Genomic DNA, 57,671 nt, shown 5'->3' on the forward strand with positions numbered 1-57,671 from the left:
TCGGTTGTCCTCACAAACCATCGATGATCAACGCGGTGGCCGTCCTCATGCCCACGCCACGCCCAACGCCGAAGGCAAGTGACGTTGGAGTACTAGCATCCCGGGCAGCCAGTCACCGCAGTGCCGATGTGGCGTCGACTGGCGTTCGTACTGCCAGAGCGCCTCGCGCAGAGGCGGTCGCGCTGGTCGTTTCGACTGCACAACTGGACGATGCGGGGTGCCGAGACCGCCGCCCGATTCGGCTGGCACCGACGCATCCACACACTGGTTGATGTATATTGACGCACAGAAGCAATCCCTCAGCCTGGAATTCTTGAACTGTCATGGACAGCCGTTGAAACCCCCGCCCGAGAACTTCGGGGCCGAGACCCAGAGCCGCTACATGTGGCAAGCAGCCCTAGCCACGATCGACGGACTGAAGGCGTTGAGCCGCGTCCTCGCTGAACATGGCAACCTTGCGGAGCCGTCCGATGACAAAATCATCTGCGAATTCTTCGGTGACTGGGTCCTCCTTCGTCACGGGCAAGCGGAAATCGTTTCGTGCATCCATTGGGAACCCTCCCATCGGCCGATAGCAGGTGTCCGCCTTCTTGGGTCCCACGGCCTGGCGGAGCTCTTCAGGAGCTGGCGTGCAGCGAATGAGACGGCAAGCTGTCGGCTGATAACCAACGCGACGATCGCTCGCCGCCCGCAAGGTGCCATGAGTGAGCCTCGCCAGCAGCAGCTCTCAGGCCAGCAATTAAACCAGCAGGAAGCCGCGGCTGCCATTGCCGCGGGCATCGTAGATGATCTCAATGAGCGCCACGCATACAACACCTACACCGCAAGCCAGGCGAATTCGGCCGAAGAGCTAAGGGCACAAATCGCGCGATTTTTGTCGGTCCTCACCATCGAGAGCGGCGTCCCGAGCCGCGAATACATCGGCAATGTAGGTTCCAGACAGCACGTGGCACCCATACTGCAACGACTTGGCTTGGGCATGGACGCGGCAGACATGGTTTGGTCTGCGCTCAACGTCCAACTACTCGGAGCCATGTCTGGCTCCCGGTCCGTAACGCCTCGGGATCTGCTGCAGACCATTGAACGGATCGCATCAAAGACGTCTAGACATCCGCCCTCCACTCAAGCAGATCATCCGGACGAGCAAGTGATCGCGTATCTCACGGTGTTCGCCGCATCCATGTCGTCTGCGCCAGGAATCTGGGCTGCGTTGGCGGAAGAGACCATACGCACAGCGATCGTCACCGGCCTCAACGCAGCGAACCTAGGCCGGGCAACAGCAGAGACACTAAACGGTCGCGGGAAAACAGATATCCTCGTCCAGCTCGGCGATGACACAAAACTCATCATTGAACTCAAATATTGGAGCGGCCGGAAGGATTTTGCTCAAGCCCTCCAGCAACTGCTCAGCTATACAACTTGGCGAGACACGAACATCGTAATTATGCCGTTGATCACCATTCAAGGCGTCACCACGGCCATACAGGAGGCCGCTACAGAGGTGCAAAAATTATCAAACCGGGCATCTCCCGCTCCCAGGTTCAATAGCGAGCGGATGGATTTCGAGCTGCACGCCCTCGGCGATCCATTCCAGCGGATCAACCTCCGTCTTGTGCCTGTACCTCTCGTCACATCGGCCAAACCTGGCCCTGGGCGGCCGGTAAAGAGGCGGATGAAGTGATTACCTCTGAGCGGCGGCGTTGCAGGTTTGCGTCCCGACGGAATGAGACGCCGTGGGCGTGCCTGCCGGCAATGATCGAGTGAGGGCTCATCGCGGATCCTGCACTGCCAGGCGTCGTCCGGTGAGTGCACGAGCAGTCCTCCCAGCCCGGTAGACAAATCGCGTTGAAGACCCGGAGCCAGTCAGGCGTAGGGTCAGACCGGGCCGAGAAGATCCTCTCGTACATTCTCGCCGTCAGGAGTGCAGTCGCCAGGCCGCTGCGGCGGCTGCGGCGGGCAGCAGTGCGGTGATGGCCAACGCGGCCGCTGGTCCCCATGGCTGCCACAGTGCGGCGCAGAGCGCGGTGCCTCCACCACCGCCCACGAAGGTGGCCAGGGTGAGCAGTCCGATCGCTCCGCCGCGGCAAGGTGGCGGTGCGTGTTTGGTGGCTTCTGCCGTGAGCAGCATCTGCGCGATCGCCGAGGCTGCGAACGCGGCCGTGGCGGCTGCCGCGACGCCGATCGGCCCGTGGTCGACGGCGGCGTAGCTTAACGTGCCCGCGAACAGCAGGCTCGCCGCCGACAGGACGTACCGGGCAGGCATGCGGCGGGCGGCGGCTGCGGCGCCTCGGGCCAGCGCGGCACCGACTGCGGCGCCGGGCAGCAGGAGCAGCCCGATGTGCGTGGTGCCGTAGCCGAGCTTCGTCAGCAGGTGGGGTGCCGCGTAGAGGATGGCGAACAGGCCGGCGTAGACGCCCGCACCGGTGAGCGCCGCGCGCCGGAACCATGCGGCCGACAGGACGCCGTCCAGGACGAACCCGCCGGGGTGGCGTCGGCTGCGGATGGCGAGGATAAGCGCGGTAGCTGCGGTGGCGGTAGCCGTCGCCGTGATGGTGACCGCACTGGTCTGTTGGGCCGCGGTTTGGGCGGTCAGGAGGAGTCCGGCGGCGACGACCGCGAGCAGTGCCGCTCCGGGCCAGTCCAGCGGCTCCCGGTGCCGGCGTGGAGTGGTCAGGGGCCAGTAGAGCGGGATTGCGGCGATGGACAGCACGGGCAGGGCGAGTGCCACCCGCCACGACCAGGCCACCGTCACTGCTCCGACCAGTGGCGCGGTGGCATTGAATGCGGCTAGGCAGGCGCCGAACCGGGCCAATGCCGCCGGGCGGTGCGATTCCGGCAGGTGGGCGGCCGTCGCGAGCGCGGTGGCTTTGACCGCGCCGGAGCCCACCGCCAGCAGGATTCGACCGGTGACGACGGCGGCCAGGTTGGGGGCGACCGCGCATGCCAGCGCTCCGGTGGTGAGCAGTGTGACGGCGATCAGGAGGACCGGGCGGCTGCCCCACAGATCGGTGATGCGTCCGGCGGTGACCGCGCCGACGCCGATGCCCACGGCGTACGCGATGAGGATCCACGCGAGCGCTGGGCCGCTGGCATGGAGATGCTGTGCTGCGTCCGGGAGCGCAACGGCGGCGACGCTGACGCCGTAGACAGCAGGCCCGTAGAGGATGCCCAGCCGCCATCCGGGTCCGGGGGCGATGGGCACTTCGCTACGGGGAACGGCCTCTTCGGTCAGCATGGTCGTCTGCCGGCTCATCGGATCCCCACCTTCGCCGCTGTCCGACGGGCGCGGACGCCGCCGATAGGCGCGCGGCGATCAATCGCCACGGCGGGGGCCCGCGTGGCGGCCGCAGGGCTGATAGCTCGATGCAGCCGCGCCAGCACGACGACGGCGACGGCGGCAGGAGCGAACAGGAATGGCCCGCTCATCGCGACAATGACCGCGACCGCCAGAGCGGCCACCGCCGCGCGGACGCGCGAACGCGCTACCGGCAGCAGCCGCACTGCCGCAGCGAGGCCGACCACTGTGACGCAGGCGAGCAAGGCGGCGAACACGCGCACCAGCAGATCCACGGTGACTATGCCAGGAGCGACCGCCGCGATCACTGCGACGACGGCTCCGGCGGCGGCCTGCACGGCGACGCTGCGCCGAGGGACACCCTGACGAGTCACCGCGATGCGAGGAGGTAGGACCTGGTGACGGGCCAGGGACACTCCGGCCCGGGCGCCGGCGGCGACGAACGTGAAGCTGGCGCCGAAGGTGAGCAGTACCGCCAACACGGCGATTGTTCCGGTCGCCCACGGCTTTCCGGTTGCGCCGAGCAGGTGTATTAGCGGCACCGGTGTGCCACCGGCGGTGTCGCCGAGAACCCCGATGGTGCAGATCGCCAACCCGGTGTAGAGCACGATGACGACGCTCAGGCTCGCGACTGCGGCCCGTCGCACCTGCCGGGAGTGGGTGAACTCCGCTGACAGGTTGGCGGTGGCCTCCAAGCCGCAGATGGCGGCGAACAGCACGGCGACGGCACTTCCGACGCCGGCGACTCCGTGGGGCGCGAACGGCGTGAGTCGTTCGGCGTCGACGCGGGGTCCGGCCACGGCGATGACCGCGATGAGCAACGCCACCAGGGTTGCGGTCAGCGCTAGGTGCAGCCGGCCGGACAGGCGTGGCCCCATGAGATTCGCCCCGTACACCGCGGCGAGGAGCACTGCGGAGATGCCGGCGACCGTGGTGGGTGAGGCGTCGAGCGCGGCTGCGGTGTAGCGGGCACCGGCGATCGCGCCCGCTACCACCCCTACCGGCACCGCCGCGTACAGCCAGCAGCCGACGACGGCGGCGGCTGGGGCGCCAAAGGCCCGGCTAGTGAATATCGCTACTCCTCCGTCGTCCGCGTACCGGATGCCGAGGGTGGCAAACGAGGCGGCGATGAGCACCGAGACGGCCATTAGCGCTGCCCAGGTCAGCAGCGACGCCGGTCCTGCGGCGCGGACGGCCAGTGCCGGCAGGACCAGGGCTCCGGGGCCGAGGACCGCGCCGATACATAGGGCGGTTCCTCGTGCCACACCGATGTTGCCGGTCACCGGGCGTCCTCCCCAGTTGGGGTGGCGTCATCTGGGCGGGAGCGGGCGGCCACCACGCGCAGCACGTGGGCGATGTTGTCTCTTGGCGGCATCCCTGGGCCGGCGAACAGCTCCGCTTGCCGGGCGTGCACGAGGCGTTGCAGCTCCCGTGCAAGGTCCAGGCCGGCCTGCGTGGGTCTGACAACGACGCGCCGGCGGTCACGCTCGTGTAGCTGGCGGCGCACGAGGTCCCGGTCGACGAGCATGCTGAGCGTGTTGGTGAGGGTGGCTTTGGCGATGCCCACCTCCACGGTGATGGCGCGGGGCTCGACCACGCGGCGGGCGCAGATGAGCACCAGCACGTCGTAGCTGGTCCAGGTCATGCCCGCCTCGCGCAGCACCGTGCGTTCGAGATGCGCGCGGACGGTGTTCGCGGTGCGGCATAGCTGCGCCACTGCGTCCGGGCGCGGCGGCGGGGCTGGTCGAGAGTTGACGGGTGGGCGGTAGATCCCTGCGATCTGCCGCCGTGTGGAGGCGCTCATCGTGGCCTCCGCAGGTGTCGCGGTCGGCGCAGGGTGTGCCGGTTGCGATGTTGGCCCTTGCTGCCGGCGCAGTCGGCCGATGGCGGCGGTTCAGGTGTGGACAGGCATGGATGCTGGTTCTGGTCGGTGCGCATGTTTCACCCCCCGTGATGTGTGCGCTGTCGGTTGTGGTGTCGTGGTTCGAGGTCGGCCTCACCTGCTCTCGTCGAGCGGGGCGCCGCGTTCGCGCATGAACGGCACCGGGTCGGTGGAGTTGGCGTTGCTGAGGTCGCAGCGCGACCCTGTGCAGACCGCCTGGTGGGTTTCGAAGTGCAGGTGCGGGCCGGAGGAATGGCCGCTGGTGCCGACCAGTCCGATCGGCTGGCCCGCCTGAACGGTTTCGCCAACGCGTACGTCGGGGCGGCGAACCATGTGGCAATACCGCGTGCCGTAGCCGCCGGCGTGCACCAGGTCCACATACCAGCCGCATCCGCGGGTACTCCGGCTGCCGTCGATGTCGCAGTTGCCGGTGCCCGGGTCGCAGCCGGACCACACCACCTCGCCGGCGCTGGCCGCGCGGATGATGGTGTTGCGGGCGGCGATCAGGTCCACGCCAGCGTGCAGCCGCCCGGCGCGCGGCCCGTAGCCACTACCCACGGCGGCCTGCACGGGCAGGGTCCATCCCGACGCGGCCACGTTCGGGGCGCTGCCGCACACGGCGAGGCTGGCCCCGGGTAGGTCGCTGATCGTGGCGACGCCGGTCACGGCCGCGACGACCTGCTCGGCGTCCTGCTCGTATTCGCCGTACTTGTCGGGGAACGCCGAGACCTGGACCCGTTGCGCGGCGACGGTCAGCGGCAGCTGCTGCCAGTCGGGGATGCGCAGCAGCTTGTCGTAGAACTTCCCGGCGGCATAGACCGGGTCGAGGATCTGCGCCGGGGTGCCCCATCCCTGGCTGGGCCGTTGCTGGAACAGGCCAACCGAGTCGCGGTCGCCGCCGCGCAGGTTCCGCAGGCTGGACTCGACCATGGCCGTGGCCACCGCGATGACCCATCCTCGGGCCGGTATCCCCCGCTGCTGGCCCACGGTGACGATCGTGGCCGCGTTGGTGACCTGCTCGCTGTTCCACCGGCCGACCCCGCCGTGCGTGCCCGCGCTGCTCGTGGCCTCAGCGGCCTCGGGAGCGCAGGCTGCGGCCGGCGCTTCGGTGATCACCGACGCCAGCGGGAGACCACACACCAGGAGCAGCGCAGCCACCACAGCGACGCCGACACCGGCCCGCTGCCCGTTCATCGCCGGGTGTCCTTCGGCATGCTGAGGGTGGCGACCAGCCACCGCGTGCCGTTGCGTACACACACCACCCGCAGCACGCCCGCGTCCGTGCCGACGTCAACCTCCGTCCGGTCTGGGGTGGCGGTGACGACGCGGCCGGGTGCGGTGACCCGGGTGGCGGGCACGTTGGCCGGGTCGACGGTGTCGAGCAGGTCCGCGTAGGCGGGCACGGCGTAGGGGCGTACCTCGGCGCGCCACCGGGCGGCCGGCACGCGTGGGCGGGCCCACCGGGCGGCGAACTTTGTCGCCGTGGCCACGGCTGCGGGTTCCTCGGCGGTGGAGGGGGTGGGCTGGACACCGTCCGGGTCCGGGAGCAGGCCGGTCACCGCTGGTGCAGCCGGAGCGCTGGTGTCTGGTGCGGCGGGAGCCCGGGTGGTGGGGCTGCAGCCGGCGACCAGGAACACGGCGAGCGCCAAGCTTGTTCCTGCGCTTCTGGTGTGGTTCATGTCGGCTCCGCAGGCTCGTGGGCCGGCGCGTCCTGGGCCAGCGGGGTGCCGAGTGCGGCGTTGACGCGTTGCCCGAGTAGACGCAGCTGGTGGTGGACGTCGACCAGCGCCGCGCGTCGCTGGGCGGTGGGATGCCGGGTCGCCGTGTCGATGAGGGCTACGACGTCGACGCGTAGTTGGGTGAGCATGTTGCTAATGGCGGTGAGTGGTGCATCGAAGGAGTCGCTGGTGCTCACTCGTCGACGTCGCGGGTGTAGTCGCCGTCGAGGTGCCCGTCGCTGGCCCAGTCCAGCTCCGTGTCCCGTCGTGTCTGCTCGTCGATGTTTGTCCACTGCTGTCTCTCTTCGTCGTCGCGTCCGGTGTCGCGTGCCTCGTGGATGCCGGCGATGAAGTCATCGAGGGTGTCGATCCCGGTGCGCAGGCCTGCCAGCGCGGCCTCGAACCGTTGCCAGTCCCAGACGCTGGTGACCTCGGCTGGGTGTGTCATCTGCTGCCCCCTGTTTCCTCGGCCGCCACCGCAGGCGCCGACCGTGTGCGGATGTCCTCGCTGACCGCCCGCTCGGCGATGTCAGGCCAGGGCTGCTCCCAGACGGTGTCCGGGCTGCGGGGAGTGTGCTGCCCGTGCCGGCATCGGTTGGTGTCCCAGTGCTGCCACCGGGTCCGTGCGCGGTGCAGCGCCTCGTGCCACCGCAGCGGCGCGTCGGGGTCCGCCTTGGCGGAGTAGGCGTGATGCCACGACACCACCAGGGCGGTCAACTCCTCCACCAGGGCCGGGTGGGCTGGCCAGCACGTGCCGAGGTCCTGTGCCAGCCCGTACCGGTCGGACAGCCAGTGGGTCCAGGTGATCAGCCACGCCCACAGCTCGCGGGCGTCCTCGCGGTGAAGGTCCCGCCAGCAATGCCGGGCCGGCACGAACGCGGTGGAGGCGTCCAGGGCGTCGACGCGGTCGGACAGTGCCACGTGTGCCTCGGCGAGCTGTTCCACCGCGCCGCGCAGGGTGTCGATCAGCCCGGCCAGCTCGGCGGTGGCGCGCTTCTGCGGCGACGCCTGTTCCGGGATGTCGAACAGGAAGGTGCGGTCCGGCATCAGCCTGCTCCCGACAGTCGGGCGGTGAAGGCTTCCTGCGCCGTGTGGAAGCGGTCGGCGTCCGGGCGTTCCCACCAGGCCGGCTGCACCACCTCGACCGGCGGCATGTTGCCCAGCAGCACCAGGGCGTGCCCGGTCGGCAGGGTGCGCAGTTCCGCCAAGTCGACCAGGTGTTCCCGGCGGGTGTTCTCCTGCACGCTGGCGCGGCCACCGCCCCAGGACGCCGCCGAGGACAGCTCCTGCACCTGGCCGAGCAGGGCTTGGGCGTCCTTGAGCGCGGTGACGTCCTGGGTGCCGCCCATGACGAAACGGGCGTTCGCGCCGTCGCGCAGGGCCTGGCCGCCGTCGCGACCCCACCGCTCCTCAAGTTGGTGGGTGTTCTGGCAGGCGATTGACAGGGCGATGCCGGCGCCGCCGCCCTCGGATGCCAGCGCGGGCAGCGATGGCAACGGTGCGATGTTGGTGATCTCGTCGCCGATCAGGTACAGGCAGGGCTCGACCCGGCCGCCGGGTGCGAGGAACGACCGTTGCAGGGTGCGGTAGATGATGTCCTCGGCGATGGCGGCGAACAGCGGCGCGATCAGCGCCTGCCCGCTGCGGGTGCCGACCAGGTAGAGGGTGCCGGATTCGTCGAGCCACTGCTCGGGGTGGAACTGCTGGCCGCGGGGCGGTGAGCAGGCGTGCAGGATCCGGGGGTTGCTGAACGCGTCGAGCGCGCCGAACACCACCGACTGGATGGCGTCGCGGCTGCGGCCGGTGGTCTCGCGGTGGAATGCCAGCCGGTCGGCCCACACCGTTTGCCCGTGGTGGCGCAGGATCCGCTCGGCGCGCGGGTCGGCGGGGTTGGCCGCCCAGCTCGCCACGTCGGTCATCGTCGCGCGCTCGTCCAGGGCGGCGGCGTGCAGCAGTCCACGGATGATCGACGCCGCCTGGTCCTGAAAGTATTGGCCGTTGTCGACATTACCCTTGAGGCCGGCGCCCGCGGCGAAGCCCTTGGCGCGCAGCGCCGCGATGTCCGGGTCCTCCGCGCCGTCGATCGGTGACCACCGCAGCCGCGGCACCCCAGGTACCTGTCCCTGCGGTTCGAAGATCCACGTCGGGCCGATCTGCGCGCGCAGGTCGTAGGTGACGGATGCGACGTCGAGGCGGGTGGAGGTGGAGATGACCGCGCCGCGAGCGTCGGCGACCCTCGGGATGATGTAGCGGCTGGTCTTGTTGGCGAACCGCGCCGCGCCGGCCAGGAGTTCGGTGTACTCGTTGGCGAGGTACAGCGGCTCGCCTGTCAGCGCGTGCCGGCCGAGCATCCTGGCCACCTCCAGCGGGTCAGCCCGCCGCCGTTCCTTCAACGCGATGGTCTGGGGCGGGTCGGTGTCGCGGATGGTCAGGCCCGGCCGCAGCACGTCAACACGGCGCAGCACCGCCTCGGCGGTCACCACCCGGTCGAGGTCCCGGCGGCCGGCGAACCCGCGCCGCCGTGCCCATCGGCGCGCGACCCGCACCGTCGGCGCGCCGACTCCGACGAGGGATGCGCTGAACAGGACGGCCCACAGCCCATACAGCAGCGGGACGGGCGGCAAATCTTTACGGGCCGCGGCAGGCCATGCCCGCGTCGGATCGCCCGGCTCAGCGATGAACCGGACGGTGACGCCTGGAACGTCGGCGGGCGTGGTGTCCGGCCAAGTGGCATGGGTGAGCAACCCACCCACCTGCCCGGCCAGCCACAGGGAAACCGTCCCCGCCAAAACCAGCAGGACCACGATGGCCGCCAGGGTCAGCCGGGCCAGGACGTCGGCGCGGGCCAGCCCACGGCGGGGCAGCCGGTGCCCAGGGGACATCAGTGAGCCGGCCATCACCGCACCTGTCCTGCCTCGGCCAACTCCCCCTTCGGCGCGGCCGCTTCCTCAGGGGTCTGCCGCATCCGACTGTCGGTGTCGACCAACGCGCGTTCGATCGCCGAAAGCTGGTGCTTCACGACGTAGGAGCGCAGCCCCACCTTCCACAGCCCGACGCCGCGGCGCAGGTGCAGCAGCAGGTTGGTCTCCACGTCCGTGGTGCCCAGGAACTCCCGTGCCGCGTCCAGGGAGCCGGGCGCCTGCCGGTAGGACACCCGCACACCGGTGTCCTCGATGAGCCCTCGGGCGATGCGGACCTGCTCGGAGTCAGCGCCGCCGCTAGCGGCCAGGTCCGAGAACCGGTGGAACGCGAGAATGTTGGCCGTACCCAGCGCGCGGGCGAGCTTGAGTTGCTCCCGCATCCGCCGCATCAGCCCCAGGTGGCGGCTCACCAGCGCGAACTCGTCGTACAGGCAGACCCGGGTCGGCGCGTTCGGGCGGGTCAGCTCCGCCTCCAGCCAGGACTGCGCGCAGGTCATCGCCATCGCCGTCATCTGGTCCGACGCGCGGACCGCCCTCAGGTCGAGGATTGCGCCCGGCTGGTCGAAGTCGATCGACAGCGTCGACGCGTCCGGTGCGTCGAAGATCCCGCCGAGCGCGCCGGTGATCAGCCGTTCCAGGGCCAGCCGGACGCGGCGGCTGTCGGCGGTGAACTGGTCGACGTCGTAGTGCACCCCGGCCAGCCGGTGCGCCCACCGCGGCGGATCGCCCATGGTCGCGAGCACCCGGGACAGGGTCGGGGTGTCCATCCGGTCCGGGCTGGTGCCGTCGTCGGCGCGGGTGACTGCGTCGAGGGCGTATTCGATCAGGGAACGTTCCGCCTCGCTGAGCGGTCCACCGAGCTGGATTTCCAACAAGCCTTCCAGCAGCAGTAACCTGCGTGCCCGCTGGATCTGCAACCACTCCGCCTCCCCCTGATCGGGCAGGCGGCGGATGCCGGCCAGGGGGTTCATCACCACCCCGGAGCCGGGGCCGACCCGCATCGGCTGGATGCCGGCTGCGTCGGCGAGGGTGTCGTACTCGCCCTTGACGTCGACGATGTAGAACCGCACCCCGAACGGCACACCCCGGAACGCGATGGTCTTGAGCAGCGACGACTTCGCCGACCCGATCTCCCCGGTGACCACCATGTTGGGGGCGCTGAGCACGCCCGCCCGATACAGCTCGTGCACAGAGAACACGAAGCCGGCGCGGGAGTACACCTCCTGCCCGATCAGCGGCCCGTCCACACCCAGGCCCGGGTCGGCGACGAACGGGTACACGCTGCACAACTGCGCGCTGGTGGTGACCAGCGGCGGCAGCCGCAACCGCCAGAACACCCGACCCGCGGCCCGTCCAAAGGCCCCCCGCCCGTCCACGGAGGGCGGGCCCAGCAGCTGCCCGGTCAGCCGTCGCAGGGCCCGCTGCTCCCGTGCGAGGTCCGCCTGCGCCGCCGCGAGGTCGCGCCGGGCGGCGGAATCAGCAAGGCGTTGCGACCATGACCCTTCTCGGCGTACCCGGGGCGTCGCGTTCCTGCGTGTGCGGGTCATGCGAACCACCCCCGCATCGGCTTGAGACCGCGCGCCAGGGGCAGCGCCCCGGCTACGAATGCTTGGTCCTGCTCGCCGTAGAGCACCACCGCCTGGCAGCCGCACCGGCCCAGCACCCTCCTGACGGCGCGCACGTCGTGGCGTAGTTGCTCCGGGCTGTCGGCGGTGACGGTGACCAGCACCGCGTACCGGTAGCGGACGTGCCCGGCGGCCTGCTCCCGGTCGACCTGCTCGACCGCGCGGGCCTCCTCGTCCTCCCGTGCGGTGCGCACCAGCCGCATCCGCCGCTTGGTCACCTCGTCACCGGCGCGGGCGACCTTGTCCCGCCGCGTCGCCAGTTGCGCCAACTGCGCCGGCACCGGCTCGGCCACCACCGTCACCGCGCGCCGCCCGACGGTACGGGTGAACAGCGGCGTCAGCCACGTCATCGGCACCGGCTGGCGCGGCATCTCGTACACCCACAGCGTTTGCGAGAAACCGGAGTCGTGCCGGTACGACGACCAGCCCACCGTCTCTGCCGCGACCGGCCCCGCCGTGTGCGGCGCCACCTCCGCCTCGGTGTCCTCCGGGTCGAACTGACTACGTAGCACCGCCGCGTACTGCCGGGGCGTCAGCCAGCCGCCGGTGTCGATTCCGGCTTCGCGTACCGCCGCCTGCACGCCGGTGAGCTTGTCCAGCACGACCGTGGCGATGGCCGCGTCCGTGCCGCCCGCGTCCGCGATCTCCGCCGACAGTTTCCGCACGTCGAACACCACGGTCAGGAACACGTCGTGGCGCTGCGTTCCCGGCCCGGCCGCTGCGGTCAGCTCCGCCAGCGACCGGTACGCCGCCGTGCTCGTGTCGACCGCCCGCTGCGCGAGGTACCGCTGCGACCGGTTGCTGAGGTCCGGCACCGCACGCGCGGTCAACGACCAGCGCGCCAGGCCGCTGTCGGCGTACTCGGTGCCGAGCAGGTTCAGCACGTCCGCCCACGAGGTGAGCCGCTGATGCTGCACCGACGTGTCCGCCAGGACGAGGTTGCTGCCCGCGCACGCCAGCGCCGCGGTCACCGTGCCCTCCCGCCGGTGGTGCAGCAGCCCCACCTCGGTCAACCCGTCCGCAGCCACGGCCGGCAGCCACTGATAGCCCGCCGCCGGGCCCGGCAGGTGCAGATGCGCGGTTCCTGGGTTCGCCGCCCACACCGCACCGCGGTAGCGGTCCTGCCTGGCCGCCCGCTGCGCTAGCGCCCCCGCGACGATCGGCGTCCACTCGGTGACCCGCCGACCCCGGATCCGCAGCAACCCCACGGTGATCAGCAGCACCGCTGCCAGCAGCAGGCACCCGGCGGCGGCCTGCCGGCCCACCGCCAGCAGGTTCGCGGCGATGACCAGGCAGATCACCCCGGCAACCGCCGTGCCGATCTGCCCCCACGAGAAGCCCAGCATCGACCCGCGGGTGGACCGCGGTGGAAAGTGGAACTGGGTCATGTCCTCCCCCTCTCCCGTTTAGACCGGCACGATCGGGATCTCGGCGGCCCCGCCAGCTGCGGCGCTCTGCCCACCGGCCGCTCCGCCGGCCCGGCCAGCCGCCCCGCCGTTCGCCCGCCCGGCGGCGCTGTCTTCGTCGGGCGGAGGCAGCGCCGTACCGCCGGAACCCGGCGTCCCCGCTTCCGGTCCGGACGAATGGCTGCCCGCGCCGGAACCACCGTCACCGGCAGGTGACGCGCCGGTGCCCGCCGCGTCCCGGCCGGAGTCCGGGCCGGAGTCCGGGCAGGTCAGCGCGGACGCCTGCTCGCGCGCAGCCTTCGGCGTCACCGGCAACGCGCCCTGCTCACCCGTTGCGTCACCGGGCACCGTCAACTGCCCACGTGTCACGTCGCCCTGGGCGGTGCGGGAGTCCCGTTCCACACCGGCGGCCTCGTCGGCGTTCTCACCCCCGGTCTGTTCGCCGCCCTTCTCCCCTGCATGCTCGCCGAACTCGTTGCTGTCCCCTCGGCCGTGCAGGGCCTCGACCGCGTCGGGTAGCCCGGCAAGCGCAGCGGCGGGCCCGCCGGGAGAGGTCGGGCTGGTGGGGATGGCCTCGGAGTTGCCCTGCATCAACGACGCCGCGTCCGTATCCCCACCACCGCCGCGCAGCAGCCCGGCCATGCGCCGCGACGCGACGTCCAGCCCGACCGCCCCGGCTGCCGAGGAAAGGAAACTCCGGGCGTCGACGTCGGCGAGGTAGCCGTCCCACATGCTCGTCAACCGCAGCAGAATCCACGGCGCGAGGACCATCAGCACGATGATGAACAGGCCCCGCAGCACGTTGACGACGTTGTCGCTCTCGTACGTGGTGCGGGTGCCGTAGATCCACAACGCGGCGATGAAGAACTTCGAGCTGGCCAGCGCGTTGCAGGTCCAGAACCATTTACGGCCCCACGCGCGGGTCTCGGCCATCACCTGACCGGTCATCGCCATCGCCCCGAACAGCGCCGCCCCGGCGGCCAGCAGCGACCGGAACAGCAGCATCACGAACACCAGCACCAGCCCGATCACGCCGACGACCGCGACGACGAAAGCCAGCAGGATCGTGCCGCTGTCCGCGGTCAGCGAGTTGAGCGCGTCGACCCACATGCTCGGCTGCCAGTCCCGCTGCTGGTTGCGGGCGATCAGCGCGACCGTCGCCTCGTCCCACGCCGCCATCAGCAGGTAGGCGATGCCGCCGGCGAACGCGATGCCGAACATCGCGCGGACCAGCCCGCCCAGGCTGGACAGCGGCCCGGGGCCGCTCAGCCGCAGCCCGTTGACCGCCGTGGAGATCACGAAGACCACCAGCACCATGACGATCAGCACCCCGCTGATGTCGTTGTAGACGCCGTAGAACGGCTCGTCGGCAACGGTGGAGGACTGCGTGAATACGATTTCGGCCAGCTTGCCCAGCGCCCATGCGAACCCAGCGACGGCGACATCCGCGAGGCCCTCGAAACCGGTGCGTGCGACATCCTTGACCTGCGCGCTCACCTGGCACGCGACATCCAACGGCCCGCACTCCGACGACGCCTTCAGCGACGAGTACGCCACCAGAGACGTGCGCAGCGCCCGGCAGCGGTCCGCTTTCGCCGTCCACCGCTCAGCGTTGGCCTTGTCCTGCGTGGCTCTCGCGTCCAATCGCTCGCAGCGCACCGGCTGCTCACCGGCGGCCGGCAGCCGTTCATCGAGCACCGACGGCGTGCCGTCCGGGGGCGGGGACTGCACCGTCAGCGCCACCGCGTCGCAGCGTTCCTGATCGGCGGCGCTCGCCGCCGCGCTGCACACCGTCGTCCAGCCCTCGCCCGGCTGCCACCGCACCCACGGCAGGCACCAGTTCACCTGCGGCTGCATCAACGGCTCCGCACCGCTACCGGGCCGGACATCGACCGGCGGAGACAGGCAGGCCGAAGCCGACGGCGCCGGGGCAGGCGTCGGTGCCGCCACAGCCCGCCCCGGGGCCACCATCCCCACGGTCAACAGCGACAACGCCACCAGCAGCAGCCGAAGCATCACGGGCGCAGCGGCCATCGGTCACACCGTCCCCGGCGCCCACGACCGAGCGCTGAGCACGTCGACCAGGGGCTGCATGTCCCGCGGTCCACCATCACGCCGCGCACCGCGCTGATCCGGCGGTGGCACCGGCACCGGACGCTCCGCCGTCACCAGCCGCCACCGGCCCTGGGACCACCGCACCGTCGCCGACTGCACGTACCAGCCGCCCGCCAACCCGGTAATCGGGTCTGTGGTGTCGCCGGTCATGGCGGTGCCACTCAGGGTGCAAACAAGCATCCGCACCGACACCTGACGGTCCTCGGGCACCACCGTGTCGAGATCGGCATCCGGCACCCAGACCCGCGCCACAACCGTCTGAGAGATCGTCGCCCCGCCCGCCGCCGGACCCACCAGCGGCTCCACCGCCGACGTAGCCCCCTCAGCCACGATCAGGTCCGTCACCGCCTGCCGGGTCGCCGCAGGCCGCGCACCAGCGGCGGCCAGCACCTGCGTGTAGGCCGCCGCCGCATCCCCGCCGCCGCGAGGCGTGCCCGGGAACCCCACCGGCACTCCGGCCTGCACCCGCTCGGCGTACCGCACGATCACCTGCTGCCCCGGGGCGCTTGCGCGTCCGACGGCGAACAACGCCGCGCCTGCGAGCAGCACCAGCGCCAGCACGACGGCCACGACGGACGTCCGGCGGCCAGCGGCCGGCTTGAACTCCGCTCTACGCATGCCCACCACCCGCTAGATCTCGGTGAGCAGGAACGCGATGATCGACGTGGCGGACCCCACCACGATCGCCACCAGCCCGGCCTTCCACATCATCGACTTCCCGCGATCGCTGATGATGTGGGCGCCGAAGATCGGACCGATGCCGAACGCGATTGCCCCCGCCGCGAGCCCGGCCACCGCCGACACCACCCCGAGGAACAGCGCGGCGTTGGCTAGCTTGTAAAACAGGTCCGACCGCGGCACGGCCGCGGGATCCGGACTGATCCGGCTGAAGTCGAAGCCCCCACCCGACGGCTCCGGTGTCGGGGTCGGCGCCAGAAGCGCCGCCGCTGCCGGAGCCCGCACCGTTACCACCGCCGCAATCCAATGCACCAACATGATTAGTCCTCCCCGTTTGAGGCCGGCGAATCAGTCGCCGAGGCAGCCGCAGGGTCCACCGGGCACCGGTCGATCACCGCCGCGGCGATCTCCGTCAACGCCGACCGAGTGGCCTTGCTCAACGCCCGCGGGTCAAGCGGATCCGCCCGCGCGAGCATCGGGTCATACGGCACCCGCACCAGCGCAGCGGCGGTCTGCCTCGCCAGATGCTCTGCCGCCCGCACTTCCCTGGCGGTCGACGGTGAGTTCGCCATGACCACCACCACCGCGTGGTCCGCCACATGGCTCAAACCGGCCGAGCGCATGTGAGTCAGCAGCCGCAGGGTGTGCTGCACCGCGTCGACCGTCGCTCTCGACACCAGCACCGGCACCGTCGACCAGCCCAGCGCTCGCCAGGTCGGCGTGGTGTCCGCCGTCGGCAGATCGAGCAGCGCCAGGCGGTAGACCGAGCGCAGATGACCGATCACGCCGAACAGCTCAGGCCAGGTCGGTGGGCGCCGCTGCGCCAGCAACTTGCTCTCGCCGACCAGCACCCGCAGCCCCGTAGGGCCGACCTGCATGAGCCGCTCCGCCGCGTCACCGCCGGCCAGTCCCGTGTCGGCGATCACGGCGTCCCACACGGTGAAGGCGCTGCGCCGCGCCACCCGATGCTCCAGACCGCCCCACGGCCGCAGGGTCGCGTCGACCGCTACCAGCGGGTCAGGAACAGCCAGCGCGAGCAGACCGCCCAAGGCAGCCGTGAGCGCCGAGCGGCCCACACCACCGTCCGCAGACGACACACACACCAGCGGACATCCCGCCCGCAGCGACGCCGCACGCCACCACAGCGTCTCCACCCGCGTGCCAGCCCCGAACTCGCGCGGGATCTCCCGCACCCCCGGCTCTCCCCCACCTCTTGGTCGTGCAGGGGCGGAGCCCAAGGCTCGCGCGGCGATCTCCTCGGGGCGAGGAGCCGGCGGGAGGGCCCTCCTCCCGCCCGCCGGCTCCCCCCGCTCGCCACCCCGCCCGCCCGTTCCGGGCGCGCGGGCAGCGAGCGGTTCGGGCTGCTCGTCCGATGAACTCAGCACGTCCGCCTCCCCGTAAGGCATGCCGTACAGCACTGACAGCGCCGATGTCTCGACGCATGTCGGTCCCCCGTTACTGTCACGACCTGGACGCTGACCAGACGAGCAGGCCTACAGCGGCAGACCCTCCCTCTGGTGGCCGCCGCCCGGATCAGCAGCTATCTGGATGGAGACAGCCTGATCCGCTACGCTCCAACCGAACTTCAGTTCGGAAGGATCCGAACCACAGTTGCCGAAGCGACACCGCGAGCTAAGCACACGTCACAGAGAGGCGTCAACTACAGTTCGGCTTGCGACCAACTGTGGTTGCAGTTGGGGGATCCCATGACCGACAAGCCAACCGACCAGGCAGAGGCAGCAGCCTCCGCCCTCATCCAAGCCAGACTCCGCGCACTCTTCGAGGCCAAAGGGGAGGGACGGCCCCCGTACACGGAGGCCGAGGTGGCCAGAGCGCTGACCAACGGCGGCCACCGCATCACTCCGGAAGGCATACGGAACCTGCTCCGTGGGCCCCGCATCAACCCGAAGGCATCCACACTCCGCGCGCTTGCCCAGTTCTTCGACGTGCCTGCTGGCTATCTGCTCGGAGACCAGGAGGAACCAGAAGAGCAAAACCGGCGCGTCCGGGTCATGGCCCGTGCCATCACCAAGCTGTCGCCCGCCGCACAAGAGGGCATCGCCGTGATCATCGACAACCTCCTACGGGTCGAGGAAGCAGCACGCGAGGGCGACAGGAGTACACAGAGCCCACCACGGAAGTCCGAGGGAAACAGCTAGAGCAGCAGGACAATCGACTTGTTCTGTCGCTGCGACAGCCCCTGCGGGTTGTCGTTGCGATCCTCGCCCGGCGCGGTGGCCGGGCGCAGCGGCGGCCTCAGCGACCCCGGCGCGGATGCCGGCAGACTGTTGCGATCCTCGCCCGGCGCGGTGGCCGGGCGCAGCGGTCGTGGTCCCCTCGTGGTACCACTCCCTCCTGCTGGAGTTGCGATCCTCGCCCGGCGCGGTGGCCGGGCGCAGCCTTACAGTTGCCAGCATCGACGGCCTCGCCGCTGTAGATGTTGCGATCCTCGCCCGGCGCGGTGGCCGGGCGCAGCAATCGCTGCCGCGGGTGCCATCCCATTCGCTGAGGCGTTGCGATCCTCGCCCGGCGCGGTGGCCGGGCGCAGCCGGTCGCCCCGGACGGGCAGCCGCTCGCCGCCGCCGGCGTTGCGATCCTCGCCCGGCGCGGTGGCCGGGCGCAGCTCGTACGTGTCAGCCGCGGTGGCCTTCACCATCGCGTTGCGATCCTCGCCCGGCGCGGTGGCCGGCGCAGCCTCGGCAGCATCCGAGCTGGTCTCTACCGGCACGAGATGTTGCGATCCTCGCCCGGCGCGGTGGCCGGGCGCAGCGGGCCTGGTATCCGCGCGGTACGCCGGCCTCGTCGCGGTTGCGATCCTCGCCCGGCGCGGTGGCCGGGCGCAGCCCCGCGTCCCCCCCGGCCCGCGTCCCGACCCCGGACGCAGTTGCGATCCTCGCCCGGCGCGGTGGCCGGGCGCAGCACGCATTCGACTACGGCGATCCCTTCATTGAGTGGGAGGTTGCGATCCTCGCCCGGCGCGGTGGCCGGGCGCAGCGCCTGCTCGGCGGTCTCCCGGTCGTACAGCCACTCGTTGCGATCCTCGCCCGGCGCGGTGGCCGGGCGCAGCGGCGTCCGCGCTGGCCGAAAAGGTCGCGGCCCTGAAGGTTGCGATCCTCGCCCGGCGCGGTGGCCGGGCGCAGCAGGTAGGGGCTTGCGTGGCCCTGACCGGGCGTAGAGGTTGCGATCCTCGCCCGGCGCGGTGGCCGGGCGCAGCCGCCCCGCACTGCGGCGGCCGGTACGCGTCGTGGCCGTTGCGATCCTCGCCCGGCGCGGTGGCCGGGCGCAGCGCCGCCGCCGGGGTCGGGGACGACGGGCCGCCGCCCCCGGTTGCGATCCTCGCCCGGCGCGGTGGCCGGGCGCAGCCCTCGGCCCGGCCCGCCGCCAACAGTTCGGTATCACGTCGTTGCGATCCTCGCCCGGCGCGGTGGCCGGGCGCAGCTTGACGGGCTTGTCGTCGACCTCGCCGAGCTGCCGGCGGTTGCGATCCTCGCCCGGCGCGGTGGCCGGGCGCAGCTCCGCGAGCTGCTGTTCGTCGACCAGATCCCGGCCGGCGTTGCGATCCTCGCCCGGCGCGGTGGCCGGGCGCAGCTCCATTTACGCCCCGCGCACGACATCAGTCATGACGTTGCGATCCTCGCCCGGCGCGGTGGCCGGGCGCAGCACCACCGGCCGGGGTGGAGCCCGACCGGTGGTGAAAAGTTGCGATCCTCGCCCGGCGCGGTGGCCGGGCGCAGCAAGCGGGGCGAGCGGTTCACGGGCGGGTCCCTCCGGGCGTTGCGATCCTCGCCCGGCGCGGTGGCCGGGCGCAGCCGGCCGCCGGCCCGGCCCGGCCCGAGCTTCACATGCGGTTGCGATCCTCGCCCGGCGCGGTGGCCGGGCGCAGCACGCGAAGAGCCCGGTCGGTAGCCCGGCCAGCCTGGCGTTGCGATCCTCGCCCGGGGGTGGCCGGGCGCAGCCGCCGCTGCAACCCGGGCACGGTGTACGACTACCGGTCGTTGCGATCCTCGCCCGGCGCGGTGGCCGGGCGCAGCAAGCAGACGAACGGCGCCCTGGACTGCCGGATGCGGGTTGCGATCCTCGCCCGGCGCGGTGGCCGGGCGCAGCGGTCGATCGCGTCGACCAGGCGCCGAAGGTCGCGGGCGTTGCGATCCTCGCCCGGCGCGGTGGCCGGGCGCAGCGTTCCGTGGCATAGGCCCGGCCGCCCTGCATCCACCGGTTGCGATCCTCGCCCGGCGCGGTGGCCGGGCGCAGCTCCTTGTCTTACCGGAGGCTTGATCGCGAATCTCCGATGTTGCGATCCTCGCCCGGCGCGGTGGCCGGGCGCAGCCGTCGCTCTGGGTTCCCGGCGAGGAGGTCGAGCGCTGGTTGCGATCCTCGCCCGGCGCGGTGGCCGGGCGCAGCCGACTGGTCGACCCGGGCCTGCACGGTCCACGGGTTGTTGCGATCCTCGCCCGGCGCGGTGGCCGGGCGCAGCTGCGCTGCTCGTCGTCCAGCTGGCGGGCGCGGGCGGCGTTGCGATCCTCGCCCGGCGCGGTGGCCGGGCGCAGCCGGCCGGCACCCGGGCCGCACGCGGCCTGGAGGCCACCACGTTGCGATCCTCGCCCGGCGCGGTGGCCGGGCGCAGCGCCACAGCGCCAGGTCGTCCGCGCAGCCGTCCGAGCCGTTGCGATCCTCGCCCGGCGCGGTGGCCGGGCGCAGCACGCGAGCACCGCCGACCCCGACGCATTCCACGCCCGGTTGCGATCCTCGCCCGGCGCGGTGGCCGGGCGCAGCCTCGCCGAGGTCGCGGCCGCCGTCCAGGTCGCCCAGCAGTTGCGATCCTCGCCCGGCGCGGTGGCCGGGCGCAGCCCGCCGAGCTGGATGGCCAGCGCGGTCTGGTGGTCGGCGTTGCGATCCTCGCCCGGCGCGGTGGCCGGGCGCAGCCCAGGGCCGGTGGCGGTGCACCGCCACCGGCCTACCGGGTTGCGATCCTCGCCCGGCGCGGTGGCCGGGCGCAGCCGGCAGCGAGCGCCGCATCAACCCGACCTACTGGTCCGAGTTGCGATCCTCGCCCGGCGCGGTGGCCGGGCGCAGCCAGGTCCGCGCCGCCGCCGAGCTGCTCGGCGTCGAGGTGTTGCGATCCTCGCCCGGCGCGGTGGCCGGGCGCAGCACGGGGAGAAGGCCTGGAACCCCTCCCCACCCACCGAGGTTGCGATCCTCGCCCGGCGCGGTGGCCGGGCGCAGCCTCCCTGTGATCGGGCACGGTGTGCCGGGGGTCCTTCCGGGTTGCGATCCTCGCCCGGCGCGGTGGCCGGGCGCAGCTCTTGTAGCTGTTGTGGTTCGCCGCCATGATCGTGGTGTTGCGATCCTCGCCCGGCGCGGTGGCCGGGCGCAGCGTGCGTGCGACTTCGACTGGCCCGAGGACGACGGCGAGGTTGCGATCCTCGCCCGGCGCGGTGGCCGGGCGCAGCGCGATGCCTGTGGCCTGCACGATCTTCAGCTTGTCGGCGTTGCGATCCTCGCCCGGCGCGGTGGCCGGGCGCAGCCCGGGATCGCCATGGGGGACCTAGTCGAGATGATCAAGGTTGCGATCCTCGCCCGGCGCGGTGGCCGGGCGCAGCCGCGTCTCCGGTGAGCGTCTCGTCCAGGTCCGCTGCCTGTTGCGATCCTCGCCCGGCGCGGTGGCCGGGCGCAGCGCCCGCTTCACCACCAGGGCGGCGGCCGGGTTGTCGACGTTGCGATCCTCGCCCGGCGCGGTGGCCGGGCGCAGCCCGTCGGGAAAGCGGCTAAGGCTGTGGGAGGAATGGTGTTGCGATCCTCGCCCGGCGCGGTGGCCGGGCGCAGCCCGGGCGGCACGTACGTCCGTTGGCAGCTCGTGGTGTTGTTGCGATCCTCGCCCGGCGCGGTGGCCGGGCGCAGCCCGGGCGGCACGTACGTCCGTTGGCAGCTCGTGGTGTTGTTGCGATCCTCGCCCGGCGCGGTGGCCGGGCGCAGCGTGAAGGCCATCCAGGCCATGTTCGCCATCCCCACCGAGTTGCGATCCTCGCCCGGCGCGGTGGCCGGGCGCAGCCTTGCCGGCCCAGTTCACCGTGCCCGGCAGCAGGGAGTTGCGATCCTCGCCCGGCGCGGTGGCCGGGCGCAGCCACGGCGTCCCGCACGTTCGCGGTAGCGGCCGGCCAGTTGCGATCCTCGCCCGGCGCGGTGGCCGGGCGCAGCTGGGGCAGTTGGAGCTGTTCACGGCGGCGTGACCCGGGTTGCGATCCTCGCCCGGCGCGGTGGCCGGGCGCAGCGCCAGCTCCCGCGAGTTGCAGACCCTGATCAACCAGTCGTTGCGATCCTCGCCCGGCGCGGTGGCCGGGCGCAGCATCGTGTCCAAGGGGTTCGTCAACGTCGCCCTCAGCGTGTTGCGATCCTCGCCCGGCGCGGTGGCCGGGCGCAGCCCGCCCCCATCCGCACCTGGGCCGACGTACGCCAAGGCGTTGCGATCCTCGCCCGGCGCGGTGGCCGGGCGCAGCGAGCCGATGGCACCGATGACCAGCGCGGGCTCACGACCGTTGCGATCCTCGCCCGGCGCGGTGGCCGGGCGCAGCTAGGTGCCAGCATGGCCGAATGCGCGCGATACCTCGGTTGCGATCCTCGCCCGGCGCGGTGGCCGGGCGCAGCCACCACGGGCGCGGCCCTCGCCGCAAGCTACGGCTTCGTTGCGATCCTCGCCAGGCGCGGTGGCCGGGCGCAGCATCTCCGCGGCGTGCGGGTCGTCGAGGGTGTTGGTGACGAGTGTTGCGATCCTCGCCCGGCGCGGTGGCCGGGCGCAGCCTTCGAGGCCGGCCACGGTGGCCCGGCCCACTGCCGGTTGCGATCCTCGCCCGGCGCGGTGGCCGGGCGCAGCCGGGGGGCGGGGCGGTCTGTGCGGGCCGTCAGCGACGGTTGCGATCCTCGCCCGGCGCGGTGGCCGGGCGCAGCCTAGCCGAGTCGCGTCTCGTAGCCCGGCTTGTGGGTGTTGCGATCCTCGCCCGGCGCGGTGGCCGGGCGCAGCGCGACGAGCACAGCCCTGGTCAGCCGTGCCAGCATGCTGTTGCGATCCTCGCCCGGCGCGGTGGCCGGGCGCAGCCGCCGCCGGCCTGGGGCATCCCCCGAGTGCTCGGGGTTGCGATCCTCGCCCGGCGCGGTGGCCGGGCGCAGCCACGGCGTCCCGCACGTTCGCGGTAGCGGCCGGCCAGTTGCGATCCTCGCCCGGCGCGGTGGCCGGGCGCAGCGCCGCCATCACCAAAGCCCACGTCACCGCCGGCCACGGCGTTGCGATCCTCGCCCGGCGCGGTGGCCGGGCGCAGCGGGCAGTAACGCAGAGACGTTCGCGGCCATCGCGGCGTTGCGATCCTCGCCCGGCGCGGTGGCCGGGCGCAGCGTGCACGTGGCCGGTGGTCTTGTTCTTGTAGGCGACGTTGCGATCCTCGCCCGGCGCGGTGGCCGGGCGCAGCGGCGGGTGTTCCCGCCCGGCTCGCCGGCGGGCCGGCGGTTGCGATCCTCGCCCGGCGCGGTGGCCGGGCGCAGCCGGCCGTCACCGTTGCGCGCGAGGACGAGGCCGCGACGTTGCGATCCTCGCCCGGCGCGGTGGCCGGGCGCAGCGTCGACCGCGCCGACGGCCTCACCCGGTTGAACAGACAGTTGCGATCCTCGCCCGGCGCGGTGGCCGGGCGCAGCCCGAGCTGCGCCGCGAGGTCAAGGCGATCCGCGAGACGTTGCGATCCTCGCCCGGCGCGGTGGCCGGGCGCAGCCTTGGTGATCCCGTCGGACGTCCAGGGGACGGCCCGGTTGCGATCCTCGCCCGGCGCGGTGGCCGGGCGCAGCCCCGCCAGGGCGCCCTGTAAGTCCTCGGCCTTGGTGCCGTTGCGATCCTCGCCCGGCGCGGTGGCCGGGCGCAGCACCGGCGTCCGCTGGGGCGAGGTGACCGCGCTGGCGAAGTTGCGATCCTCGCCCGGCGCGGTGGCCGGGCGCAGCTACGCGTACGCCACCGCCCTCGCGGCTGCCACCGCCGTTGCGATCCTCGCCCGGCGCGGTGGCCGGGCGCAGCCGCGAAGCCAAAGCACCTAGAGACCCCCCCCCAGGGGGTTGCGATCCTCGCCCGGCGCGGTGGCCGGGCGCAGCTGGCCGAGGACGACGGCGGTGACCTGGCGCCCGCTGTGTTGCGATCCTCGCCCGGCGCGGTGGCCGGGCGCAGCCGAGAGGCTGTATCTCGCGGCCAGGACCCGCGGGTGTTGCGATCCTCGCCCGGCGCGGTGGCCGGGCGCAGCCCTCGACGGCGGCCGGATTAACGCCGCCCCCTGGGTTGCGATCCTCGCCCGGCGCGGTGGCCGGGCGCAGCCGACCCCGACATGAGCACCCGAGCCCGACGCGGCGCCGTTGCGATCCTCGCCCGGCGCGGTGGCCGGGCGCAGCCACCGTCACCAGGTACGGCGGCTCCTTCTCCTGGGCGATGTTGCGATCCTCGCCCGGCGCGGTGGCCGGGCGCAGCCCGGGTCGCACTGGCCGTCATCCTGGCACTGGCGGTCGTTGCGATCCTCGCCCGGCGCGGTGGCCGGGCGCAGCCGGTGGTACACCGGCGAGGCCGACCACAACCCCACCGCGTTGCGATCCTCGCCCGGCGCGGTGGCCGGGCGCAGCGCGCGGCCGTGGCCGAGTATGTGTCGCTGACGCTGGTGTTGCGATCCTCGCCCGGCGCGGTGGCCGGGCGCAGCCGGTACAACGCGGAGTCGAGCGGCTTCGCGCCCTGCTGTTGCGATCCTCGCCCGGCGCGGTGGCCGGGCGCAGCGAGCAGGGCGGGGATGTCCTGGCGGGCGTGGGCGATGTTGCGATCCTCGCCCGGCGCGGTGGCCGGGCGCAGCCCGATACTGACCCGACCACCCGGCGTCAGGACATAGACGTTGCGATCCTCGCCCGGCGCGGTGGCCGGGCGCAGCGGGCAAGGTCGCCAAGATCGCAGCAGGAGCGATGACGTTGCGATCCTCGCCCGGCGCGGTGGCCGGGCGCAGCAGCCGCAGAGGATCGCGGTCACGCCGACGGAGCCGACGTTGCGATCCTCGCCCGGCGCGGTGGCCGGGCGCAGCCACCGCGTCCCCGCCGCCGATCGCGTGGTGGCCCCTGGTTGCGATCCTCGCCCGGCGCGGTGGCCGGGCGCAGCCCCTTGGACTTGCCCGCGCCCGAGACCCCCATGGTCAGGTTGCGATCCTCGCCCGGCGCGGTGGCCGGGCGCAGCCTGCCCCCGTGGCGGCCGGGTCGGGTGAGGCTCACGACGTTGCGATCCTCGCCCGGCGCGGTGGCCGGGCGCAGCGCTGCCGCCGCTGCCGCTGCCGCCTCGGCGCCGGCGGTTGCGATCCTCGCCCGGCGCGGTGGCCGGGCGCAGCAACAGCCCCGCCGAGCAGCAGCGGCCGAAACGCTGGGTTGCGATCCTCGCCCGGCGCGGTGGCCGGGCGCAGCGCCTACAACGAGTACGGCAAACGCCTCACCATCTGCGGTTGCGATCCTCGCCCGGCGCGGTGGCCGGGCGCAGCTCGGCGAGGGCGTGGCGGTCGTCAGCGCCGAAGCGTGGTTGCGATCCTCGCCCGGCGCGGTGGCCGGGCGCAGCCTTCCCGAGGACCGCGAGCACGACCCGCACACCCTCAGCGTTGCGATCCTCGCCCGGCGCGGTGGCCGGGCGCAGCCCCCTTCATGTCGCCGCTGTTGGGGTCCATCCATCCGTTGCGATCCTCGCCCGGCGCGGTGGCCGGGCGCAGCCTTCCATTCCGGCCACGGTGGCCCGGCCGACCGCCGGTTGCGATCCTCGCCCGGCGCGGTGGCCGGGCGCAGCCGGCAGTCCAACCCGACCGAGTCGATGACGCTGCGACTGGTTGCGATCCTCGCCCGGCGCGGTGGCCGGGCGCAGCCGCCGACGGCTGGCACGTCCTCGACGTCCTCAACGCGTTGCGATCCTCGCCCGGCGCGGTGGCCGGGCGCAGCGTGGCCGCATGACCGACTTCGACCTGTGGGAGGGCATGTTGCGATCCTCGCCCGGCGCGGTCGCCGGGCGCAGCCAGCCCATACCTTCCCGGCGCGCGGCGCCGTACCGGCTGTTGCGATCCTCGCCCGGCGCGGTGGCCGGGCGCAGCTCGCTGTCGACTTCGTTCTCCTCCACCGCCCAGCGGTAGTTGCGATCCTCGCCCGGCGCGGTGGCCGGGCGCAGCCCATCCGCTCGCCCATGTAGCTGGTGAGGTTCAGGCAGTTGTGATCCTCGCCCGGCGCGGTGGCCGGGCGCAGCCTGGGCGGCTCCGGCGCGGGCTCCGGCGCAACTCGGGGTTGCGATCCTCGCCCGGCGCGGTGGCCGGGCGCAGCTCGACCTGTTCGGCGGGTTGGTGCCGGCCTGGGCACCGTTGCGATCCTCGCCCGGCGCGGTGGCCGGGCGCAGCTGTCCGGCCTCAGCCCGACCACGATCAAGTTCTACGAGTTGCGATCCTCGCCCGGCGCGGTGGCCGGGCGCAGCCGGCCGACCCGCTCGTGCGCCGGATAGATCACCAGCGTTGCGATCCTCGCCCGGCGCGGTGGCCGGGCGCAGCTCGCCGACCGTGGGCTGATCGAGCAGCGCCACGACGTTGCGATCCTCGCCCGGCGCGGTGGCCGGGCGCAGCGCTTGTCGTCGGCGACGGTGGCGGTGACCAGCACGGTGGTTGCGATCCTCGCCCGGCGCGGTGGCCGGGCGCAGCGCTTGGGTTCGACGTGCTTGTCCGGGCCACACCGGTTGTTGCGATCCTCGCCCGGCGCGGTGGCCGGGCGCAGCACGTCGGCGGCCGGGTCGATCGCGTCGACCAGGCGCCGTTGCGATCCTCGCCCGGCGCGGTGGCCGGGCGCAGCACCATTCGGCACATACGGAGGTAGCTTTCGGCCTCACGTTGCGATCCTCGCCCGGCGCGGTGGCCGGGCGCAGCTAGTCATCGATCCGGTCGTCATTTTCGTCGTAGGACGTGTTGCGATCCTCGCCCGGCGCGGTGGCCGGGCGCAGCCTGGGAGACTCAGGGGTCTTCAGCAACCGGAACTTGGTGTTGCGATCCTCGCCCGGCGCGGTGGCCGGGCGCAGCTGCGGAAGCCTTCATCTCGTCCGGGGTGTCACCTGAGATGTTGCGATCCTCGCCCGGCGCGGTGGCCGGGCGCAGCCGTAGTCGATCCGCACGTTCTCCCGCACCCACCGCATGTTGCGATCCTCGCCCGGCGCGGTGGCCGGGCGCAGCCCGTACGCGCGTTGCCGACGCCGCGCGTCGACCCCGGGTTGCGATCCTCGCCCGGCGCGGTGGCCGGGCGCAGCCTGAGGTCTCTCGGGTGTTGCTGTCGCAGATCTCCTCGTTGCGATCCTCGCCCGGCGCGGTGGCCGGGCGCAGCCCGGACGGTTCGGCGGCCGGGTCGACGACGTGCAAAGTTGCGATCCTCGCCCGGCGCGGTGGCCGGGCGCAGCGTTCACGCAGCGGCCCCGGGATGGGATGGTCAGTAGGAGTTGCGATCCTCGCCCGGCGCGGTGGCCGGGCGCAGCCCGAAGCGCCTGTGGCGTTCGTGGAGCGGCCGAGAATCGTTGCGATCCTCGCCCGGCGCGGTGGCCGGGCGCAGCCCCAAACACCCCGCCGGAAAAGGCGCGACGGTTCTACCTGTTGCGATCCTCGCCCGGCGCGGTGGCCGGGCGCAGCGCCACAACAAGGGCGAGCACGCCGCCGGACATGTTGAGGTTGCGATCCTCGCCCGGCGCGGTGGCCGGGCGCAGCGACCATGCGGCCCCAGGTCGCCGCAGCGGCGGCGGTGTTGCGATCCTCGCCCGGCGCGGTGGCCGGGCGCAGCGACGCCCAGCTCGCCGACCTTCCGCCAGGTGCCGGAGTTGCGATCCTCGCCCGGCGCGGTGGCCGGGCGCAGCATCCGGCTGCAACGTCAGGGGCCGATGCAGCGGCACCGTTGCGATCCTCGCCCGGCGCGGTGGCCGGGCGCAGCAGCAGCACGGCGCCGACGTGGTGTTCGTCGACTCGCTGTTGCGATCCTCGCCCGGCGCGGTGGCCGGGCGCAGCCGGCGGTAGATGCCCCGGGTGTAGACCGTCCACGGGGAGTTGCGATCCTCGCCCGGCGCGGTGGCCGGGCGCAGCCCCTCGCCGGCCGCGGGCTGCAGGACCTCGGCGAGGTTGCGATCCTCGCCCGGCGCGGTGGCCGGGCGCAGCTCGTCCGGCACGACGAGCCGCAGTGGACCGAGCAGGTTGCGATCCTCGCCCGGCGCGGTGGCCGGGCGCAGCCAGGGCCTTCTCGTTCTCCCGGCCCTTCGCCGAGTTGTTGCGATCCTCGCCCGGCGCGGTGGCCGGGCGCAGCTGCCGCCACTGGTCGACCTGCGTGGACGGCTCGCTGAAGTTGCGATCCTCGCCCGGCGCGGTGGCCGGGCGCAGCACCGGCCAGCAGCGCCGCGACCACCGTCTGCCCGGGCGTTGCGATCCTCGCCCGGCGCGGTGGCCGGGCGCAGCTGTTCGAGCGCCTGCGCCAGGTCCGAGCCGGACGAGTCGTTGCGATCCTCGCCCGGCGCGGTGGCCGGGCGCAGCCCTTACCGCCTCCGTGACAAGATGCGTCCCGTGGACGAGTTGCGATCCTCGCCCGGCGCGGTGGCCGGGCGCAGCCCGCAGCTCCCCACGGCGCCAACGGCGGCCGGTCGGCGGTTGCGATCCTCGCCCGGCGCGGTGGCCGGGCGCAGCCGGCCCCGCCGGCCCTCAACTGGACGGACAGCCTCGTGTTGCGATCCTCGCCCGGCGCGGTGGCCGGGCGCAGCGACGCGGCCGACGCCGCCGACGAGCTGCTCGGCGCGGCGTTGCGATCCTCGCCCGGCGCGGTGGCCGGGCGCAGCTTCCGAGGCAAGCACATCAACCCCGGCTACTGGGCCGAGTTGCGATCCTCGCCCGGCGCGGTGGCCGGGCGCAGCTTTTCCGGCGGCGCGTTCCTCGAGCTCTCCCTCTGGCCGGTTGCGATCCTCGCCCGGCGCGGTGGCCGGGCGCAGCTCCACATCGCACACGAGGTTCGTCTGCGCCGTCTGGGCGTTGCGATCCTCGCCCGGCGCGGTGGCCGGGCGCAGCCGGACGGTTTTGCGTTGTGACCCACGCCCGAACGGGGGTTGCGATCCTCGCCCGGCGCGGTGGCCGGGCGCAGCTACCGCGACTGACTGTGTGACGGCTCAACAAAGATCGTCGTTGCGATCCTCGCCCGGCGCGGTGGCCGGGCGCAGCGGCCGATCTTCGGCGCGTCACTTGCCCACCAGACGTGAGTTGCGATCCTCGCCCGGCGCGGTGGCCGGGCGCAGCGCGCGACCGGATCCGGCTTCAAGTAGTCGGTCAGGTCGTTGCGATCCTCGCCCGGCGCGGTGGCCGGGCGCAGCCGCCCCCGGAGGGACGCCCGCCGGGCGTCCTCTCGCGTTGCGATCCTCGCCCGGCGCGGTGGCCGGGCGCAGCCGTGGTTCCCGACCGACAGTCGGTCGGGCGTCGGTACCGGTTGCGATCCTCGCCCGGCGCGGTGGCCGGGCGCAGCGAGGGCGGACCGTACGGGCACCTGGGGTACGGCCGGTGTTGCGATCCTCGCCCGGCGCGGTGGCCGGGCGCAGCCGGGCGAGCCCGGCGACCCGGTCATCGACTTCACCCACCTGTTGCGATCCTCGCCCGGCGCGGTGGCCGGGCGCAGCCGCTGCTGCTGCCGGACGAGGACGAGCTGACCGACGAGGTTGCGATCCTCGCCCGGCGCGGTGGCCGGGCGCAGCCGGGATCCAGCCCCCGCCGGGGGCCGCTTCGTATTGTGTTGCGATCCTCGCCCGGCGCGGTGGCCGGGCGCAGCTCGAGTTTGTCGGGCCGCCATACGCCGTCGGCGAGGATGTTGCGATCCTCGCCCGGCGCGGTGGCCGGGCGCAGCACCCCCGACGTCAGCCGCACACGGGTGACACTCGGATTGTTGCGATCCTCGCCCGGCGCGGTGGCCGGGCGCAGCCGCGACCGCGACGGCGTACCGCGCGGATACCAGGCGTTGCGATCCTCGCCCGGCGCGGTGGCCGGGCGCAGCGACGCCGTCGCAGCGACGGATGATGCCCTTCATGCCGCGTTGCGATCCTCGCCCGGCGCGGTGGCCGGGCGCAGCGCATCGCTCGCCTCGAAGACATGCGCGTACTGCGTGCGGTTGCGATCCTCGCCCGGCGCGGTGGCCGGGCGCAGCCGTCCTCGCCGGCCTGGGCGGGGCGGTAGGGCTTCAGGCCGTTGCGATCCTCGCCCGGCGCGGTGGCCGGGCGCAGCGGCTCGCGAGCAGCAAAGATAGCGGTCTGACGATGCACGTTTGACCCGCCCGCGGTCCGATTTGTTCATCTTGTCCATGTCTATCGACTCGGAATCCCTGGGGTTTCCGCGTCCACTTGGGGTTCCTAGATCACCAACGGCCCCCGTGGGTCGATCGGCCGTGGCTTGCCGAGGTGTTCGACATCGTCGAGTGCGTGGGCCGGCAGCCGGTAGATCCGGATGCTGTCCTGGGTCGGGTCGATGGCCTCTTGGAGGGCGGCGACGAAGCGCACCTTGTCGGTTTCGCGGCAGACGACTTCGAACACTGATTTCTGCACGCGGTGGCCGTACGCTTCACAGATTTTGGCGACCTTGCGCAGTCGGCGTTGCCCCTGTGGGGTGACTGTCTCGACGTCGTACGTGACGAGCAGGTCCATGGCTCAGTTCACCGTCCATGGCTGGTACGTAACCACGTCTCCGCGGAGGTGGCGTGCGAGCAGCCGGGCCTGCACGAGCGGCAGCAGTGCGGCGGGCACCTCCCGGCCGAGCTGCGCGTGGGGCCAGTTACGCTGCCTGCTCTGCTGCCAGGCGGCCAGCACGGTCTTGCGTCCACCGTCTGTGAGCCGGTACGCCTTGTTTGGCAGTTCCTCAAAGTCGGTGGGGGTCAGCTCGCGCCGGTTGAGCATGGTGAGCGCGAGCCGGTCGGCCAGTAATGGCCGGAACTCTTCCATCATGTCCAGGGCGAGAGCGGGCTTGCCTGGCCGGACGGCGTGTAGGAAGCCGATGTACGGGTCGAGTCCGACCTGGTCGAGTGCGCCCTGCACGGCGACGCGGAGCATGCCGTACAGGAAAGAGAGCAGGCAGTTCAGCGGATCGGTGGGTGGTCGCTTGTTCCGCCCGGACGCCTTCCAGTCCTTACTCTCGCTGAGCAGGTACGGCATGGCGGCGAAGTAGTCGCGTGCGGCGATGCCCTCGACACCGAGTACTTCGTTGGTGTTGGCTGCGGTGGCGAGCAGTTCAAGCCGCCCGGCCAGCAGTTCGGCGCTCGCCCGCAGCGCGGTCTGCCGATGCCCGCTGCTGTCCCGCGCGGTGCGGAGCAGCACTTGGCGCGCGTTGTGTATCTTGCCGGCGACGACGGCGATCGCGATTGGCAGTTGCCGGTCCGGTGAGTCGGCGGCCCGGTGCTGGGCTTGGCGGAGCAGCGGATTGCCGTGGGTGGGGCCGACCAGGCCAGCCCGGAACCGTCCGCTGCCCGTGAGCCAGCTGACCGAGCGGCCGTCGTCGGCGCATCGCAGCAGCAGATCGTCGCTGGGTGTCACACCGCTGAACAGGACCAGGTGGTCGAGCCGGACGAGCGGCAGCAGCCGGCGTCCGGGCTGGTCGGGGTGGTACACCCGGACGGTGTCACCGTCGAGGTGCAGGCTGGTGCCGGGGGTTTGCACGTAGAGGGTGTTGAGCAGCTCAGTCACGCCACTGTCCCAACGGTCGTGGGGTCAACAGGTCGGGTGTGGCCTGCCTCCGGCCGTCGGTCAGCTCGGGCAGGCAGTTCTCGCGCAGTGAGCATCGCCGGCAGCGGGCGTCGTTGCGTGCCGCGGGCAATGCCGGGGTGTCCAACATCCGGCGTACGGCCGCGGTCGCGGCCACGACCCGGTCGAGCAGGTTGGCGTCGATGGGTATCGCGTGTCGGCGCCGTTCGGCGACCGAGTAGATGTAGCCGGTTGGCACGTCGAAGCCGGCTTCGAGGAGGCAAAGCGCCTGCCCGCCGAGTTGCAGCTCGGCGGGCCCGCCGGCTTTGTACCGTCCGACCTTGTATTCGACGGGTGTGGCCGTAACCTTCTCGAACTCGACGATGTCGCAGATGCCGCGTAGGCCGTGGGTGTGGCTCCACACCGGTAGTGACCGGATCACGGTGAGGCCCCGCCGGCGGTGGATGCCGGGCAGGTCGACGGTGGTGTGGCTGAGGTCGCCGCGTACCGTCTCGGCGCTTTCCGCCCAGATGCCTTCGACGTGGATCAGCGCGGTCTGCCGGTGGCAGTAGGCGTAGTGCTCCAGCGCGGACAGCGGCACCTCCCGCAGGTCGGTGCCGCTGTCCGTCGGGTGGTCGCTGGTCACGGCCAGAGGTCGACCAGCTTGGTCAGCTCGACACCGTTCGGCAGTCCCGACTCGTCCATGGTGCGGGTGTAGTCGGTGTGTGCCCGCGCTGCCTTGTCGTCGTTTTTGCGCTTGAGCGTGATGCGCTGGGTGAGGGCGGCCGACGGGGCGACCCCGAACGCGTCAGGGTGGCTGAACACGTAGAGCCCGCACAGCTTCATCTCGCCCCGGGTGGCGGCCCGGTCGTGGTCGAACATGACCGTGATGGCCTGCCACAGAGCGGCCAGGTCATCGCTGGTCACGCCGGTCTTCACCGCGCGCGGCGCGGAGTAGAACGCGTGCGCCCGGTACAGGCCGTACGGGACGGTCCACTTGGAGCCGATCTCCGTGCGCTCCCCCTTGTCGATGTCCTCCTGCCGGGTCTGCGTGACCCGGGTGATGGTGTGGTCGGTGGGCAGGATCGGATCGATGCTGCGGGCGAAGGTGAGCTGGAGCGGGCCGCGGACCTGCCCGGCGCCGCCGCCCTTGCCGGTGCTGAGCACGCCGCCGAACATGCGGATGTCGAAGTAGTGCTGGCACATCCAGCGTTGCGCCTCGTCGGCCTTGCCCGGGTTGGCCTTCAACGCCGCCTCGATCCGGGTGTTCAGGGCGAAGCCGGCCTCGACGAAGATGCCGTAGCGCGGGTCGTCGCCGCGCAACAGCGACACCGTGTCGCGGATCTTGCGCTTGATCGCCACGTCGGTGACCAGGCCCTGTCCGCTCTCGTCGTCGGTACGCGGCTGGTTGCCGGCGTCCGGGTCGCCGTTGGGGTTTCCGTCGCTGACGTCGAACAGCAGGACGGCGTCGTGGCGGCGGGTGGGGTCGAGGTGTGCGGCGGTCATGCGTTGTCTCCTTCGTCGTTGCTGGTCGGCGCCGCGTCGGCGGGCTCCGGAGGCAGGTCGGTCTTCTTCTTGTTCGCGGCGGCCGCGAGTCGTTCGGTGCGCATCTCGGCCCGCTGCTGGTGGTAGCCAAGGATGAACTGGGCCTTGTCGGTCAGCACCGCGCCGTTGGGAATCGCGACGCCGAGCTGGACGAACAGGTCGTCGAGTCGACGTTCGTACGCCTCGGACCAGTTCGGCCGGCGCAGGGGCCCGCGCAGCCGTTTGAGCCACGCCTGCACATTGCGGCGGCCGGAAACGATGACGACCTGTGGGTTGTCGATAGCCCGGCCGAAGTAGCGTTCGGCAAAGGTGGTGTTCAGCTTCTGGTCGGCGACCCGGAACACGGTCCGTTGCAGGTCGTCCATGACGGCGAAGATGCGGCCGGATACGTAGGCCGGCTGCTTGTGCTCCACATTCAAGGTCGGTGTCAGCCTCTCTCGTTCATGCGCGGGCAGGTTCGGATGACGGCGAAGGGCAAGCCGGATCAGTGCGGCCCGGGCCGCGTCGAGCCGGCCGTCGATACGGATCCGGTTGATGACATGGTTGAGCAGCTTCGGCGGCAACGGCCGCTTGAGCAGCGCGGCGCCGAGCAGCCGGTGGAACACGTCGGGCGGTCGGTGCTCGCCGGAAGCCCCGAACCTGGTCCAGGTCCCGGGGCCACCGTTGCGTCCGGCCTCGAACCGCCCCGCCGCCCGGGCCAACTGGGAGACCTTGACCTCCACCACCTCACCGGTCCAGGCGTCAACGATCTTGTGGTCGCCGAACCAGGCCCGGACGTTGTCCTTCACCTGGCGAATCGGCTGCTCAACCCAGTCCCGTACGACCACCCGGGCCACGTTGCCGCCCACGGTCACCGAGCAGTACCGGGACAGATCATCGACCGCCGCTTCCTTGCCGCTGGCGGGACTCGCGATCAGGCTCTGAATCTGGGCCGGGTCCAGCTGCTCCACGGTCGCCCACGGGTCAAACGTCGAGCCGCCCAGCACCCACCAGGCGAGCCGGGCGTTCTGCCCGGACAGTGCGGTGCTGTGCAGCGGATCGGAGAGCAGACCGGTCAGCGCGGTCATGAACTTGAGGCCGCAGTCGGTGCAGATCGGGGTGTTGGTGAGGAACTTCTGCAGCTCGTAGCCGTGCGTGGCCTCGTTCATGCTGACCAGCGAGGCGCTTTGGGTGGCGCCGGGCAGCCACCGCCGAGGAATCTGCTGAGGCACAGTCTTGAGCAACGGCTGCACCTGCCCGCAGACCAGACACAGGCCGGACCGGCCCGAACCCTTCCGGTCGCCGGCCACCCCGGCCCAGAACCGCCGCGCCGCACCGGTGTCCGCCGCGTAGACCCCGTCGACCCAGAAGCCGATCAGGTCACCCCTGCTCCAATCGGCCGGCGGTTGGAGCTCGCTGGCGTGCCCGTCCCGGTAGAAGGCGGCGATGGCCGGGCCCGGGCCGTCCGGTTCGGCGGCGGCCCAGTCGCTGATCAGGGCGCGGAAGGCGTCATACTGCTTCGCAACCCGCTCCGGCTTGGCACCCTCCGAGATCCAGCCGAAGACGTACTCGCCGTTGTCGACAGCGAGCGCGGGCGAGATCCCAACCGTTCGGGTCACCGCCGGCACCAGCCGCTGCGCGCCGAACCGGCGCTGCGGGTCGTCCTTGTCGGCGGTGCTGACAAGGTCTCCCCGGGGTACGCCGTTCGCGTCGATCTCCAGGCTCCACCGCACGGGCTTCCGAGCGTAGAACGCAGGGATGACGTCGGCGCTGGTGTCGGCGTACTCCACCAGACGTTGCAGCAGCACTAGGCCACCTGGCCTTCCACCGGCAGCGCCAACTCGATCCCACGCTCGGGCACGTAGAGCACACCGTCGACGACCCGAGCCGCGAACCACTCCATCCTCGGCTGGGCGGACCTTCCGTCCCGGTGGATGGAGTGCAGCATGATGCCGATCTCCTCGTTGACCTCCGCGCGCCGGGTGTCATCCGGCCAGCCGAACTCGGCGCTGAACTCGCGAGTGCCGAGATACGGCTGCTGGAAGCACGCTCCCTTGCGGACCCGACGACGAAGCTGATCCCGATACGCCGCGACCGGCTTGTCCGCGTGCGCAGCCAACTCGATGTGCGCGTGAATCCGGTACGCCACGTCGCGCAAGCAGACGGCGTTGCGCTGATCGCGGTGGGCAGCGGTATCCACCCGGCGGATGCCCTTGATCGCCTCAGACAGCGGCGCGACATCGGAGGTCTCGTTACGCCGCACCGAGAACTGCTTCACCGGCTTGAGCACCTCGATCGCGACAACCTGGTACCGCATCTCCGGCTTCCAGAAGATCGACTCGAGTACGCCCACCGCAGCCGACGGAGTCATCACCGGATAGCTGACCCGCTCCACCTTCAGCTCCGGCCGCGAGAACAGCGCCGCCTCACCACTGACCTGCACAACCACCGGGAGATCACCCTCCGGGCTACGCCTCAGCGTCAGCCCGTTAACCACATCCGTCGTCACAGAACAAATCCCTCCACCTCAAACCAGAGGCAATCGAACATACGATCGAGAATTCACCTAACCACGGGATCAACGCATCCCTCGCACAGCGAGTGCGAGCATGCCTCAGCGGTACGACACTTTTCACCTTCAGGCGACAGATAGATCATCTATTACCGGTCGGACTGCGACCTCGGCAAGAGCAGGGGCGGCCCAGCCGTCCGCCGTCGAAAGACTCGCATCGCTCGACTCAAGACGGCACGCAGGCTCGGACCGGCGCATGCCGCGCCAGCAACGTTTCGATCCTCAGTGCTCACAGGCACTGCAGCCAAAAGCGCGGACAACCTGACGGTCAAGGACCGAGAGCGATTGGAGCTAATACGAACTTCCTTCGGAGTCGCTCAGTGTGCCGCGTTCCGGAGCATTGACCCCGACAATAGCGCAGCTTCGTTGCAGGCGCCGCAGGCCGCCTCCCAAATGTTTGCCACCGCCGACCATCCATGCCACGCTTCTCGCCGTTGACCCAAGAGGACATCCCGATCAGCCAGTTGATCGAGTCAAGGAAGATGCATGGGCAATGATCAAAAAGCCGCATCGGCACCCCGTGCCCAACAAGCGGCCCCTCCCGCCAATCGACTACCACCAAGGATCGTATTGATCTTGGCCGTGGCGATCCAACTAGCGATCGCAGTAGCGCCCAGAGAAGGCGTGACCACCGGGATAACAGTCGGCCTTCTCGCGGTTCTGGCACTAGATCGCCTCATGGAATGAAGCCTCAAGTCGCCAGTCGGGCGAGAAGTGCAGACGCGCGTCCAGGCAACCATTCAGGACCACGATGGCATCTGGCTGTCAGAGAACGAACTGTTCCAGGTTCGGGTCGAGGTTGATGCCGGTGGCGTCGTCATACTCACCCACCCACTCGACCAACACGCCGCGGCGCACCTCGTTGCCGCCGAGGATCGGCCGCATCAGTGCCATCACGCCGGGTTGGCGCAGGGCACTGGGGTGGACGTTCGTCGTGTACGGCTGCAACCGTCGCAGCTTCGCCAAGTCCGGGACAGGCGCCTGGCGCAACTCCTCGACCAGTTGCTCCAGTTCATGTTGCCGTTCAGGTGTTTCGGCACCCTGTGGAGTCACCACGCTGATTCCGTCATCGTTGATCATCCGGAACGCCAGCTTCCGATCCCGCCGCTTGGTGCTCGCGTCCATCGGTCCCTCGGCGACGGTCTCGAACTCCCACCGCCGTCGGGCCTGCTGGATGCGCTGCCCGACGTGCTGGCCGTCGGCGAGATTGAGCAGGTCGTACACGTTGCGGTAGTAGCGTCCGAGCGCCGCCAGGTCGTCCGGGTCGGCTTTGTCCGGTCCGAACTGGCGCCCGGTGCAGCCGACCAGTGTCTTGTACGTGGGCGGCTGCCCGCCGTCCTCCGGCGCGAACACAACAACCCGGCCGCCCTCGGTCATCCGCCCCTCGCGGTTCGCTCGCCCCGCTGCCTGCAGCAGCGAGTCAGCCGGCGCCATAGCCCGGAAAACCAACGGGAAGTCGACGTCCACCCCAGCCTCGATCAGTTGGGTGGCCACAAGCAAGACGCGCTCGCCCCGGCCAAGGCGTACCCGTACCGTCTCCAGCACCCGCCGCCGGTGGTCCGGGCACATCCGGGTGGACAGGTGCCAGGCCACACCATCCAGCTCGGCATCCCGCCACCAATCGAACACCGCCTTGGCGTCCGCGGTCGTATTGACCACGACCAGCGCCGCAGGCTCCGACGCGGCCTGGTCGGCGATGCCGGCCAGCGTTGGCTTCGGGTCGAGCTGCCACTCGTACCGCACCCGGCGCAGATCACTAACCAGCTTCGGCGTGTCGTGGATCAGGTCGGTGCAGGGCACGCCCTTGAACTCATCCAGCGCCCAGAAACTCGGCTGTGTCGCCGAGGAGAGCAGCACGGTCGCGCCGAAGTGCCGCACGAGCAACCGAAGTCCGTCGAGGATCGGCGCGAGCATCGCGTGCGGCAACGCCTGCACCTCGTCCAGCACGATCACCGAGTTGGCCAACCGGTGCACCCGGCGCATCGCCGACGGCTTGCGAGCGTACAACGCTTCAAAGAGCCGGACGAAGGTAGTGACGACGAACGGCGCGTCCCAGTTCTCCGCCGCCAGCCGCGCCCACCGACCGGCGCTCGAGTCGTCGAAGTCAGCCTGACTGTGGTGTTCGAGAACAACCGACTCAGCGCCGTCCTCGTCGAGCAACCTACGATAGACGGCGGCGTTCTGCTCGGTGATAGTGAGGAACGGAACCGCGACGATCACCCGACGCAAGCCATGCTTCTCCGCGTGCCGCAGCGCGAAGCCACCGCCCGCAAGGGTCTTCCCGGCCCCGGTCGGCGCACCGAGCCGGAACACCCCACGATCCCGCTCAGCCGCCGCGAGGCAGTCCGTGTAGACCTGCTCCCGCAGACTGCCGATCAAAGTACCGCCGCGTCCGGCGAGTGCGTCACACCGCCGCTGCTCGAAGAGCTTGTAGAGATGACCGAAGTCGACGTCTGGACGCACCCGTGGACTGGCCAATCCCTGAAAATGCGCGCTGGTGTCCAGGCTGTCCGCGTCGACCAGAGCGCTGTAGCACAGACGCAGCGCCATCTCCCCCACCAGCGGATCTGCCCGCCAGTCCGCCGGCACCAAGTGGTCGAACTGCTCCGGCAGGTCCGGCAACAGCCCGGGCAGTTCCCGCTCAGCGGACGCCGCGTTGCTGGGCGCGTCAGCAAGTCTCCTCCGGAACGCCTCACGCAGACTAGGCGTATCGATCAGTCCACCATGGTGGCCGAAGATCGCATCGGCGAACCCGCCAAGTCCACGCTCATACGCGACCCGGGTACCGAGTGACTTATGGTCGATGCCGACGGGACCGCCCGTGGCCGCGACAGCAGCAAGTTTGTCCTGCCAGGCGCAGGCCGCCTTCCCCACGTCATGCAGCGCACCAAGCCAGTACGCCACGTCACCCCCACCGAACGGGACGGTGAACCGTCGCGCGAGCTCGGCGGTACTACGAAGATGATCAGCAAGATCATGCCACCGACTGCGGCCAGGACCAGGGCTGTGCGCCCAGAGAGTACTCACATCAGACACCGAATCGTCCTTCGAACGTCGTTGGAATGCCTCACCAATCAATGGGGATTTGACACCGGAGCCCTTGATGGTATCGATGGTTGCTGGTTGTCCAGTGGGCCGAGGTGACGCGAAGCAGTCACCGTCTGACGGCAATCGGGCCGGTTGGCGTCGGCAACCGCGCTGCCCGCCCACAGACGGCCAGAACGTACAGGCAACTGCCGATCTTCGACGGGACCGGTCATGGCCGAGGGCGGCTACTGCGGCATTCTGAGCCAGCAGCCGCGCGGCCATGCAACCTACCTCTGCGGTAGCTACGCCAGGGGATGGGGTTCGTTGGTGAGGGCTGTAAGCGCGGCAGCGACCTCCTGGAGGCTCGCCCGCACGTAGGTCGTGGTCGTGCCTACGTCGCCGCAGCTGTCGGAGTGGCCGGCGTAGGCGCGGGCGACGGCGTAGCCGAAGTTACGCTCCACCCACGTCAGCGTCGTGTGCCGCAGCCAGTGCGTGCTGATCTGCTGCACGTACACCCACGGCAGGTGCTCACCGACGCGAACCCACAGGTGGTCATAGCGTCGGTACGCGATCGGGTGCCCGTTCCGGTACCGCAGCAATTGGCCCGTTCCCGTGGCGTGCCGCTCTTCGGCATGCCGCTGCAGGTGTCTCATCAGTGTCGGTGACACCGGCTGCCACCGCACCGTGTCCCCCTTCTCCCGGAGCAGAATCAGGCACTGGTCCGGGTCGAGGTCGACCGGCCGCAACGCCAGCGCACCGCCACGGCGGCACGCCGTCTCGGTATGCAGCCGCAGCAGCAAACTGTCCAACGCCGGATCATCGCCGGTGCTGGCCGCCACGGCGTTGATCTCCGCCAACCGGGTGTCCGCCACTGCCCGCCGGGTGCTCGGCAACCGCCGCGGCTTGGCCACCTTCAGCGCGGGATTGTCCGCCGCCGCGATGAACCCGTCCGCGACCGCCCGCTTGCACAGACACCGCAACGCCGCGATCAGATGCTCCGCCGCACTGCGTCCACCACGGGCGTTACGCCGGGCCACCACGTGCGTCTTGACGTACTCCGCCAACTGCTCGATCTCCGACGGTGTCGGCTCACCCAGCCGCCGCTGTCCCCAGTGGTCCAGGACCCGATTCCAGTACGAGCCATACGCCCGCCTCGTGCCCGCGGTGACGGCCGCCGACACGACCGGCACGTACTCGGCGAACGTCGGCGCCGGTGGCCGCGCTGATGCCGCCTGAACAAGATCAGCCGGCGAGATACCCATCCGCGCCAGCAACAACCGGGCGGCATCCAACTCCGCTCGCCCCGCCGGCGTGTCGCTCATACGCGATCACCGCCAAGGGGCCGCGGCGTGGGCCTGGGCGATCATCGCGTCCAGCGCAGCCGGTGGGTGCACCACGAGCCGGGAGGCGTCCAGGTCGGCCGCCAGGAACACGCGGTCGCCGGCGGTGAGCCCACACCACTGCCGGACCACAGCCGGCAGTCGCAGGTGCCCTTCCTTGGTTACGGCGAACACGCCCTGCTGATCGGCGGCCACGATGATCAGCCCGCGATGTTCCCGAATGTCGAGTCGACGGCCAGGCATCCACCCGAGAGCCTTCATCGCGGTCCGGTCGGCAACGCGTCCACGGGAGTCGAGGGTGACCAGGCCATAGACGGTGCTCGCAGCGCGATGGGAGACGAGTCTCGCCAGCGGCAAGGGCGGTCGTTTGACTGCGCCCCCGGCGGATTTTCCGCGGCCAGCGCTCAGCTGACCTGGCAGAACCACAGCCGGGATGACGGCGGAGACAGCCTGGTTACTCACGCCGCCCACCATCCCGTAAACGGGGCCGCCATGGGCTTACAGAGAGTGAACGAGGGTGGTTGAAGTCCCTCAACCACCGGTCCGCAAAACGTCGCACGAATGCTACGCGGGAGTGTCCGAGGGGGGATTCGACCGTGGTGCGGACGGTGTTGCGATCCTCGCCCGGCGCGGTGGCCGGGCGCAGCCTTGCGAGGCCGACGGGCGGCCGAGCAGGGAGGAACCCCGTTGCGATCCTCACCCGGCGCGGTGGCCGGGCGCAGCCGCTGCCATCCGTCGACGCGCACCAGCGCCTCGTAGTTACGATCCTCGCCCGGCGCGGAGACCGGGCGCAGCGTCCGAGCTCGGCACGCCGTGCCAGCGGCAGATCGCCATGTTGCGATCCACACCCGGCGCGGTGGCCGGGCGCAGCACCCAGGACAGCCAGGCCACCCGGCTGCGCTACAGCACGTTGCGATCCTCGCCCGACGCTGTGGCCGGGCGCAGCCGACGTCGGGGTCTCTCCGGGTGATGCGGACCTCACCGTTGCGATCCTCGCCCGACGCGGTGGCCGGGCGCAGCGCGTTGTAGACCTCGGCGGCCTCCTCGTCGTCGCCGACGTTGCGATCCACGCCCGGCGCGGTGGCCGGGCGCAGCGTGGCCGAGGGCCCGGTGATTGTGCTCCTCCAGGCAGCGGTTGCGATCCTCGCCCGACGCGGTGGCCGGGCGCAGCTCGAGCACACTGCGCCTATCAGCTCGCGATCTTAGGCTGCGATCCTCGCCCGGCGCGGTGCCGGGCGCAGCTCGATGTGCACGTCACCGCCTGCTCCGGGTCGCCCTGGTTGCGATCCTCGCCCGGCGCGATGGCCGGGCGCAGCCGCCGTCCCTACCTGCGTCGGTGATGTGGGTCGGGGTGTTGCGATCCTCGCCCGGCGCGGTCGCCGGGCGCAGCCTCGCGCAGCGCCACGAGGCCGACCAGCGCGCGGTCGTTGCGTTCCTCGCCCGGCGCGGTGGCTGGGCGCAGCACGCGCAGACCGGCAACGCTCAGGCCGAGCGAGTCGCGGTTGCGCTCCTCGCCCGGCGCGGGGACCGGCCGCAGGCGTCGCTGTTCTGGGTCGCCCCGGACACCCGGGTGTTGCAATCCTCGCCCGACGCAGTGGCCGGACGCAGCGCTCGGGTGACAAGTTTGCGCACCGGCGCGTTCGTGCCGTTGCGATCCTCGCCCGGCGCGGTGGCCGGGCGCAGCCCCCCGGTCACCCCCTCCCAGACGCCTGCTGAGGTGCGGTTGCGATCCTCGCCCGGCGCGGTGGCCGGGCGCATCTGCGGGACGCCGACGCGGCTGATGACGCCACCTGGGCGGCCTGCTGCTTACTTGCGGTCCTCGAGATCGAGTCGGTGCCTGTCAGCAGCGGCTTGGGCGCGCACTTCGTTACGGAATGCTTCGTCGATCTCGTCGTCCAGTTCGTCGTCGGACACGTGGTCCTCGAGGTCGGTTGAGGAGACGGCGTACTCGCGGTAGAGAAGCCAGCATCCGCGAATGCCGGACAGTAGGTCCTCGAGCATGTCGCGGGCGGGACGCAGCGGGTCCAGAGTGGTCAGCCGAATCGTCGTGATCTCGCCAACCGCTTCGCCTCCGCCCGCCCTGACCTGCTCGGCTTCTTCGTCGGCTTCCTCGATCTTCTCTCGTAGGTCATCGATGTCGGGTGCCTCGCCCTCAGCGACCGCCATGGCCTCGCAGATCATCCTGGTCACCACGTCTGTCGGCGACAGGCCGATCTCCATCCGCTCCAGGAGCGCCGTGGGTGTCGCGTGCGGCAGCGCTTCGATGTCGTCGGCCTCTACCAGGACGTCGCTTGCGGCACCTTTGGAGGCCTCCGCCGCCACGTCGGCGGCTGCCTGCAGCCAGTGCGCCGCCGCCACGCACGCCGAGGTCGGATCAAGCTCCAGAAACAACTCTTCTCCGCCAAGCGGGTCATTCATCAGAATCCGGTCGGCAGCGGCGACCTGGACCGGCGAGGCAGCTTGGCGCGTCAGTTGCACGGCCTGCGCCGAGCGTCCCGACAGGTCCCCCAGTTCGGCACCCTCCACCGCCGCGAACTCTGCCTCGACATCGGCAACCACCGCAGCAGTGAGATCCGCGTCCGCGGCAGCGTGCAGGCAACGGCCCACTCGATGGGCGCGTTCCTCCACCGGGTCGTACGACACCATCAACATCCCGTTGCTGTCAGGCAAGCTCGGCTTCCTGATACGAGCGGCCACGGAAGCGAACTCGTTCCGGGTCTGCTCTCGCCGCCACCCCTCGGTATTGATCTCCAAGCTGTCGGCGGCGCTCGCTGGATGCGTATAGCAGCGCCAGAGCGCCTCGGACAGGCCCGACAACTCGGCCGCCAGCGCCAGCCGCTGTCTCGGCTCGATACTCGCCGCCAGCGATGCGACCCGAATCGCGACAGACCCGTAGCCGGTCTCCCAGATCGCCAACAGCTCACTGCGACTCTCGTCGATTGCGTACCGCGTCATCGCCGCCCTCCCCGAAACCGCCGCAGCCTACCGGTAACGACGCGATCACGCACGGCCCTGCCGTGCGTGATCGCGTCAGCCAGCGAACTACACTCGCTCGCCGATTCCCAGCCGGGCCTGCGTCTCCTGCGCCCGCTCGGCCGCCGCACTCGCACCGTAGTGACGGGGCATGTCATCGGATGCCCAGCCGAGCAGCAGCATGAGATCGCCGGTGTCTCCCCCGGCACGCTTCCACTCGTGGGCAAAGGTGTGGCGCCACCGGTGCGCGTGCACGTCCGGCACTCCGGCCGCCTTACCCAGCCGCTTGAGGAGGATCTTGATGCCATTCGGAGTCAAGGGGGCCGCGCCGCGCTCGGCCAACCACAGCTGAGGCAGTGCGGCGCCCTTGTGCTTGCCCCGGGCCCGTAGATAGCGACTGAGAGCCCTGGCGGTCTTGGGTCCGAACCGTACCCGGCGGTCCTTGGCACCCTTGCCATGGAAGTGCACCGACTCGGTGTTCAGGTCGACATCGGCCACGAGGAGGTTGCCCACCTCGGACAGCCGAGCACCGGTGTTGCAGTACAGCCGAATCAGCGCCTCGTCGCGCAAGTTGACGAAGCCCTTGCCCTTGCACGCATCGAGGAGCTTGCCGGTGTCCTCGTCGCGCAGAACCGGGATCAGCTTCCGGGGTGTCTTCGGCTGCCGAACCCGCTCCATCGGCGAGCGGTCGATGGCCTGCTCGTCGACGAGCAGCCACTTGAAGAACTGCTGCAGCCCCTTGTGCTTGTTCAGCGCGGTCGACGCGGACCGGGTGTCGATCATCCAGGCCTGGAACGCCTCCACGTGCGCCCGCGTCACCACGCACGGGTCGTCAGCCGCATCATCGGCGTCCGGATCCGGGGACGACTCCCCCAGATACCGACCCAACTGCGCCCCAGCGAGAAGGTAGTTGTAGCGGGTGGTCTCCGGGTAGTTCCCGGCCCGCAGCGACCGATCCCAGTCCCGAAGGAACCCGGCCCAGGTCCGGGACAATCCGACGGTGAGCTTCTGAAGATCGAGGAGTGGCATCGCAACCTGCCCGAGTCAAGGAGTCCAACAGCGGCGTGCTAGACCAGGCATCCATGCCAAGCAATGAAAAGAGGGTTTCCGCAAGTCTCTGACCTGCGGAAACCCTCTCGCTGTCGGGACGGCCGGATTCGAACCGACGACCCCTTGACCCCCAGTCAAGTGCGCTACCAAGCTGCGCCACGTCCCGATGCCCCCGCGCGGATCTCCCCGCGACAGCCGGTACAGCTTAGCGCACGATCATCCCGTCGTCCGCACTGGCCCCTCCCGCCCCCGAGCCGCGTCGCCCACCTCACCACCCGCAGAGCATCCTAGGAGGATAGGTCAGAAAATGGGAGCGGAAAATGCCGGATGGGAGCGGTGCTCCCATCCGGCATCAAGGTCCGGCCAGGGTCAGCCGTGCGCCTTACCGCGGCCACCTGGGCCTAGCTTCTTGCGGGGGCGTACCGAGATCTCGATCGGGCTGCCCTCGAAGCCGAACTCCTCGCGCAGCTTGCGCTCGACGAAGCGCTGGTAGCCCGCGTCCAGCGGACCGGTGGTGAACAGCACGAAGCGCGGCGGGGCCACACCGGCCTGGGTGGCGAAGAGGATCTTCGGCGCCCGACCGCCGCGCACCGGGTGCGGGGTGGCCTGCACCAGGGCGGTCAGCCACGAGTTGAGCTGCGCCGTCGGCACCCGGGTCTCCCAGCTCGCCAGGGCCTTGCGCAGCGCCGGCGCGAGCTTGTCGACCGCCCGGCCGGTCCGCGCCGACAGGTTGAGCCGGATCGCCCACGGGATCCGGCGCAGCTCGCGCTCGATCTCCTTGTCCAGGTAGTACCGGCGGTCGGCGTCGACCAGGTCCCACTTGTTGAAGGCGATCACCAGCGCCCGGCCGGCCTCGGTGACCATGGACAGGATCCGCTGGTCCTGCTCGCTGATGACCTCGCTGGAGTCGAGCAGCACCACCGCGACCTCGGCGGCCTCGATCGCCGACGCGGTCCGCAGGCTGGCGTAGTACTCGGTGCCGCTGGCCTTGCCCACCCGCTTGCGCAGGCCCGCCGTGTCCACCAGCTGCCAGGTCTCCCCGCCGATCTCGACGAGGCTGTCCACCGGGTCCACCGTGGTGCCCGCCACCGAGTCCACGACCGCCCGCTCCTCGCCCGAGAAGCGGTTCAGCAGGCTGGACTTGCCGACGTTCGGCCGGCCGACGAGGGCCACCCGACGCGGGCCGCGCGGGCGGTGCTCGACGATCTTCGGGGCCTCCGGCAGCGCGTCCATGATGGCGTCGAGCAGATCGCCCGAGCCGCGGCCGTGCAGCGCCGACACCGCGTACGGCTCGCCGAGGCCGAGCGACCACAGCGAGGTCGCCTCCATCTCGATGGAGGTGTTGTCGGCCTTGTTCGCGACCAGGATCACCGGCTTGGCGCTGCGGCGCAGCATGCGTACCGCCGCCTCGTCCACATCGGTCGAGCCGACCATCGCGTCGACGACGAAGAGCACCACGTCGGCCGTGGCAACCGCCGCCTCGGCCTGCGCCGCGATCGCGGCCGCCCGGTCCTTGGCGTCGGGCTCCCACCCGCCGGTGTCCACCACGGTGAACTGCCGGCCCGCCCACTGCGCGTCGTACGGGACGCGGTCCCGGGTCACCCCGGGGATGTCCTCGACGACCGCCTGCCGGCGGCCGATGATCCGGTTGACCAGGGTCGACTTGCCCACGTTGGGACGGCCGACCACGGCCACGACCGGCTGCGGGCCGGTCACTTCCTCGGTGTCGACGTCCGGCTCCCGCAGCTCCACCCAACCGTCTGCGTCGGTCATGCCACTCCCCGCTCGGTCAGCAGGTCACGCAGCCGCGCGACGACCTCGTCGATGCCCAACTCGGTCGTGTCCAGCATCACGGCGTCGGCGGCCTGCGCCAGCGGGTCGGCCTTGCGGGTCGAGTCGAGCCGGTCCCGCCGGGCCAGGTCGGCCGCGGTGGCCGCCACGTCGGTGGCGTCCTCGGCGCTGCGCCGGGCGGCCCGGGCCGCCTCGGAGGCGGTGAGGTAGACCTTCAGGTCGGCGTCCGGCGCCACCACGGACCCGATGTCGCGGCCCTCGACCACGATCCGGCCGGCGTGGGCGATCATCTCGCGCTGCCGGGTGACCAGCAGCGCGCGCACCGCCGGCACGGCGGCCACGGCGGAGACCGCCCCGGTGACCTCCGGGCCGCGGATCTCGGCGTCGACGGTCACGCCGTCGGCGGTCACGCCGTACCCCGTGGGGTCGGTGCCGATGCGCAGGTCCACCTCGCCGGCGACCTTGGCCACCGACTCGGTGTCGGTCAGGTCGACACCGGAGCGCAGCACGGCCCAGGTGATGGCCCGGTACATGGCGCCGGTGTCGAGGTAGCGAGCACCGAGGCCGACGGCGAGCCGCCGCGAGACGGTGGACTTACCCGAACCGGACGGCCCGTCCACAGCGACCACGCAGCGCCCGGCCCGTACGTTTTCCTCCACCGTTGTCCTCCTCAGCCCGTACCCCACGAAACGCCCACCGCGTCCCGCGAGCGGTTTCCACACGTCCTCAATCATGCCCGGCGGCGCGCGAGGTCGCCGCCGGCCGCCGGGCCGCCACGGAGCCTACCGGCAGCCGTACCCGCGAGCCGGCCGGTCAGTCACCCACGGCCTTGAACAGGGCGGCGACCTCCGCGTTGGTCAGCCGCCGGGTGCGTCCGGCGCGCAGGTCACCCAGCCGGATCGGCCCGATGGCGGTACGCACCAGCCGGCTCACCGGGTGGCCCACCTCGGCGAGCAGCCGCCGGACGATGTGCTTGCGCCCCTCGTGCAGGCTCAGCTCCACCTGGGCGGTCCTGCCCAGGGTGTCCACCACCCGGAAGGAGTCGACCTTCGCCGGGCCGTCCTCCAGCTCCACGCCGGCCGTCAGCCGCTTGCCGAGGTTGCGCGGGATCGGCCCGGACACCTCGCAGAGGTAGGTCTTCTGCACCCCGTACGACGGGTGCATCAGCTTGTGCGCGAGAGTGCCGTCGTTGGTGAGCAGCAGCAGGCCCTCGCTGTCGGCGTCGAGCCGCCCGACGTGGTAGACCCGCTGCTCCACCCGGTTGCCGAGGAAGTCGGCGAGCGCCGTCCGCCCCTTCTCGTCGGCCATGGTGGAGACGACCCCGCGCGGCTTGTTCATGGCCAGGTAGACCAGGCGGGTGTCGGCGACGAGGCGCTCGCCGTCGACGTGGATGACGGCGGTGGCCGGATCGACCTTGTCGCCGAGCTGGGCGACCCGCCCGTTGACGGTGACCCGGCGGCGGAAGATTAGGTCCTCGCAGGCGCGCCGGGAGCCCACGCCGGCGGCGGCCAGCACCTTCTGGAGACGCTCGGCCCCCTCGAAGACGGGCGTGTCGGGGCGGGGGGTGCGGTCATCGCGTGGCATCGGCAAGCTCTTCTACGTCGTCGGGAAGGAACGGGGCCAGCGGCGGGAGGTCGTCGACGCTGTTCAGCCCGAGCTTCTCCAGGAACATCGTGGTGGTCCGGTAGAGGAACGCCCCGCTGTCCGGTTCGGCGCCGCACTCCTCCACCAGCCCGCGGGAGACCAGGGTACGGATCACCCCGTCGCAGTTGACACCCCGGATGGCGGAGATCCGCGACCGGGTCACCGGCTGCTTGTAGGCGACCACGGCGAGTGTCTCCAACGCGGCCTGGGTCAGCCGCACGGACTGCCCGTCCAGCACGAACCGTTCCACGTAGGTCGCGTATTCCGGGCGGGTGTAGAGACGCCAGCCACCCGCGGCCCGGCGCAGTTCGAAGCCGTGCCCGGCGGCGGTGTAGCCCGCGGCGATCTCGTCGAGCATCGGCCCGATCCGCTCGGCGGGCTGCTCCAGCACCTGGGCGAGCGTCAGCTCGCTGACCGGCTCGTCGACGACCAGCAGGATCGCCTCCAGCGCCCCGCGCAGCTCCGCGTCGTCGAGTTCCGGCGCCGGCGCGGGTGCCGGCGCCGACCGCCGCCGCCCGGCCGGCTGCTTCGTCGGTACGCCCGCAGCCGCGTCCCGTGCCGCGGTCTCCGCCTGCCCGGCGCCCTGTGCCGCCGGGTCAGGCCGCTCCGCGCCCTGTACCGCCGTCTCGCCCTGTTCGGCGCCCTGCTCCGCCGCGGCTGTCCGCTCCGCGCCTCGTTCCGCCGTCTCGCCCTGCTCGGTGCCCTCCCCCGCGGCGTCCCCGAGGGTCTCCCCCGTGCCGCCGACCGGCGCGGCGGGGACGTCGGAGGGATCCGGCACCTCCGGGGGCAGGTCGTTGCCAGGATCACCCGAAGGCGACTCGGCCGGCGGGGTGGGGCGCTGCCAGGGTGGGATCCAGGCGGCGGCCTGGTCCGCCAGGGAGTCCCGGCGCTCCTCGCTGCTCATCCGGTCTGCTCCTCCGTCGTCGTCGCCGTCCCGTCCCCGCCCGCCGCCGCGCCCGCCCCGGCCTCGTGGACCGGCCCCGCCGCACTCGCGTCGGCGACCGGCGGGCCCGCGGGCGACGTCTGGTCCGCCGGTTCGGCGGGGGTGCCGGCGTACTCGTCGATGTGCAGGTCCGGGCCGCCCTCGGCGGGGCCGGTCCAGCGTACGGTCAGCTCCTCCAGGGCCTGCTCCTGGACGAAGGCGACCAGGCCCTCCCGGTAGAGCTCCAGCAGCGCCAGGAACCGGGCCACCACCTCCAGGGTGGCGTCGCAGTCGGCGCAGAGCAGCGAGAAGGTGGCGGTGCCGGCCCGGCGCAGCCGCTCGGTGATGATCGCCGCGTGCTCCCGGACGCTGACCCGGACCATGTGCACGTGGGCGATCGACACCTCCGGCACCGGCTTCGGCGTCATCGCCCTGATCGCCAGCTTCAGCAGCCGCTCCGGGCCGATGCCGAGCACCAGGTCCGGCAGGGCCTCGGCGTACCGGGGCTCCAGGGTGACCGCCCGGGGGTAGCGCCGGCCGCCGACCTCCTCCAGCGCGGCGATGTGCGCCGCCGCCTCCTTGTACGCCTTGTACTGCAGCAGCCGGGCGAAGAGCAGGTCCCGCGCCTCCAGCAGGGCGAGGTCCTCCTCGTCCTCGACCTCGGCGGCGGGCAGCAGCCGGGCGGCCTTGAGGTCGAGCAGGGTGGCGGCGATGAGCAGGAACTCGCTGGCCTCGTCCAGGTCCCACTGGTCGCCCATGGCCCGGATGTACGCGATGAACTCGTCGGTGACCCGGTGCAGCGCCACCTCGGTGACGTCGAGCTTGTGCTTGCCGATCAACTGGAGCAGCAGGTCGAACGGGCCGGTGAAGTTGGCCAGCCGGACGGTGAAACCGCCGCTCTCCGCCGCCTCGGGCACGCCCCCGGGACCCGTCGGCACCTCGGCGGCCGGCACGGGCGGCTGCTCCGGCGTCGCGGGCGGATCGAGGGGTGGCGCGGTCACCGGAAGACCGTAGTCCACGCCCCGGACGCCTCGGCGCGAAGGTGCACCCCGGGCCTACCGCTCCGCCTGGGCGGCGATCACCTCGCGGGCGAGCTGGCGGTAGTTGCGGGCGCCGGACGAGGCCGGGTCGAGCGTGGTGATCGGGGCACCGGCGACGGTGGACTCGGGGAACTTGACGGTCTTGGTGATCACCGTCTGGTAGACCTTGTCGCCGAACGCCTCCACCACCCGCTGGAGCACCTGTCGGCAGTGGGTGGTGCGGCTGTCGTACATGGTGGCGAGGATGCCCTCGAGCTCCAGGTCGAAGTTGAGCCGCTCGCGCACCTTGTCGATGGTGTCCAGCAGCAGGGCGACACCGCGCAGGCTGAAGAACTCGCACTCCAGCGGGATGAGCACGCCGTGCGCGACGGTGAGCGCGTTGATCGCCAGCAGGCCCAGCGAGGGCTGGCAGTCGATCAGGATGTAGTCGTACTCCTTGCGGATCGACCGGAGCACCCGGGCCAGGGCCATCTCCCGGGCGACCTCGTTGACCAGCTGGATCTCGGCCGCGGAGAGGTCGATGTTGGCCGGCAGCAGGTGCAGCCCCGCCACGTCGGTCTTGATCAGGACGTCCTCGGCGGTGACGTCGTCCTGCATGAGGAGGTTGTAGACCGACAGGTCGAGGTTGTGCGGGTTGACCCCCAGCCCGACCGAGAGAGCGCCCTGCGGGTCGAAGTCGACCAGCAGCACCTTGCGGCCGTATTCGGCCAGCGCGGCGCCCAGGTTGATGGTCGTGGTGGTCTTGCCGACGCCGCCCTTCTGGTTGGCCATCGCGATGATCCGGGCCGGGCCGTGCCGGTCGGTCGGCATCGGCTCGGGGATCGGCTTGCGCATCGTGTAGGCCGCCGGATCCGCCGGGCCGAGATCCGCCCCGAGCGTGGCCTGCTGCTCGCGGAGCTCCGACGTCCAGGTCTCGGCACGGTCACCGTTGCCAGCCATGTCCTCGTTGCCCCCTCCCGACGACCACCCGGCGTCGGAGCCGTCCGACGTCCTGCGCGGCGCCGCTGCGCACCCCGTCTGCCTCGCCCCAGGAGGTCCGCGCCGATGCCGACTGTACGCCACCGGCCGACGGGCCGGTCGCACCCGCTCGGCGTGTCGCCGCCCCGCCGACCAGGCCACCCCCGGCGGACCGGCCGACGCCCACCGGCCGGACGGTCGACGGGTCAGCCGCGGGCCCGGGGATGGGCGGTGGCGTACACCTCGCGCAGCCGTTCCACGGTGACCAGCGTGTAGACCTGGGTGGTGGTCACCGAGGCGTGGCCGAGCAGCTCCTGCACCACCCGCACGTCCGCGCCGCCGTCGAGCAGGTGGGTGGCGTAGGAGTGACGCAGGGTGTGCGGGGAGACCGCCTGCGACCCGTCCACCGGCAGGCCGGCCCGCTGGGCGGCGCGGCGCAAAATGGTCCAGGCCCCCTGGCGGGACAGCGCGCCGCCGCGGGCGTTGAGGAACACCGCCGGGGTGCCCCGGCCGGCGGCGGCCAGCCCGGGCCGGGCCCGCACCAGCCAGGCGCGCAGCGCCTCGACCGCGTACCCGCCGATGGGGACCAGCCGGGTGCGGCCGCCCTTGCCGCGCAGGACGACGGTGCCCTCGCCGACGTCGAGGTCGTCGACGGCCGCGCCGACCGCCTCGGAGATCCGCGCCCCGGTGCCGTACAGGAACTCCAGCAGCGCCCGGTCGCGCAGCGCGAGCGGCGCCCCGTCGCCGGTGGCGGTCACGGCGCCGGCGGTCTCCAGCAGCCGGACCACGTCGTCCACCGGCAGCGCGCGGGGCAGCCGGCGCGGCGGGGTGGGCGGCCGGACGTCGCGGCTGGGGTCGCCGCCGGCCAGCCCCTCGCGCAGCGCGAAGCGGTGCAGCCCGCGCACCGCGCTGGCCGCCCGCGCCGCGGACGAGACCGCCAGCGGCGGGTGCGCGTCGTCGCCGGCCCGCAGCCGGGACAGGTGCTCCTCGACCTGGCCGGGGCCGACCGCCGCCAGGTCCGGCACCCCGGCCGCCGCCAGGGTGGCCAGGTAGCGCTCCAGGTCCCGGCGGTACGACGAGAGCGTGTTCGCCGACAGTCCCCGTTCGACGGTGAGGTGGTCCAGGTAGCCGCGGACGGCACGGCGCAGGGCCGGCGCGGGCTCCGCGCCCGCGCCGGCCCCGTCCGGTGTGCCGGTCAGCCCGCCGCCCCTCAGGCCAGCGCGTCGGCCAGCGGCAGGGCCCGCATGCCGTGCGCCTCGGCGACCGGGCCGTAGGTGACCTGGCCGTCGTGGGTGTTCAGGCCCAGCGCCAGCGCCGGGTCGCGGCGCAGCGCCTCCCGCCAGCCGTGGTTGGCCAGCTCCAGGGCGTACGGCAGGGTGACGTTGGTCAGCGCGTAGGTGCTGGTGTGCGGCACGGCGCCCGGCATGTTCGCCACGCAGTAGAAGATCGACTCGTGGACCTTGTAGGTCGGGTCGGCGTGCGTGGTGGGACGCGAGTCCTCGAAGCAGCCGCCCTGGTCGATGGAGATGTCGACCAGCACGCTGCCCGGCTTCATCCGGGAGACCAACTCGTTGGAGATCAGGGTCGGGGCCTTCGCGCCGGGCACCAGCACCGCGCCGATGACCAGGTCCGCGTCGAGCACGGCCCGCTCGATCTCGTACGCGTTGGAGGCGACCGTCTGGAGGTGGCCGCGGTAGATGGCGTCGGCCTGGCGCAGCCGCGCGACGTTCTTGTCCAGCAGCAGCACCTCGGCCTGCAGGCCGAGCGCGATCGCGGCCGCGTTCATGCCGGAGACGCCGGCGCCGATGACCACGGTCTTCGCGGCGTACACGCCGGAGACGCCGCCCATCAGGATGCCCCGCCCGCCGCCCTGCGCTTGCAGGTGGTACGCGCCGACCTGCGGGGCGAGCCGGCCCGCCACCTCGGACATCGGGGCGAGCAGGGGCAGCGACCGGTCCGGCAGCTCCACCGTCTCGTAGGCGATGCCGGTCACCTTGCGGTCGAGCAGCGCATCGGTGCATTCCTTGGACGCGGCCAGGTGCAGGTAGGTGAAGAGCACCTGCCCCGCGCGCATCCGGTGGTACTCCTCGGCGACCGGCTCCTTGACCTTGAGCACCAGCTCGGCGGTGTCCCACACCTCGTCGGCGGTGGCCAGGATCTTGGCCCCGGCGGCGGCGAAGTCGTCGTCGCTGATGCTGGACCCGACCCCGGCACCGGCCTCGACGAAGACCTGGTGACCGCTGCGGACGAACTCGTTGATGCCCGCCGGCGTGATCGCCACGCGGTACTCGTGGTTCTTGACCTCGCGGGGGATTCCGACCTTCACGATGCAGACACCTCTCTCCGGGGCTGCGCTCCCCCGACTGCTCGGCGCCACGACGGCCCCTTTGCCGCCGCGGTCCACCGGTCCCGTCGGCGGCAGTCTAGGCGCGCCGCCGCCCGAAATGAGCCAGCACAGTGACATCCGGTGCCCGCCCACCCTGACGAAGTGTCAGGCGTCGACCCGGCCGACGGTGGGACGCCACCTCAGCCGTCAGGACAGTGTTCGTCCATTATCGTCCCATCCAGTGGGTCCCGCTGCGGACACGACGAGAGTGGATCACTAGGGTGTCGCCTCATGACCACACCTCCTTACCAGCCCGGGTACCCGACGGGCGTTTCCGACAAGAGCAAGCTCGTCGCCGGTCTCCTCGGCATCTTCCTGGGCGGCTTCGGTGCCGGCCGGTTCTACATGGGCGACACCAAGACCGGTGTCCTCCAGCTCGTGGTGAGCCTTGTGACCTGCGGCTTCGGCAGCATCTGGGGCCTCATCGACGGCATCCTGATCCTCGTCAACGGCGGCGTCGACGGGCAGGGCCGGCCGCTGCGCGACTGACCCGACCGGAACGACGAAGGGGCCGTGCGGCGAACCGCACGGCCCCTTCCCGTGTACCACGTCGTCCGGCACGGCCGGCTCAGCGCGGCGCTGGCGTGTCCGCCCGACGCAGCGCCGACCAGCCGGCGTCGCGGCCCCTGGCGGCGGCGAGCAGCCCGGCCACGCAGGACGCGTTGGTGATCTCCCCCGCGAGGACCATGCCGACCGCCTCGTCCAGGTCGATCCGGACGACCTGGAGGTCGGCCTCCTCCTCGCTGCGCTCGTGGCGCCGCTCGGCCGGCACGTCGGTCAGCTCCCGGGCCAGGAACACCCGGACCAGCTCGTTGGTGAAACCCGGCGAGCTGTGCAGGTCGACCAGGACGTCGAGCTGTCCCGCGACGAGGTCGACCTCCTCGGCCAGCTCCCGGGCCGCGGCGGCGGCCAAGTCCTCGCCGGAGACGTCGGTCAGCCCGGCGGGCAGCTCCCACAGGTGCCGCCCGACGGGGTGGCGGTACTGGCGGATCAGCACCACCTGGCCGGCGGAGTCGAGCGCCACCACGGCCACCGCGCCGACGTGCCGGACGAAGTCCCGGACTCCCGTCCCGCCGCCCGGCATGGTCACCTCCTCGCTGACCACGTCGAAGATCCGGCCGCGGTAGCGCTCGGTGCGGGAGCGCACCTCGTAGCGGTGCTCGACGGCGCTGCTGTGCCCGGTGGCCTGCTCGCTCCGCTCGCTCACGAGGCCGACGCCGCCTTCGCGGCGGCGCCGCCGTTGCGGGCGGCCTTCTTCGCCGCCGCGTTCTCCGCCGCCTCCAGGTCCACCGGGAGCTGGTCGGCCTCGGAGTACGCCACGGCCGCCTTGACGAAGGAGGCGAACAGCGGGTGCGGCCGGGTCGGGCGGCTCTTCAGCTCCGGGTGCGCCTGGGTGGCCACGAAGAACGGGTGCAGGCCGCGGTCCAGCTCGATGAACTCGACCAGCCGGCCGTCCGGCGAGGTGCCGGAGAAGCGCAGGCCCGCCTTGGTGAGCTGGTCCCGGTAGGCGTTGTTCACCTCGTACCGGTGCCGGTGCCGCTCGCTGATCTCGGTGCTGCCGTACGCCTCGGCGACCAGCGAGCCCTCGGCCAGCTTCGCCGGGTACGCCCCGAGCCGCATCGTGCCGCCCAGGTCGCCCCTGCCGGCGACGATGTCCTCCTGGTCGGCCATGGTGGCGATGACCGGGTGCTTCGCCTCCTCGTCGAACTCCAGCGAGTTGGCGCCCTCCAGGCCGGCCAGGTGCCGGGCCACCTCGATGGTCATGCACTGCAGGCCGAGGCAGAGGCCGAGCAGGGGGATGCCGTTCTCCCGGGCGTACCGGGCGGTGCCGATCTTGCCCTCGATGCCGCGCACCCCGAAGCCGCCCGGGATGACGATGCCGTCGACGCCGGCCAGGGCGGCCGCGGCGCCGGTCGGGGTGACGCACTCGTCGCTGGGCACCCAGCGCAGCTGCACCCGGGCCCGGTGACCGAAGCCGGCGGCCCGGATCGCCTCGCTCACCGACAGGTACGCGTCGGGCAGGTCGACGTACTTGCCGACCACGGCGACGGTGACGGTGTGCCGGGGCTGGTGCACCCGGTCCAGCAGGTCGTCCCAGCTGGCCCAGTCCACGTCGCGGAAGGAGAGGCCGAGCCGGCGCACCACGTACGCGTCGAGGCCCTCCCGGTGCAGCACCTTGGGGATGTCGTAGATGCTCGGCGCGTCCGGGGCGGCGGTGACCGCCTCGCGGTCGACGTCGCAGTAGAGCGACAGCTTCTGCTTGACCTTGTCGGGGATCTCCCGGTCGCAGCGCAGCACCAGCGCGTCGGGCTGGATGCCGATGCTGCGCAGCTGGGCCACCGAGTGCTGGGTCGGCTTGGTCTTCAGCTCCCCCGACGGCGCCAGGTACGGCACCAGCGAGACGTGCAGGTAGAAGCAGTTGTCGCGGCCCAGGTCGTGGCGGACCTGCCGGATCGCCTCCAGGAACGGCAGCGACTCGATGTCGCCGACCGTGCCGCCGACCTCGGTGATCACGACGTCCGGCACCTGGCCGTCGTCGTCCGGGTCGGCCATGGCCAGGATCCGCGACTTGATCTCGTTGGTGATGTGCGGGATGACCTGGACGGTGTCGCCCAGGTACTCGCCGCGCCGCTCCTTCGCGATCACGTCCGAGTAGATCTGGCCGGTGGTGACGTTCGCCTTCCCGGAGAGTGCCCGGTCCAGGAAGCGCTCGTAGTGCCCGACGTCGAGGTCGGTCTCGGCGCCGTCCTCGGTCACGAAGACCTCACCGTGCTGGAACGGGTTCATCGTCCCCGGGTCGACGTTGAGGTAGGGGTCGAGCTTCTGCATGACCACGCGCAGGCCGCGCGCGGTGAGCAGGTTGCCGAGGCTGGAGGCGGTGAGGCCCTTACCCAGCGAGGAGGCGACGCCCCCGGTGACGAAAATGTGCCTGGTCGTCCGTGCTGAAGGGGCCAAGGCCTGCTCCCGTGTCGTCTGTCGCGGTCGTGCAGACCGCCGTGCCGATCAGCAAAGTGATCACGCGATCCACGGGATTCCACGGTAACACCTCACCCGACCCCGCCGCCCGGCGCACCCGTACCGGCCGTCCGGGTGTCGCCGGCCCGCTCAGGAGGCCGTGACCTCGGTCGATGGCCGGCCGGCCGGCGCGTCCGGCCCGGCGACCGGATCCGCGGTGCTCGCCCCGGCGCCCGCCGCCCCCGGGCCGTCCGGGCCGCCGTCGTCCGATCCCCCGCCGCCGCCCGGCCCGTCGCCGGCCCCGCCCGGCCCGCCGTCGCTCTGGCGGGCCGCGTCGGGCTGGGTGCGGTCGGTCGAGTGGTCGAGCACCCGCAACGCGGCCAGCGCCGCCATCGGCACCACCAGGGCGCCGGCCGCGCCGGCCACGTCCAGGGCGTCGCCGCCCAGCACCCCGCCGATCACCGCGGCGACGGCGGTGCCGGCCATCGCCGCCCGCATCGCCGGGTAGATGCCGAACAGCCGCATCAGCCCGCCCCACGGCTGGAGCAGGGCGAACCAGACCAGCAGGGCGCCGGCCAGGGCCAGCACGGTCAGCGGGCTGTTGACCAGGGTGTCGAAGTTGGCGGTGCTGGAGCGGTGCACGGTGAGCCCGCCGGTGCCGTCGCCGACGGCGGCCAGGAAGCGGCCGAGGCTGCCCCGCTCGGCGGCGGGGCGGCGCAGGTCCAGCACCGCGAAGCCGATGGTCAGCGCCAGCCCGGCCATGGTCGCCCAGGCCAGCCGGCTGATCGTCAGCCAGCCGCCGGCGCTGATCGCGGCGGCGACGCTCAGCCCGGCGGTCAGCGCGATCGCGCCGACCGGGTCGGACCCCAGGTACGGGCTGCCGACGACCACCACGGCCGCGCCGCCGACGACCACCATGACGGTCGGCCGCCAGGACCGGCGGACCCGCTGGGCCAGCCACCCCGCGCTCAGCAGGGCGCCGGCCAGGAACACGCCGAGCCCGACGGTGCCCAGCCCGGCGTACCGGCCGCCCTCCAGGGCCGAGTAGCCGACCACCCCGTTGAGCTGGAGGCGGGCGCCGGTGAGCACGTCCACCCCGACGGCCAGCGCGGTCAGCCCCGCCACCGCGCCGAGCGGGCCGAGGGTGCTCGCGTACCCCGGCGCCAGCCGGACCACCGCGGTCGCGGCGACCAGCAGCAGCACGGTCACCCCGGCGAAGTAGACGCCGGCGTGGTCGCCGCGCCACCACGGCACCGCGTCGGCGAGCAGGGCCGCCGGCACGGCCAGGGCGGCCCCGATCAGCAGCAGCTCGACGACCGACACGACCCGCCGCGACACCGGCTCCGGGCCGTACGGGCCGGCGTGCCGGCGGGCCCGGCGCAGCAACGGCAGCACCGCCACCGCCAGGACCACCTGGACGCCGGCGAGCAGTGCGAAGAACCAGTCCGCCACCCGCCGTTGGGCGGCCGCCTCCCGGTCGGCGTCGGCGGGCTGTGCGATCGCGGTGGCCAGGTCCGCCGGCCGCCCGGCGACCGATTCGGCCGGCCGACCGAGGAAGAGCCGCTCGGGCATCGGCCGGCCCAGCGCGGTGAGCGCGGTCGGTGCGAGGTCGACCAGTTGCAGGTAGCCCTCCCGGCCGGTGCTGGCCGAGGTGAGCCACCCGCGCTCCCAGCCCGGCCCGTCGGCGACGGCCACGTGCAGCCGGGACGGCACCTCGGTGTCGGACACCCCGGCGACGATCACCAGCGAGCGGGGCGGCCGGGCGGCGAGCACCCGGGCCAGCCGGGCGTCGGCCTCCCGGGCCGCCGCGGCCCGGGCCGCCGGGTCCTCGCCGGCGACCGTGCCGAGGTCGACGATGCTCAGCACGCACGAGCCGAGCAGCTCGGCGGGGTCCTCGGGCAGGGCGGCGGCGTACCGGTCGACCCGGCCGAACGGCCGGGCGGCGGCCACCGCCGCACCGGGCCCGACCGCCACCGAGCAGCGCACCGACTCCGACAGCGCGCCGGGCACCGCGCCCCACGGCAGCCGCTCCTGGTTGTGCAGGACGACGCTCTCCTGGTCGGGCAGGTTCGCGCCGATACCGTCGGGTTGCTCCACGGTCACCGCCGTCGGGGGGC

Annotated in this window: 41 protein-coding genes, 1 tRNA gene and 1 CRISPR repeat array (1 of these 43 running past the window's edge); of the genes, 4 read left to right on the plus strand and 38 right to left on the minus strand. The window is 71.9% G+C overall.

Features of this window, described 5'->3' with window-relative positions; all coding sequences use genetic code 11:
* Positions 1-271: 271 nt before the first annotated feature.
* Entirely contained in the window at positions 272-1,681 is a 1,410-nt protein-coding gene (locus ACGF5G_RS32445; RefSeq protein WP_393269990.1) for a hypothetical protein, read from the plus strand.
* A gap of 234 nt (positions 1,682-1,915) precedes the next feature.
* On the opposite strand, the gene ACGF5G_RS32450 is transcribed toward ACGF5G_RS32445, so the two are convergent.
* The 15 genes from ACGF5G_RS32450 to ACGF5G_RS32520 all read right to left on the minus strand — a co-directional run bounded on the left by ACGF5G_RS32450 (position 1,916) and on the right by ACGF5G_RS32520 (position 16,833).
* Positions 1,916-3,253, minus strand: coding sequence for an MFS transporter (locus ACGF5G_RS32450; RefSeq protein ID WP_393269993.1), 1,338 nt, complete (start codon positions 3,251-3,253; stop codon positions 1,916-1,918).
* Entirely contained in the window at positions 3,250-4,578 is a 1,329-nt protein-coding gene (locus ACGF5G_RS32455; protein ID WP_393269995.1) for an APC family permease, read from the minus strand. The genes ACGF5G_RS32450 and ACGF5G_RS32455 overlap by 4 nt, the downstream gene beginning before the upstream one ends.
* A complete protein-coding gene (locus tag ACGF5G_RS32460) occupies positions 4,575-5,099 on the minus strand; it encodes a MarR family winged helix-turn-helix transcriptional regulator (protein ID WP_393269997.1) in 525 nt (174 codons plus the stop codon). The genes ACGF5G_RS32455 and ACGF5G_RS32460 overlap by 4 nt, the downstream gene beginning before the upstream one ends.
* 192 nt (positions 5,100-5,291) lie before the next feature.
* Positions 5,292-6,371, minus strand: coding sequence for a M23 family metallopeptidase (locus tag ACGF5G_RS32465; protein ID WP_393270000.1), 1,080 nt, complete (start codon positions 6,369-6,371; stop codon positions 5,292-5,294).
* Positions 6,368-6,856 carry a hypothetical protein gene (locus tag ACGF5G_RS32470; protein ID WP_393270003.1) on the minus strand — a complete coding sequence of 163 codons (489 nt, stop codon included), beginning with the start codon at positions 6,854-6,856 and terminating at the stop codon, positions 6,368-6,370. Before ACGF5G_RS32470 ends, ACGF5G_RS32465 begins: the two co-directional genes overlap by 4 nt.
* On the minus strand, positions 6,853-7,092 hold the full coding sequence (locus tag ACGF5G_RS32475) for a hypothetical protein (RefSeq protein WP_393270006.1): 240 nt from the start codon (positions 7,090-7,092) through the stop codon (positions 6,853-6,855). Before ACGF5G_RS32475 ends, ACGF5G_RS32470 begins: the two co-directional genes overlap by 4 nt.
* Positions 7,089-7,343 (minus strand): hypothetical protein, encoded by a 255-nt coding sequence (locus ACGF5G_RS32480; RefSeq protein WP_393270008.1) that lies wholly within the window; start codon positions 7,341-7,343, stop codon positions 7,089-7,091. Before ACGF5G_RS32480 ends, ACGF5G_RS32475 begins: the two co-directional genes overlap by 4 nt.
* Positions 7,340-7,942 (minus strand): hypothetical protein, encoded by a 603-nt coding sequence (locus ACGF5G_RS32485; protein WP_393270011.1) that lies wholly within the window; start codon positions 7,940-7,942, stop codon positions 7,340-7,342. The genes ACGF5G_RS32480 and ACGF5G_RS32485 overlap by 4 nt, the downstream gene beginning before the upstream one ends.
* Complete coding sequence (locus tag ACGF5G_RS32490; protein ID WP_393270013.1) at positions 7,942-9,792, minus strand: type IV secretory system conjugative DNA transfer family protein; 1,851 nt, start codon at positions 9,790-9,792, stop codon at positions 7,942-7,944. Before ACGF5G_RS32490 ends, ACGF5G_RS32485 begins: the two co-directional genes overlap by 1 nt.
* Entirely contained in the window at positions 9,792-11,363 is a 1,572-nt protein-coding gene (locus ACGF5G_RS32495; RefSeq protein ID WP_393270016.1) for a hypothetical protein, read from the minus strand. Before ACGF5G_RS32495 ends, ACGF5G_RS32490 begins: the two co-directional genes overlap by 1 nt.
* Positions 11,360-12,829 carry an SCO6880 family protein gene (locus ACGF5G_RS32500; RefSeq protein ID WP_393270019.1) on the minus strand — a complete coding sequence of 490 codons (1,470 nt, stop codon included), beginning with the start codon at positions 12,827-12,829 and terminating at the stop codon, positions 11,360-11,362. Before ACGF5G_RS32500 ends, ACGF5G_RS32495 begins: the two co-directional genes overlap by 4 nt.
* Positions 12,830-12,847: 18 nt before the next feature.
* Positions 12,848-14,704: a hypothetical protein gene (locus tag ACGF5G_RS32505; protein WP_393270022.1), complete on the minus strand. Its 1,857-nt coding sequence runs from the start codon at positions 14,702-14,704 to the stop codon at positions 12,848-12,850.
* 180 nt (positions 14,705-14,884) lie between these two features.
* Complete coding sequence (locus ACGF5G_RS32510; RefSeq protein WP_393270025.1) at positions 14,885-15,580, minus strand: hypothetical protein; 696 nt, start codon at positions 15,578-15,580, stop codon at positions 14,885-14,887.
* A gap of 12 nt (positions 15,581-15,592) precedes the next feature.
* Positions 15,593-15,823 (minus strand): hypothetical protein, encoded by a 231-nt coding sequence (locus ACGF5G_RS32515; RefSeq protein ID WP_393270027.1) that lies wholly within the window; start codon positions 15,821-15,823, stop codon positions 15,593-15,595.
* 137 nt (positions 15,824-15,960) lie between these two features.
* On the minus strand, positions 15,961-16,833 hold the full coding sequence (locus tag ACGF5G_RS32520) for a MinD/ParA family protein (RefSeq protein ID WP_393270029.1): 873 nt from the start codon (positions 16,831-16,833) through the stop codon (positions 15,961-15,963).
* A gap of 324 nt (positions 16,834-17,157) precedes the next feature.
* Between ACGF5G_RS32520 and ACGF5G_RS32525 the strand changes: the two genes are divergently transcribed.
* Positions 17,158-17,799, plus strand: coding sequence for a helix-turn-helix domain-containing protein (locus ACGF5G_RS32525; protein ID WP_393270032.1), 642 nt, complete (start codon positions 17,158-17,160; stop codon positions 17,797-17,799).
* 53 nt (positions 17,800-17,852) lie between these two features.
* Positions 17,853-29,928: direct repeats of the CRISPR family, unit length 37 nt; unit sequence GTTGCGATCCTCGCCCGGCGCGGTGGCCGGGCGCAGC.
* A gap of 125 nt (positions 29,929-30,053) precedes the next feature.
* On the opposite strand, the gene cas2 is transcribed toward ACGF5G_RS32525, so the two are convergent.
* The 9 genes from cas2 to ACGF5G_RS32570 form a co-directional block, all read right to left on the minus strand.
* Positions 30,054-30,344 carry a CRISPR-associated endonuclease Cas2 gene (gene cas2 / locus ACGF5G_RS32530; RefSeq protein WP_393270035.1) on the minus strand — a complete coding sequence of 97 codons (291 nt, stop codon included), beginning with the start codon at positions 30,342-30,344 and terminating at the stop codon, positions 30,054-30,056.
* Between the two features lie 3 nt (positions 30,345-30,347).
* Positions 30,348-31,376 (minus strand): type I-C CRISPR-associated endonuclease Cas1c, encoded by a 1,029-nt coding sequence (cas1c, locus tag ACGF5G_RS32535; protein WP_393270038.1) that lies wholly within the window; start codon positions 31,374-31,376, stop codon positions 30,348-30,350.
* The gene (gene cas4, locus ACGF5G_RS32540) at positions 31,369-32,019 is read right to left on the minus strand and encodes a CRISPR-associated protein Cas4 (RefSeq protein ID WP_393270041.1); all 651 of its coding nucleotides are present in this window, start codon (positions 32,017-32,019) and stop codon (positions 31,369-31,371) included. Before cas4 ends, cas1c begins: the two co-directional genes overlap by 8 nt.
* The gene (gene cas7c / locus ACGF5G_RS32545; protein WP_393270044.1) at positions 32,016-32,879 is read right to left on the minus strand and encodes a type I-C CRISPR-associated protein Cas7/Csd2; all 864 of its coding nucleotides are present in this window, start codon (positions 32,877-32,879) and stop codon (positions 32,016-32,018) included. Before cas7c ends, cas4 begins: the two co-directional genes overlap by 4 nt.
* A complete protein-coding gene (gene cas8c, locus ACGF5G_RS32550) occupies positions 32,876-34,705 on the minus strand; it encodes a type I-C CRISPR-associated protein Cas8c/Csd1 (protein WP_393270047.1) in 1,830 nt (609 codons plus the stop codon). Before cas8c ends, cas7c begins: the two co-directional genes overlap by 4 nt.
* A complete protein-coding gene (gene cas5c, locus ACGF5G_RS32555; protein ID WP_393270120.1) occupies positions 34,705-35,394 on the minus strand; it encodes a type I-C CRISPR-associated protein Cas5c in 690 nt (229 codons plus the stop codon). Before cas5c ends, cas8c begins: the two co-directional genes overlap by 1 nt.
* Before the next feature lie 840 nt (positions 35,395-36,234).
* Positions 36,235-38,496, minus strand: a complete 2,262-nt coding sequence (gene cas3, locus ACGF5G_RS32560; protein ID WP_393270123.1) for a CRISPR-associated helicase Cas3' — start codon at positions 38,494-38,496, stop codon at positions 36,235-36,237.
* A gap of 302 nt (positions 38,497-38,798) precedes the next feature.
* Positions 38,799-39,818, minus strand: coding sequence for a tyrosine-type recombinase/integrase (locus ACGF5G_RS32565; protein WP_393270050.1), 1,020 nt, complete (start codon positions 39,816-39,818; stop codon positions 38,799-38,801).
* 6 nt (positions 39,819-39,824) lie between these two features.
* Positions 39,825-40,298 (minus strand): hypothetical protein, encoded by a 474-nt coding sequence (locus ACGF5G_RS32570; protein ID WP_393270053.1) that lies wholly within the window; start codon positions 40,296-40,298, stop codon positions 39,825-39,827.
* 370 nt (positions 40,299-40,668) lie between these two features.
* Between ACGF5G_RS32570 and ACGF5G_RS32575 the strand changes: the two genes are divergently transcribed.
* A complete protein-coding gene (locus ACGF5G_RS32575) occupies positions 40,669-40,806 on the plus strand; it encodes a hypothetical protein (protein WP_393270056.1) in 138 nt (45 codons plus the stop codon).
* An 836-nt stretch (positions 40,807-41,642) separates the two neighbouring features.
* Here ACGF5G_RS32575 and ACGF5G_RS32580 read toward each other — a convergent pair.
* From ACGF5G_RS32580 to ald, 11 genes are all read right to left on the minus strand, one after another.
* The gene (locus ACGF5G_RS32580; RefSeq protein WP_393270059.1) at positions 41,643-42,791 is read right to left on the minus strand and encodes a hypothetical protein; all 1,149 of its coding nucleotides are present in this window, start codon (positions 42,789-42,791) and stop codon (positions 41,643-41,645) included.
* 87 nt (positions 42,792-42,878) lie between these two features.
* Complete coding sequence (locus ACGF5G_RS32585; RefSeq protein ID WP_393270061.1) at positions 42,879-43,838, minus strand: tyrosine-type recombinase/integrase; 960 nt, start codon at positions 43,836-43,838, stop codon at positions 42,879-42,881.
* A gap of 113 nt (positions 43,839-43,951) precedes the next feature.
* A tRNA-Pro gene (locus tag ACGF5G_RS32590) sits at positions 43,952-44,025 on the minus strand.
* Between the two features lie 203 nt (positions 44,026-44,228).
* Positions 44,229-45,632, minus strand: a complete 1,404-nt coding sequence (gene der / locus ACGF5G_RS32595; protein WP_393270063.1) for a ribosome biogenesis GTPase Der — start codon at positions 45,630-45,632, stop codon at positions 44,229-44,231.
* On the minus strand, positions 45,629-46,309 hold the full coding sequence (gene cmk, locus ACGF5G_RS32600) for a (d)CMP kinase (protein ID WP_393270066.1): 681 nt from the start codon (positions 46,307-46,309) through the stop codon (positions 45,629-45,631). Before cmk ends, der begins: the two co-directional genes overlap by 4 nt.
* Positions 46,310-46,463: 154 nt before the next feature.
* Positions 46,464-47,234, minus strand: a complete 771-nt coding sequence (locus tag ACGF5G_RS32605; protein ID WP_393270069.1) for a pseudouridine synthase — start codon at positions 47,232-47,234, stop codon at positions 46,464-46,466.
* Positions 47,221-48,198 (minus strand): SMC-Scp complex subunit ScpB, encoded by a 978-nt coding sequence (gene scpB, locus ACGF5G_RS32610; protein WP_393270073.1) that lies wholly within the window; start codon positions 48,196-48,198, stop codon positions 47,221-47,223. Before scpB ends, ACGF5G_RS32605 begins: the two co-directional genes overlap by 14 nt.
* On the minus strand, positions 48,195-49,217 hold the full coding sequence (locus tag ACGF5G_RS32615; protein ID WP_393270076.1) for a segregation and condensation protein A: 1,023 nt from the start codon (positions 49,215-49,217) through the stop codon (positions 48,195-48,197). Before ACGF5G_RS32615 ends, scpB begins: the two co-directional genes overlap by 4 nt.
* A gap of 54 nt (positions 49,218-49,271) precedes the next feature.
* Positions 49,272-50,195, minus strand: coding sequence for a ParA family protein (locus ACGF5G_RS32620; RefSeq protein WP_036375269.1), 924 nt, complete (start codon positions 50,193-50,195; stop codon positions 49,272-49,274).
* Between the two features lie 224 nt (positions 50,196-50,419).
* Positions 50,420-51,412 (minus strand): site-specific tyrosine recombinase XerD, encoded by a 993-nt coding sequence (locus ACGF5G_RS32625; RefSeq protein WP_393270125.1) that lies wholly within the window; start codon positions 51,410-51,412, stop codon positions 50,420-50,422.
* An 11-nt stretch (positions 51,413-51,423) separates the two neighbouring features.
* Entirely contained in the window at positions 51,424-52,539 is a 1,116-nt protein-coding gene (ald, locus tag ACGF5G_RS32630; protein WP_393270079.1) for an alanine dehydrogenase, read from the minus strand.
* A 291-nt stretch (positions 52,540-52,830) separates the two neighbouring features.
* Here ald and ACGF5G_RS32635 point away from each other — a divergent pair, with 291 nt between their 5' ends.
* Positions 52,831-53,088 (plus strand): TM2 domain-containing protein, encoded by a 258-nt coding sequence (locus ACGF5G_RS32635; protein ID WP_393270082.1) that lies wholly within the window; start codon positions 52,831-52,833, stop codon positions 53,086-53,088.
* Between the two features lie 79 nt (positions 53,089-53,167).
* Here ACGF5G_RS32635 and ACGF5G_RS32640 read toward each other — a convergent pair whose 3' ends face one another.
* From ACGF5G_RS32640 to ACGF5G_RS32650, 3 genes are all read right to left on the minus strand, one after another.
* On the minus strand, positions 53,168-53,806 hold the full coding sequence (locus tag ACGF5G_RS32640; protein ID WP_393270084.1) for an NUDIX domain-containing protein: 639 nt from the start codon (positions 53,804-53,806) through the stop codon (positions 53,168-53,170).
* Entirely contained in the window at positions 53,803-55,554 is a 1,752-nt protein-coding gene (locus ACGF5G_RS32645; RefSeq protein ID WP_393270087.1) for a CTP synthase, read from the minus strand. The genes ACGF5G_RS32640 and ACGF5G_RS32645 overlap by 4 nt, the downstream gene beginning before the upstream one ends.
* A gap of 150 nt (positions 55,555-55,704) precedes the next feature.
* Positions 55,705-57,671, minus strand: partial view of a hypothetical protein gene (locus tag ACGF5G_RS32650; protein ID WP_393270090.1) — the 3' portion only. 316 nt of this gene lie beyond the right edge of the window; 1,967 of the gene's 2,283 nt are visible here — the last part of the coding sequence; its start codon lies off the right edge, out of view; the stop codon is at positions 55,705-55,707.

The sequence above is a fragment of the Micromonospora sp. NPDC047730 genome (assembly GCF_043204765.1).
GTDB lineage: Bacteria > Actinomycetota > Actinomycetes > Mycobacteriales > Micromonosporaceae > Micromonospora.

Bases quoted from the DNA above. Each gene is read 5' to 3' on its own strand.
- ACGF5G_RS32445 (WP_393269990.1), top strand. From the start codon at position 272: ATGTATATTGACGCACAGAAGCAATCCCTCAGCCTGGAATTCTTGAAC.
- ACGF5G_RS32450 (WP_393269993.1), bottom strand. From the start codon at position 3,253: ATGAGCCGGCAGACGACCATGCTGACCGAAGAGGCCGTTCCCCGTAGC.
- ACGF5G_RS32460 (WP_393269997.1), bottom strand. From the start codon at position 5,099: ATGAGCGCCTCCACACGGCGGCAGATCGCAGGGATCTACCGCCCACCC.
- ACGF5G_RS32465 (WP_393270000.1), bottom strand. From the start codon at position 6,371: ATGAACGGGCAGCGGGCCGGTGTCGGCGTCGCTGTGGTGGCTGCGCTG.
- ACGF5G_RS32470 (WP_393270003.1), bottom strand. From the start codon at position 6,856: ATGAACCACACCAGAAGCGCAGGAACAAGCTTGGCGCTCGCCGTGTTC.
- ACGF5G_RS32480 (WP_393270008.1), bottom strand. From the start codon at position 7,343: ATGACACACCCAGCCGAGGTCACCAGCGTCTGGGACTGGCAACGGTTC.
- ACGF5G_RS32485 (WP_393270011.1), bottom strand. From the start codon at position 7,942: ATGCCGGACCGCACCTTCCTGTTCGACATCCCGGAACAGGCGTCGCCG.
- ACGF5G_RS32490 (WP_393270013.1), bottom strand. From the start codon at position 9,792: ATGGCCGGCTCACTGATGTCCCCTGGGCACCGGCTGCCCCGCCGTGGG.
- ACGF5G_RS32495 (WP_393270016.1), bottom strand. From the start codon at position 11,363: ATGACCCGCACACGCAGGAACGCGACGCCCCGGGTACGCCGAGAAGGG.
- ACGF5G_RS32500 (WP_393270019.1), bottom strand. From the start codon at position 12,829: ATGACCCAGTTCCACTTTCCACCGCGGTCCACCCGCGGGTCGATGCTG.
- ACGF5G_RS32505 (WP_393270022.1), bottom strand. From the start codon at position 14,704: ATGCAGCCGCAGGTGAACTGGTGCCTGCCGTGGGTGCGGTGGCAGCCG.
- ACGF5G_RS32510 (WP_393270025.1), bottom strand. From the start codon at position 15,580: ATGCGTAGAGCGGAGTTCAAGCCGGCCGCTGGCCGCCGGACGTCCGTC.
- cas2 (WP_393270035.1), bottom strand. From the start codon at position 30,344: ATGGACCTGCTCGTCACGTACGACGTCGAGACAGTCACCCCACAGGGG.
- cas7c (WP_393270044.1), bottom strand. From the start codon at position 32,879: ATGACCGCCGCACACCTCGACCCCACCCGCCGCCACGACGCCGTCCTG.
- ACGF5G_RS32565 (WP_393270050.1), bottom strand. From the start codon at position 39,818: ATGAGCGACACGCCGGCGGGGCGAGCGGAGTTGGATGCCGCCCGGTTG.
- ACGF5G_RS32575 (WP_393270056.1), top strand. From the start codon at position 40,669: ATGTTGCGATCCACACCCGGCGCGGTGGCCGGGCGCAGCACCCAGGAC.
- ACGF5G_RS32580 (WP_393270059.1), bottom strand. From the start codon at position 42,791: ATGACGCGGTACGCAATCGACGAGAGTCGCAGTGAGCTGTTGGCGATC.
- ACGF5G_RS32585 (WP_393270061.1), bottom strand. From the start codon at position 43,838: ATGCCACTCCTCGATCTTCAGAAGCTCACCGTCGGATTGTCCCGGACC.
- der (WP_393270063.1), bottom strand. From the start codon at position 45,632: ATGACCGACGCAGACGGTTGGGTGGAGCTGCGGGAGCCGGACGTCGAC.
- ACGF5G_RS32605 (WP_393270069.1), bottom strand. From the start codon at position 47,234: ATGCCACGCGATGACCGCACCCCCCGCCCCGACACGCCCGTCTTCGAG.
- scpB (WP_393270073.1), bottom strand. From the start codon at position 48,198: ATGAGCAGCGAGGAGCGCCGGGACTCCCTGGCGGACCAGGCCGCCGCC.
- ACGF5G_RS32620 (WP_036375269.1), bottom strand. From the start codon at position 50,195: ATGGCTGGCAACGGTGACCGTGCCGAGACCTGGACGTCGGAGCTCCGC.
- ACGF5G_RS32635 (WP_393270082.1), top strand. From the start codon at position 52,831: ATGACCACACCTCCTTACCAGCCCGGGTACCCGACGGGCGTTTCCGAC.